We start from the raw sequence: 50,431 nt of genomic DNA on the forward strand, positions 1-50,431 counted from the left end.
CAGCGCCGCTCGGGGCTCGTCGTCGGCGACCACACGTCCCTCGTCGAGCACCACCACCCGGTCGAAATCGTCCAGCAGCTCCAGGTCGTGGGTCACCAGCACGATCTGCTGTTCGAGACCGCGCAGCCGTTCGACGAACCGGCGCTTGTTGCGCAGGTCCAGCAACGTGGTGGGCTCGTCGCAGACCAGCACGTCGGGTTCCAGCACCAGCATCGCGCACAGCGCGAGCAGCTGTTTCTGCCCACCGGAGAGCTGCTGGGCCGGATGGTCGGCATAACCCGCCAGGCCGTGCTCGGCCAGCGCCTCGGCGGCCCTGCGCTCCCGCTCCGCCTTGGAGAGCCCCTTCCCGCGCAGCGAGAAGGCGACGTCCTCACCCGCCGTGGGCATGACTATCTGCGAATCCGGGTTGGTGAACACGAACCCCACCCGGCTGCGTACGCGGTTGCCCGCTTTCGCGGGATCCGACCCGTCCACCAGCACCCGCCCACTGCTCGGCAGCACCAGCCCGTTGATCGTCCGTGCGAGGGTGGACTTGCCCGACCCGTTGGCCCCGACGAAGGCCACCCTGCGCTCGTCCAGCCGCAACCGGACGTCGTCGAGCACCGCGTGCTCGCCGTAGGAGTGACCCACTCCGTCGAACTCGATCAACCGATCCTCCGCATCCCCGGATCGCCCCGCGATCCGCTACTCAACGAACCAGTTCCCACATCGTCGCGATCCCCAGACCGCCACCGGAGGACAGCGCGGCCATGCCCACCGATTCTCCGTGGTGCAGCATCCGGTGGAACAGCCGCACCACCAGCACCGCACCGGAGGCCGCCCAGGGGTGCCCGAGCGCGATCGCACCACCTTCCGGGCTCACCAGCCGCTCGTCCAGCCCCACGGCGTCCAGGCACGCCAGCACCTGCCCCGCGAACGCCTCGGTGAACTCCACCACCTCCGGAAGGCGCCGCTGTCGCCGCAGCACGGCGTCCATCGCGGGAACAGCCGCTGTGCCCAGTCGGTTCGGGTCGGTGCCCACGATCTCCGCGTCCAGCAGCCGCAACCCCGGCAGCCCGCGCTCGCGCCGCAGGCGCTCGCTGGTCACCGCCACCATCGCGGCTCCGTCGGCGATGCCGCAGGAGTTCGCGGCCGTGGCCGTGCCGCCGCTGGTGAAGGCCGGTGGGAAGCGGGCGAGTCGTCGGACGTCGAACCCGGTACGCGGTCGCTCGTCGTGCCGAACGCCGGTCATACCGACCAGCTCGGCTTCGAACCGCCCGTCCTCCCGCGCCGCCGAGGCACGCCGGTGGCTGCGCGCGGCGAACTCGTCCTGCCGCTGCCGCGTGATCCCCGCCTCGGCCGCGACCAGGTCGGCCGCGGGCCCCATATCGGGATCGCCGACGTCCGGCGGAGCGAACGGTGCCCGGGTGTAGAACCGTGGAGGGTCGGTGACGTCGCGCGGTCGCCAGGCACGCCAGGGCGCGGTCGATGCGCTCTCCGCGCCGCCCGCCAGGTAGCGCTCTCCGACACCGGCCGAAACCAGCCGGGCGGCGGTCACGATCGTGCTCAACCCGGAGGCGCACTGCCGGTCCACCGTCATCCCTGGGGTCTCCGGACCGAGCCCGGCGCGCAGCGCGGCCACGCGTGCCGGGTTGCCGCCGGGACCGCGGGTGTTTCCCAGCAGCACCTCGTCGACCCGCTCGAACCCGGCGTCGTCGAACACCGCCGAGGTGGTCGCTCCCGCCAGCCGGTCGAGTTCGACGTCGCGCAGCGAGCCACCAGCGGTACCGATCGGGCTGCGGCGCCCGGCGACCACCACCGGGGTCAGCGGATCGGGGACAGCAGCGCTCATCGCGGCACCTCGGGGCGTAGCTCCCCGGACGCCACCCGCTCGCGCACCGTGCCGCGCGCGGGTTTCCCGGTGGGGGTGCGCGGCAGCTCTTCCACCGAGAGCCAGCGTCGGGGCCGTTGTGCGCTGCCGAGCGAGTCCCGCGCCAGCTGGCGCAGCCCGGCGAGGTCCACAGCGCCCGCCGACTCGGGTTCGATCACGGCGGTGACCAGCGAACCGAACCGGGGATGCGGGGTGGGAACCACAACCACGTCGAACACCCCCGGCGCGGTGCGCAACACGTTCTCCACCTCCTCCGCGGTTACGAGCCTGCCGCCGGTCTCGATCGTCGTCGACCCCCTGCCCAGCACCCGGAAACCGTCCCGGTGCGAGCCCGTCGCGAGATCCCCCACGCTGTGGAAACCCGGTTCGACGGCGCGCAGCACGCCCGAATCCAGGCAGCCGCTGAAGCTCAGCGGGGAGCGAACCCACAGCGTGCCGGGGTCGGTGCCGTCGCCGGTCGTATCGGTCGAATCGCCGATCCGGACCTCGACGTGCTCGGCCGGGTGCAGCAATCCGTCCGCGCCGCGCAGCGCCACCACGGAGTGCTCGGCCGAGCCGTAGTACTCCACGAGTTCGCAGTCGGGCAGCAGCTCGCCCAGCCGCTGCCGGAGTTCCTCGTCGGGTTTCGCCCCGCCGCACACGAACCTCCGCACCCGGCACGCGGCGAGCAGTCGCGGCTCACGTTCCAGCACCGCCAGCAGCGCGGCCAGCATCGAGGGCACCAGGTGCACGGCGGTGGCTCTGGCGCACGCCTCTGCGGCCTCTTCGACGGACCAGCGCCGCGACAGCTCCACCTCACAGCCGAGGTGCATCGCGTGCAGTGCGCCGAACAGGAACAGCGAGGAACTCGGCGGGCCGGGGATCAGCACCGTGTCCCGTCCGGTGATCCCGACGTCGAAGGCCTCGAAGCTGTACCACCAGGAACGCCGGGTGCGGGCCAGCACCCGCGCACGGCCTGTGCTTCCCGAGGTGGTGGGCAGGTAGAACAGGCTCGCGCCGTCGCCGTCCGGCAGGACCGTACCGCCCGGTTCGGGGAGGGGACCGCTCGCGAACACGTCCGGTGCGGCCTCGCGCAGCACACCCGCTCGTTCGGTGCCGCTCCACCCCGGATCGGCCAGCAGCGTGGCCGAGCCCAGCAGATCGGCGCCCAGCAGCCGGGCCAGCCGGACCGTCGGGTCCCGATCGGCTTCGACGAACACGCGACTGTTCGGCCCGGCGCCCGCCGCCGCCAGCTCGGCGGCGGCCGAGTGCGCGCCGCGGACCAGTTCCGTGCCCGTGAGCTCTCCCTCCGGGGAGCGAACGGTGCGCGGGATGCCACCCGCGAGGATCGGTGGCAGGGCCGGGCCGGGGCTCGACTCCGAGCTGTCGGGACGGCGCCGCCGCGGTGACGGCGTCGGGGGCAGCGACGGTGTCGGGGACGTCATCGGGCCGTGCGCTCCCGGCGCGGTGTGGCGTTCGGGAAGGCGCGGTGCACGGCGACGGCCACCAGCGACACCAGCACGACCTTGGCGAGATCACCCGGGACGTAGCCGAGCATGGCGATTCCGGCCGCGCGGAAGTCGCCCATGGCAGCGGCCATGACCGGCAGCCCGACCAGGTAATCCACGGTGATGCCCGCCAGGTTGGCCAGCAGCAGCACCGGCAGCGTGGGTTTGCGGACGAGGAACACGATCAGTCCCACCACGAGCGCCGAGAGGATCCAGCCGAACAGGAAGCCCGCGCTCGGGCCGACGAAGGGCGCGATCCCGCCGCGCCCGCCGGACAGCAGCGGCAGCCCGAGTGCCACCAGCCCCAGGAACAGCGCCACCGAGGCCGTGCCGCGGCGAGCGCCCAGCAGGCTGCCGCACAGCAGCGGCCCCGTGTTCTGCAGCACGATCGGCACCGCCGAGCCCGCGAGGTAGATGCCGGGGAAGGTGCCCAGCACGGCGGTGAACGCGGCGAACACCACGATCCGGGCCAGATCGGCCGCGGGCCGGCCGCGTTGTTCGGAGACGGGACTCGGGGAGGCGGACCGCGAGGGGGCGGAATCGGACACGCTGCTCTCCTGTGCGAACGATCGGGGAACGGCTCACCCGAACCGGGGGCAGCTGGCCCCCGCTCGTTCCGGTGAGGCTTCCGCCGATCGGCTGACGGAAGCGGCGCAAACCTAACCGGCTCCGGCCCGATTACAGAAAAGATCGCCTCGCGTTGTGGGGTTCCCACAACCGGGCGGTGTCGATTTCGCGCGAAATCGACGCTCCCCGCTGTGAAGCGGACCACAAGCGATCCCCGTGTGTCGGCATCGCCGGGTTTACGAAGACTCAAAGAGGAAATCCGGGGGGTGTCCCGAAATGTGCCCGGATCCCCGGCTGTGGGGCGTCTCCCAGCCGTGGGGGAGTGGGTGTGATCCGAAAGGTGGCGCCGTGCTTTCGATGTTGCGTAAATACGGAATGGACTCGGACAAGATGTTCGGTGCGGGGATGGCCTCGATACTCTTAGCGATCATCTCCTGGGGAGCCTCCCGCGGGCTGCGAGGGGAGAACCTGGCGCGAGCGGACAGGTGGGGAATTTTCATCGGGGAGTGGGCCCCGACGTTCTTCGCGCTCGGTGCGGCCATGCGGTTGGAGGAGTACACGCATCCGGAGGTGCCTGAGCAGTCCGAACGCCAGCAAGAACGCGACAGGAGCTTTTCCGAGGTCGGCAGGTGAACGAGCCCGGTGGCGGAGTTCGAGCGCCGGGCTCCGCCACGGGCCCGTACGGGCTCGCCGCCCGGCGAGTCCCCGATCAGCCCGCCGCCTCGTCCAGGCGCCGCAGTGCCCCGCGCACCACCTCGGGGTTCTCGGTGTTCCAGAACGGCGGCAGCGAGGCGCGCAGGAACCCGCCGTAGCGTGCCGTGCTCAACCGGGGATCCAGTATCGCGATGACCCCGCGATCGTCCGCCGAGCGCAGCAACCTGCCGGCCCCCTGCGCAAGCAGCAGCGCGGCGTGCGTTCCCGCCACTGTGATGAAACCGTTGCCCCCGCGTGCCGAGATCGCCTGTTGCCGAGCCGAGGCGAGCGGATCGTCCGGTCGGGGGAACGGGATGCGGTCCATCACCACCAACTGCAACGACTGACCGGGAACGTCCACGCCCTGCCACAGCGACAACGTGCCGAACAGACTGGTCGCCGGGTCCGCGGCGAACGAGCCGACCAGCTGCGAGGTGCTGTCCTCCCCTTGGCACAGCACCGGAGTGGACAGTCGTTCCCGCAGCTGTTCACTGGCCTGCCGTGCGGCGCGCATCGACGAGAACAGTCCCAGGGTGCGCCCACCAGCCGCGGTCACCAGCTCCGTGAGTTCGTCCAGATAGGCATCCGGGAGTCCGTCACGCCCGGGTTTCGGCAGGTGCCGCGCCACGTACAGGATGCCGCTGCGCGGGTAGTCGAACGGTGAGCCCACGTCGAGCCCCACCCAACTCGGTTCCGAGTCGTCCGAGGGCGGCTCCTGCGCGGTCGCGGTGTCGGTGGCCGGTCTCGCCTCCCGCTGCGGCGGCAGTCCCCACTGCGAGGCCAACGTGTCGAACGAACCCCCCAACGCCAGCGTGGCCGAGGTCAGCACCGTGGTGCGCTGCCCGAACAGTCGTTCCCGCAGCAGTCCGCCCACGCCCAGCGGTGCCACTTTCAACGAGGGCGGCCGGTTGTTCTCCGCGCTGATCCAGATCACGTCGCGTCGGTCCCGCTCCGGTTCCTCGAACGCGTCCAACAGCCGGATCGCCGTGTCCTGGATCTCCTGGGTCGGTGCCAGCGCCAGCTTGCGTGCGCTGCCCGACTCCACGTCCTCGCGCTGTTCGGGCCCCAGCGCGTTCACGCAGGCCGCCGCCGCGTCGCGGATCCCGGACAGCGCGGCGGACAGTTGGCGGGACGGCTCGCCCAACCGACCGGGCTCGGCCTCGCCCAGTACGAATTCGAGTCCCTCACCGGCCTCGTTGAGCCGATCCGCGATCTCCTCCTCCACGGCGCGACCGCACTTGCGGGCCGCCTGCTTGATCGCGTTGCCCGACAGCTCGCCACCCGCCGCGGTGGTCACCCGGTCGACCAGCTCGTGCGCCTCGTCCACGACCACCATGTCGTGCTCCGGCAGCACCGGGCGGTCGTCGAGCGCGTCGATGGCCAGCAACGCGTGGTTGGTGACCACGACGTCGGCGCGTCCGGCCTCGTCGCGTGCCTGCTCGGCGAAGCAGTCCGAGCCCACCGGGCAGCGGTGCGCGCCGAGACATTCGTTGCCGGTGACCGAGACCTGCCGCCAGGCCCGCTCCGAGACGCCGGGCACGAGTTCGTCGCGATCCCCGGTCTCGGTGTCCGAGGCCCAGTCGTGCACCCGTCGTACCTCGCGCTCCAACGAGGACGCGGCGAAGGCGTCGAAAAGTGCCCCCTCGTCCGGCTCGTCGGGGGCGTTGCCGTGTATCCGGTTCAGGCACAGGTAGTTGCGCCTGCCCTTGAGGATCGCGAACGTGGGCCTTCGCCCCAGTGAGTCCGCCAGCGCGTCCGCCAGCCGGGGCAGGTCACGATCCACCAGCTGACGCTGCAGCGCGATAGTCGCGGTGGAAACCACCACGGTGGTGTGCGCGGTGACGGCGTGCCGGATGGCGGGAACCAGATAGGCGAGCGACTTTCCCGTGCCGGTGCCCGCCTGTACCGCGAGGTGCTCACCGGACTCGATCGCGTTGCCGACGGCCTCGGCCATCGCGGTCTGGCCGTCCCGCTCGCTGCCGCCGACGGCCTCCACCGCGACGGAGAGCAATGTGGACAGATCGGCGGGTTCGACGTCGGTCCGGATCCCGGCAGCCGCCGTCCCCGCGCCCTTCGCCGTTCCGCCGCCCTTCCCCGTGCCGGAGCCCTTTCCGGCCCGTCGCTCCGCACCGCTCGCGGTCGGTCCGGTCCCGTCCGCGCTCGACCCGCTCGTGAGGTCTCGCCGCGGCGGCTCATCGGCGGATTCCGCGGTGCGGGTGTCGGAAGTCGGTTCCGAGCTCCTCGTCAACTCCGGGGGCAGCTCCTCGGTGCCGTCGGGCTCGAAAACGTCGGGAACGGACCAGTTCGGAACGGATGCTGGCACGGTCACCGACGTTACCGCAGCGCGCCGCGGGCATCGCGGCCCTCCGCCCGCGCGGGGCCGCCGTTCGGTGTCCGTCCACGGGGACGCCACTGGTGATCGCCGCTCGACCGGCCCCATCCCTCCGAGGCGCCTACTCACCCGCGGCCGCTCGACCGGGGGCTGAGTCGTGCCGAGTTCCGCCACGGGCTCCGGGCACTACCCGCCGCGAACCACGGGCTCCCCGGTCAGCTCGACCCCGGCCTCGCGAAGCTGTCGCAGCGCCTCGCGCACGGTCCCCGCCGCGACCCCGGCTGTCAGGCCCAGCATCACTCGGGTGTCGAACCCGGCGCCGGCCGAGTCCAGCGCGGTGGCACGCACGCAGTGGTCGGTGGCCAGCCCGACAACGTCGACCTTCCGCACGTCCCGCGCGGCCAGCCAGTCCGCCAGGCCGTTGCCCTCGAAACCGGAGTAGCCGTGGCTGTACTGTCCCTTGGAGAACACCGCGTCGATCGGAGCCACGTCCAGTTCGGGGTGGAACGCGGCCCCCGGAGTCGCCGCCACGCAGTGCACCGGCCAGGAAGTCACGAAGTCGGGCTCGTCCGAGAAGTGCTCGCCCGGGTCGATGTGGTAGTCCCGAGTCGCCACCACGTGATCGTGGTCCGACTCCGCCAGCAGCCGGGAGATCGCGGCCGCCGTTTCCGCGCCACCCTCGACCGCCAGCGCGCCGCCCTCGCAGAAGTCGTTCTGCACGTCGACGACGATCAACGCCTTGGCCATTTCCCGTACCTCCAACACCACGTCACATCAACAGCCCTGTCGCACCGCTCGTTCGGGTAGCTCACCCCGGGCGGGTCAGAAATTCTCGAACACCGTGGGGATCGCGGGCTCGCCCGCCGAGAGCTTGAGTCCTTCCCAGGGCAGGCTCACCAGCGCGTGCCGCAGTCGTTGCCTATTGTCCTCCAGCCCCGGGAGGTTCTCGACCCGTTCGCCGCCGCGGACCAACGGCAGCTGCATGAAGCGGTCGTGCGGCCCGGCCTCCGGCGGCTCGATGCCGGGACCGTTGCGGTGCACCACCTCCTCCAGCGCCGTACCGGTGGGCTTGTGCCTGCGCAGCGCGTTCTTGCTCCCGCCGCGCGACTCCTTGTGCGAGCTGCGCTTGACCACCGGGCGACCGTCCACCTCGGCCAGTTTGTAGACCATCCCGCAGGTGGGGTAGCCGGAACCGGTCACCAGCGAGGTGCCGACCCCGTAGACGTCCACCGGTTCGGCGCGCAACGAGGCGATGGCGAACTCGTCGAGGTCACCGGACACCACGATCCGTGTTCCGGTGGCCCCCAGCGAATCGAGCTGCTCCCTGGCCTGCCTGGCCAGTACCCCCACGTCCCCGGAGTCGATGCGTACCGCGCCGAGGTCCGTTCCGGCCACCTCCACCGCGGTGTCGATCCCCTCGGTGATGTCGTAGGTGTCCACCAGCAGGGTGGTGTCCGCCCCCAGCGCGGCGACCTGTGACTCGAACGCGGCGCGCTCGCTGTCGTGCAGCATCGTGAACGCGTGCGCCGAGGTGCCCGCCGTGGGAATCCCGTACCTGGCTCCGGCCAGCAGGTTCGACGTCGCGGTGAACCCGGCCAGGTAGGCGGCCCGCGCCGAGGCGACCGCCGACTCCTCGTGCGTGCGCCGGGACCCCATCTCGATGATGCGTCTGCCGTTGGCGGCCGAGGCCATGCGCGTGGCCGCCGCCACGATCGCACTGTCGTGGTTGAGGATCGACAGGACCACGGTCTCCAACAGCACCGCCTCGGCGAAGGTCCCGCTGACCGTCAACAGCGGTGATCCGGGGAAGTAGAGCTCGCCCTCCGGATAGCCGTCGATGTCACCGGTGAACCGGAAGTTCGCCAGCCACTCCAGGGTGCGCCGGTCACAGACCCGGTCGCGTTCCAGTGCCTCCAGTACTCGCTCGTCGAACCGGAAGTTCTCCACCGCGTCGAGCAGCCGCTCCGTCCCGCCGACCACCCCGTAGCGGCGGCCGTCCGGCAGGCGCCTGGTGAACACCTCGAACACGCAGTGGCGGTGTGCGGTGCCGTCGCGCAGGGCGCTGCTGAGCATGGTCAGTTCGTAGTGGTCGGTGCGCAGCGCTGTACTGGCTGGATCGGTCATGTCCGCGAGATTACGTGCCGGCCGGAACCGCGTGGGCGGCAGTCGCCCGCCGGCATCGTGTGAGAATGGACGTATGACCACGCCCGCCGAAGTCGAAAGTGCGCAGGCCGAGCCGGAGGAGGCCGCGAGCGAGGAGCGGCCCTGGGTGGCCGTCGTGTGGAACGATCCGGTCAACCTCATGTCCTACGTGACCTACGTACTCCAGAAGATCTTCGGCTACAGCAAGGAGCACGCCACCAAGCTCATGCTGGATGTGCACAACAAGGGCCGGGCCGTGGTCTCATCCGGCTCCAAGGAAAAGGTGGAGGGCGACGTGGCGAAACTGCACGCCGCGGGGCTCTGGGCCACCATGCAGCACGACTCGTGAACGGGCAGCGAATCCAGTGCAGGATTGGACACGCGACAACGACAGGCTGGTGACCGAGTTCGAACCGAACGAGGCCGCGGTGATCCGGGGGCTCGTCGGTGAGATCAAGGACATGCTCACCGCCCGCGCCGACCAGGCGCCGCAGGACGAACTCGCCGAGCTGACCGGGATGCGTGCCGGGCCGAGCACACCCCCGGAGGAAGGCGTCCTCGCCAGGCTGTTGCCCGACTTCATCCGACCGGACCGGGACAGCTTCGAGCCGGAGGCCGAAAGCTCCGACACCGCCGGTGCGCTGCGCTCGCTGCACGAGCCCGAGCTGATCGAGCACAAGAGCGGGGTGGCCGCCACCGTGCTCGACACCTGCCCCGAGCGCGGCGGCAGGGTGTCGCTGACCGAGGACCAGGCCGACAGCTGGCTCTCGGCGCTCAACGACGTCCGGTTGGCCCTCGGTACCGCGCTCGGGGTCTCCGAGGAGGTTCCCGAGGATCCGCCCGAGGACCAGCTGCAACGCGAGCACTACTACGTCTACCAGTGGCTGACCTGGGTGCAGGAGAGCCTCATTCAGGCGCTCAGTTCCTGAGCGGTGGAGCCGATCGACTCGGGATCCGGCTCGGTACCGCCGGCTGAGTCGGTGCCTCTCCGGAACGGATGTCGGGTGGTGCCGCGTGTCGTGACGCGTGGAGACCCGCCGTTGGCGGGAACGCTCGCGTTCGAAGCCTTCGGTCGTCGAGGATGACGCACATGGTCGATTCGCTTCCCGGCGCGGGACCCAACAACGCGATCACCGACATAGCGGGCGTCACGGTCGGTCACCAGCGACGGCTGGACGAACGGTGGGCCACCGGCAGCACGGTGGTGCTCACGCCGGCCGGAGCCGCCGGTGCCGTGGACGTTCGCGGCGCCGGTCCGGGGACCAGGGAGACCGACGTGCTGGCTCCCGAGAACCTGGTGCGGCGGGTGCACGGGATCGTGCTCGGCGGTGGCAGTGCCTACGGGCTCTCGGCCGCCGACGGTGTGATGCGATGGCTGGCCGAACGCGGCCACGGCGTGCCCGTCGGTCCCACCCCGCACGAGGTCGTGCCCGTGGTGCCCGCCGCGGTGCTGTTCGATCTGCCCATGAGCGACTGGGGCAGACGTCCCGACGCCACCTTCGGCTACGCCGCGTGCGAAGCGCGGACCGCGGGCCATCCGGGTGCCGGGAACGTCGGTGCGGGCACGGGCGCCGTCGCCGGGGCGATCAAGGGTGGTCTCGGGACGGCGAGTTCGGTACTGGCGGACGGGACCAGGGTCGGTGCGCTGGTGGCGGTCAACTCCTCGGGGAGCGTGGTGGACCCGACGACCGGTCTGCCGTGGGCTGCCGACAGCGGTCTCGAAGGAGAGTTCGACCTGCCGCGGCCCTCGCCGGAAACCGTCGGTTCAGCGGCGCGGCGTACCGCCCGGTCCGACCGCGCGGGCAACGAGATCACTCCGCTCAACACCACGATCGGGGTCGTGGCCACCGACGCCGGTTTCGGCAAGTCCGAATGCCGCAGGATCGCGGTCGCGGCGCAGGACGGGCTGGCCAGGGCGATACGTCCGGCTCACGGCATGACCGACGGGGACACGGTGTTCGCGCTGGCCACCGGTGAGCGCACCACCCCCGCGGCGGGTGAGCCCCGTTGGCCGGCGGCGTTGGACGAGGTGTGCACGGCGGCGGCGCACGTGATGGCCCGGGCGATCGTGCACGCCGTTCTCGCGGCGGGATCGGTGGGTGCCGTGCCCTGTTACACGCGTCTCTACCATCCCGAACGGGAATGAATCATGGTCGAATGTCGTTTCGACCGATGAACGACCGGTCACCGGGTTCACATTATGGGACCACGGTGAATCACCCCGTAGGATGGTGGCTGTGCTGGTGATCCGACGCGACCTCGTGGATGCGATGGTTGCGCATGCTCGACGGGACCACCCGGATGAGGCGTGTGGTGTTGTGGCGGGACCCGAGGGGTCCGACCGCCCGGAGCGAATGATCGAGATGATCAACGCCGAACGTTCGCCGACGTTCTACAGGTTCGACTCCACCGAGCAACTGCAGGTCTGGCGAGCCATGGACGCCGCCGACGAGGAGCCGGTGGTCATCTACCACTCGCACACCGCGACCGAGGCGTACCCCTCGCGGACCGATGTTTCGTACGCCTCGGAACCCAACGCGCACTACGTGCTCGTGTCCACCAGGGACCCGCACGAATACGAGCTGCGCTCCTACCGCATCGTCGACGGCGTCGTCACCGAGGAGCCGGTGGAGGTCGTCGAGTCCTACATGTTCGCCCACACCGGCGGCGACGACATCCCCGACCTAGGCTGAGTCCCCGCGTCGTGCGGTCACGCACGGTGCGGCTGTCGGGTGGATTTGCGAAATTTCGTGTAGTAGGAGGTTGCGCCATGGCAGTCAAAGTTTCGATCCCGACGATCCTGCGTAGTCACACCGACGGGCAGAAGTCGGTGCAGGCCGACGGAGGAACCGTCGCGGAGGTGATCAACGATCTGGACTCGCGGCACAGCGGTCTGAAGGATCGGCTGGTCAAGGACGGTGGACTGCACCGCTTCGTCAACGTCTACGTCAACGACGAGGACGTCCGGTTCGTGGGTGGTCTGGAGGCCACCGTCAGCGACGGTGACAGCCTGACGATCCTGCCGGCCGTCGCCGGTGGCATGCGCTGAAGCATTCACCTCTCGGGGAGGAGGTAGACGTGGCTCGCTACGACTCGTTGCTCGACACCCTGGGCGACACCCCGCTGGTGGGGCTTCCCGCCCTCTCACCCGCACCCGACGTGCGGCTGTGGGCGAAGCTGGAGGACCGCAACCCGACGGGATCCGTCAAGGACAGGCCCGCGCTGGCGATGATCGAGGCGGCGGAGAAGGAGGGCACCCTCACCCAGGGCTGCACCATTCTCGAGCCCACATCCGGAAACACCGGCATCTCGCTGGCCATGGCCGCTTCGCTGAAGGGCTACGGGCTGGTGTGCGTCATGCCGGAGAACACCTCCGAGGAACGCAGGCAGATCCTGCAGGCCTACGGAGCACGGATCGTCTCCTCCCCGGCCGAAGGTGGTTCCAACCAGGCCGTCGCCGTGGCGAAACAACTCGCGGAGCAGAACCCGGACTGGGTGATGCTCTACCAGTACGGCAACTCGGCCAACGCCGAGGCCCACTACCGGGGGACCGGTCCCGAGATCCTGCGTGACCTGCCCGGCGTGACCCACTTCGTGGCCGGGCTGGGCACCACGGGAACGCTGGTGGGCGTCGGCCGTTATCTGCACGAACAGAACCCCGGGACCCAGGTCGTCGCCGCCGAGCCGCGCTACGGCGAGCTGGTTTACGGACTTCGCAACCTGGACGAGGGATTCGTCCCCGAGCTCTACGACGCCGACGTGCTCAATCGGCGGTTCTCCGTCGGTTCCTACGACGCGCTGCGCCGTACCCGGCAGCTGCTGGAGTCCGAGGGGATCTTCGCGGGGATCTCCACCGGTGCGGTGCTGCACGCGGCGTTGACCGTGGGCGAGCGAGCCGCCGCGTCGGGGGAGTCCGCCGAGATCGTCTTCCTGATCGCCGACGCGGGCTGGAAGTACCTCTCCACCGGTGCCTACAGTGGCACTCTGGACGAGGCGGCGCAGCGGCTGGACGGCCAGCTCTGGGCCTGATCGAAGTTTTCCGGTCGGGGCCGCGTGGGTGGTCGTTTCGGCGCGGGGAGCGCCGAAACGACGGGCTCTCCCGAGCGGTTTCAACGGGTGGGTGCCACGGTGAGGCGGTTCCCGAGCTGGTGGGGCGGCTTCGGCTCGGCGTAGGCTCGGCGGTGTGAGTTCATCGCCCGGGGGACCGAGCCGAGCACCCAAACCACGCGTGATACCGCGGCGCCCCGCCCGTGCGGCGCTGATCATGCTGGGCATCGTCGCCCTGCTGTACCTGCTGGAGCTGATCGACCAGCTGTTCTTCCAGAGCGGCGTCATGAGCCCGCGCGTCACCGGCCTGGACACGAACGGCATCCAGCCTCGTGAGCTCGACGGCCTGGACGGGATCGTCTGGTCGCCGTTCCTGCACCTCGGATTCGAGCACCTGGTGTTGAACACCGTTCCGCTGCTGGTGCTCGGCTGGCTGTGCATGGCGGGCGGAACGCGTCAGTTCGTCGCGGTGACCGTGGTGGTGCTGCTGGTCGGCGGGTTGGGCACCTGGCTGACCGGGCAGGACGGGACCACCCACCTCGGCGCCTCCGGCATCGCCTTCGGTTGGCTGCTCTTCCTGCTCGTGCGGGGTTTCTTCAACCGCAGCGCGGGCCAGATCCTCGTGGCGGTGGTGTTGTTCTTCTACTGGGGCGGCATGTTGTGGGGAGTGCTCCCCGGCGGACAGCCGAACGTCTCCTGGCAGGCGCACCTGTTCGGCGCGCTGGGTGGTGTGCTGGCGGCCTGGCTGGTCCGGCGCGGTGACCGGACTCACCCGGCACGGCACGCGCGACGCGACGAACCGACGGGCGGACTCGGATCGTGACCCAGGCACCGATCGGGATCTTCGACTCCGGCGTGGGCGGTCTGACCGTCGCCCGCGCGATCATGGACCGGCTGCCCGACGAGCGGCTGCGCTACGTGGGCGACACCGCCAACGCCCCCTACGGTCCCCTGCCGCTCCGCCGGGTGCGGGAGCACGCGTTGTCGGTGGCCGACTCCCTCGTCGAAGAGGGCGTGAAGATGCTGGTCATCGCCTGCAACACCGCCTCATCGGCCTGTCTGCGCGATGCGAGGGAGCGCTACGACGTACCGGTCGTGGAGGTGGTGCTGCCCGCCGCACGACAGGCCGCCGCCACCACCCGAAACGGCAGGGTGGGCGTGATCGGCACCAGCGCCACCGTCAGGTCCCGTGCCTACGAGGACGCCTTCGCCGCCGTTCCGGACGTGACGCCGCACCCGGTCGCCTGCCCGCGGTTGGTGAACTTCGTGGAGCGGGGAACCACCTCGGGGCGCCAGATCCTGGGGCTGCTGCAGAGCTACCTGGAGCCGCTGCAGCGGGCCGACGTCGACACCCTCGTCCTCGGCTGCACGCACTATCCGCTGCTGAGCGGGGTGCTGCGGATCGTGATGGGGGAGCAGGTGACGCTGGTCTCCAGCGCGGAGGAGAGCGCCCGGGAGGTCGCACGCGTGCTGACCGAGCGTGACTCGCTGGCCCGACCGGCCGATTCCACCGCGACACCCGATCACGAGTTCCGGGCGACCGGATCACCCGAACCGTTCGCCAAACTCGCCAGGCGTTTTCTCGGACCTTCCGTCACATCCGATGTTGTGTTGCCTCCGGACGTGTCACGCTCGACCGCGTGAAGCTGACGATTCTCGGATGCTCCGGCAGCATTCCCGGACCCGACGCGCCCGCCTCGGGGTATCTGGTGGAGTCCGGCGACACCAGGATTCTGCTCGACCTGGGCAACGGCACGCTCGGCACGTTGCAGCGCTTCGTCGATCCGTTCACGCCGGAGGCATTGCTGCTGTCACACCTGCACCCGGACCACTGCGCCGACTTCGGGGCGCTGACCGTGCTGCGCCGCTACCACCCAGCGCCGCCGTACGACCCGGTCGAGCGGAAGCTGACCGTCCACGCCCCGGTGGAGGCCCCGGAACGACTCGCCGCGCTGTACGCGCCGAACGCCGCCGAACGAGCCGGCGCCGACCTCTCCGACGTCTTCGACTTCGCACCGATGCCCGAGACCCCGCTGCGGTTGGGGCCGTTCGAGATCACCGCTTTCCCCGTGCACCACGTGTGCCCCAGCTGGGGGTTCCGGATCGCGGCCGAGGGGCGTGTGCTGGCCTACACCGCCGACACGGGCCCGTGCGAGGAGCTCACCGAGCTGGCCCGTGACGCCGACGTGCTGCTGGCCGAGGCGTCCTGGCCGGACTCGCCCGATCGTCCCGACGGCCTGCACCTGTCCGGCAAGCAGGCGGCCGAGCTGGCCAACAGCGCCTCGGCGCGGCGGCTGCTGCTCACCCACCTGCAGCCCTGGTGCGACGACGCCGCGATCCTGGCCGAGGCGCGCGAACACACCGCCGTCCCCACCGAGCTGGTCACCACCGCCGCCCGGTACGCGGTCTGAACGCGTGCGGGCGGAACCCGTCGAGCCGGTCCTCCCCGGTGGGCCGACACCTGGTGGCGTCACGGTTCCGGCGGGTGGTCGGGAGTCCCGCCACCGGAGTCGTCCCAGGTGCCCACCCTGGGGCCATCGGGTGAGTGGAATACTGCGGGCGTCAGTGTTCGTGACCGTTCGCAGTGGAGGATCTCCGTGCCGATCACCGCCGTGTGGCCGATCGAGTCGCCCGAGGACGCCAACAGCGGCGACGGGGTCACGCTGACCGAACCCGACGAGGTCGACGGGCTGCTCGCCAGGTTGGCGGAGCCGAACGCGGGGGTCGCCACGGTCTGGCACGAGTCCCGCGAGCTCGCCGACGAGGACGAGGGGATGCCCGACCACGACGTGTGCGTGGCGGTGCGGGACGGTTACGGCTACCTGAGCTACATCGACGTGGAGCACGACCTCGCCGTTCCGGAGGGCGATCCCGCCGCACCGGCACTGCGCGGTGGTGACGTCGAGTTCCCCGAGGGAAGCGGGGTGTCGTTGGACACGCTGGCCGAGGCGTTGCGGGAGTTCCTGCGCACCGCGCGGCGGCCCGAGACCGTGACCTGGCGCGCCCTCGAAGAGTGAGGGGGCTTCTCCGAGCGGCCCACGCCGTCCGCGATCACTGGACGTGAGCCTCCTGTCCTTTCGAGTGGAACCGCCGCCTTCCGGGAGGCACGGGAGGACGTTCTAGGGTGGGTGCGTGGCAAGAGCTGATGGCAGGAGCGACGAAGCGCTCCGGGACGTACGTATCACCCGCGGGTATCAGGACTGGCCCGCCGGATCGGTGCTGGTCGAATTCGGACGTACGCGGGTGCTGTGTGCGGCCAGCGTGCAGGAGGGTGTGCCGCGCTGGCGCACCGGTTCGGGTCTCGGTTGGGTGACGGCGGAGTACGCGATGCTTCCCTCGGCCACCAACACGCGCGGGGTGCGCGAGTCGGTCAAGGGCAAGATCGGGGGACGTACCCACGAGATCAGCAGGCTGGTGGGGCGGTCGCTGCGCAGCTGCATAGACATGAGCGCGCTCGGTGAGAACACCATCACACTGGACTGCGACGTCATCCAGGCCGACGGCGGCACCCGCACCGCCGCGATCACCGGTGCCTACGTCGCGCTGGCCGACTCCGTCACGTGGTTGCGCGCGGCCAAACGCCTCTCCGACCCCAAGCCGCTCTCCTGCGCGGTTTCGGCGGTCAGCGTCGGTGTGGTCGACGGGAAGGTACGGCTGGACCTGCCCTACGAGGAGGACTCCCGCGCCGAGGTCGACATGAACGTCGTCGCCACCGACCACGGAACCTTCGTGGAGGTGCAGGGAACCGGCGAGGGCGCCACGTTCCCCAAGTCCACTCTGGACAAGATGCTGGACATGGCGCTGGCGGGCTCGACACGGTTGTGCGAGCTGCAGGCCGAGGCGCTGACCGAGCCGTATCCGGGCAAACTGCCGGGGAGTGCCGCATGAGCGAGCTGCTGCTCGCCAGCCGCAACGCCGCGAAGCTGGCCGAACTGCGGCGGATTCTCGACGACGCCGGGGTGGCCGGTCTGCACGTGATCGGCCTCGACGACGTGCCCGAGTTCCCGGAGGCCCCCGAGACCGGGGCCACCTTCGAGGCCAACGCGGTGGCCAAGGCGGTCGACGCGGCGCGCGCCACCGGGCTTCCCGCCGTGGCCGACGACTCCGGGCTGGCGGTGGACGCGCTCAACGGGATGCCCGGTGTGCTCTCGGCACGCTGGGCCGGTGGGCACGGGGACGATCGGGCCAATCTGGATCTGGTGCTGGCCCAGCTCGGCGACGTGCCGGACGAGCGCCGTGGCGCGGCGTTCGTCGCGGCGGCCGCGTTGGTGACGCCGGAGGGGGCGGAGACCGTGGTGCGCGGCACCTGGCCCGGTCGCCTGATCCGCGAACCGCGCGGTTCCAACGGCTTCGGTTACGACCCGATCTTCGTGCCGGAGGGGGAGAGCCGCACCTCGGCTGAGTTGTCCGCGGCCGAGAAGGACGCGGACTCGCACCGGGGCAGGGCGCTGCGCGAGCTGCTGCCGCACCTGCGGAAGCTGGTCTCGTAACGCTCGGCTCCGTGGCCGGGAGCGCCACGAGTCTCGATGCGACGACAGCCGACCACGCGTTGGTCTCGCACTCGGTGCGGCGTGTTCGTCACCGCCGATCGAGTGCGTTTCCGCGGTGGAGGCATGTCGTGTCGCCGGGACTCACCGCGGCGGCTCCGGACCGTGAGTTCCCCATTGACCGGGCGGACCGACGGGCTGTCCCGAGGCGCCGTACTCGGTCAGGAGCCCGCGGGACGGCGGGAAGAGCTGCACTCCCACGATGACGTTGGTCACGCTCATTGACGTCGTAACCAGCGTGATCATGCCGGCCACCATCAGCAGGGGGAGCGGTTCGTCGGTCGCCGTCGTCGCCATCGCGATACCGAACCCGGTGATCACGGCGAAGACGATCGTGAACACCGTGAACGCCACTGTCAGGTTGCGGATCTGGCGTGCCAGGGTGAGGTTGACGTGTCCCGTGGACACGCAGCTCCTGCCGAAGGCGAGACCCGAACCGGACACGAGCAGTCCCAGCACGCAGGCGCCTCCGGTGTAGACGACGAAGGTCAGTTCCGCCGACAGGACGACCAACACCCCCGCGAACGCCACTGCCGCCAGCATTGACACGAGACCGATTCGCAGTGATGTGCCACGAATCCGGTTCTCCAGCCCCGATGGAACCCGGATGAACCGCAGGTAGGGAAACGGGTCGCCGTAACTCATGAATCGCTTTCCAGCCGTCAGCGCCCCACCGGTGGGACCGTCCGAAGTGCGCGGTGTTTCGCAGCGGTGTCGGTCGTTTCGGTGACGGACGCCTCCCGGTCCTCCTCGTTGAGAATCCACCCCTCGTTCCGCATGTGGAGGACGGTAGCGACCGGGCTGTCCCATCGGTGGCCGTTCGAGTGAATCGCTCGGTGAGCCCCGAACGACCCACGAGTGCCGAGCGTCTCCCCGTGCGGAGGAAGGCGGGGCGGAACGGCTAGGTTTCCGGCGTGCTTCCCGAATGGCTCGAACTGTCGCTACTGGTGCTCGTCGGATTCCTCTCCGGCGGTGTCAACGCCGTGGCGGGCGGTGGATCCCTGCTGGTGTTTCCCGCGCTGCTCGGCACCGGGCTGTCCCCGCTGGCCGCCAACGTGACCAACGCGGTGGCGCAGGGGCCGGGGTTCATCGGCGCGGCGCTCGGCCAGCGGCGTGATCTGGTTCGCAACGGCAGCAGGCTGCTGCCGACCTCGATCGCGGCGGTGCTCGGCTCGGTGGGTGGCTGCGCCCTGCTGCTCACCCTGCCCGGATCGGTGTTCGACGCGGTGGTTCCGGCACTGGTGGGGCTGTCGGCGGTACTGATGGCGTTCCAGAACCGCATCCGCGCCTGGCTGGGAAACCCCGATCAGCACGGCCCCGACCGGACGGTACTGCTCACCGCCGGGATCCTGCTCGCCTCGGTCTACGGTGGTTACTTCGGCGGCGCCCGCAGCGTGATCCTGGTGGTCGTCCTGGTACTGACCGCCAATGCCGAGCTCAGGATCCTCAACGCGGCCAAGAACTGGCTGAGCCTGCTCGGCAGCCTCGTCACGCTGGTGATCTACGCACTGCTCGCACCGGTGGACTGGGCCGCGGTACTGACACTGATTCCCAGCACGCTGCTGGGCGGCTATCTGGGCGGAAAGGTCGCGCGGCGGCTTCCCCCCGCCCTGTTGCGGTGGCTCGTGGTCGTCATCGCGGCAGCCGTCGCCGTCTACCTCGCGGTGGACCGGGGATGAGTGCTGTCGATTCCCCAGGTCGCTCGCTTGGCGGTAGTGCCGAAGGCGCGGCGATTTCGCGAGAAATCGACACCGACCGAACCGGGCGCGTGTCGGGCCCGCGCCGGGAACGGGCCCCACCTCGTCGGTTCGACCGTGAAGCTTCCCGTCAGACTCCGATCTCGCGCCGCAGGCGGTCGACGTGCCCGGTGGCCTTGACGTTGTACAACGCCTGCGCCACCTTGCCTTCCGGATCGACCACGAACGTCGAGCGGATCACGCCCTGCACGGTCTTGCCGTAGTTCTGCTTCTCGCCGTAGGCACCCCACTCGGTCATGACCTCGTGGTCCGGGTCGGAGAGCAGCGGGAAGGTCAGTCCTTCTGCGTCGCGGAACTCGGCCAGCTTGGCCGGTTTGTCGGGCGAGATCCCCAGCACCGCGAATCCGGCGCCCTCCAGTTCGGCGAGGCTGTCCCGGAAGTCGCAGGCCTCCTTGGTGCACCCCGGGGTACCGGCGGCCGGGTAGAAGTACACGACCACCGATTTCCCGCGGTAATCGGAGAGCGTCACGGAGTTGTCATCGGCATCGGACAGGGTGAAGTCGGGGGCGGCATCGCCCGTCGAGAGTTTCGCTGTCATGCCCCGACGCTAGCCGATGCCGTCCGGCTACGGACGCGGTGTCGTCGTGGAGGAGATCACCGGCGACGTCGACTCCGCCGTCGGTTGTTCGGAACGGAACACATCGGCGTTGGCCATGATGGCGCCGAACCAGAGTCCGGCGACCGCCGAGGCGGTCACCGCGATAGCGGACAGGGTGTAACCGCGGACGTTCACCACTTTCCTTTCCCGTGATCATCTTTCTGGGTCGCCGATGAGATCGCACGGGAGATGGACAACGTTACTTGTGTCCCTCGAATGGGTGAGTGCGCGGTGTGGGAGCCGGGTGTCGGTGCTCTCGAGTTGCGTCCGGTCAACCGGACGGTGAGGCTCGCTGACTGGAGCCCGTACCGCGGTGCCGCCGCTCGTGGGACACCCGTCGGGCGCTGTTACAACCCCGTAGGTCTCGTTGGAGCAGCCATGCCGACAGTGGCCGATCAGTTCATCGAGGTGCTCGTCGAGGCCGGTGTCCGACGGATCTACGGCATCGTGGGAGACAGTCTCAACCCGATCGTCGACGCGGTGCGACGCACCGACGGCATCGAGTGGGTCCACGTGCGCCACGAGGAGAGCGCCGCGTTCGCGGCGGCTGCCGAAGCGCAGCTCACCGGCGGATTGGCAGTCTGCGCGGGCAGCTGCGGTCCCGGTAACCTGCACCTGATCAACGGGCTGTTCGACGCGCATCGCAGCGGCGCCCCCGTGCTGGCTCTCGCCTCGCAGATCCCCTCGGCCCAGATCGGCACCGGTTTCTTCCAGGAAACCCACCCCGAACGGATGTTCAACGAGTGCAGCCATCTCTGCGAGGTGCTCTCCCAGCCGGAGCAGATGCCCAGGCTGCTGCGCAGCGCGTTGCAGACGGCGGCGGGCAGCCGAGGTGTCTCGGTGCTGGTGCTTCCCGGTGACGTGGCGCAGCGCACGGCGGTCAACCCGGTCCGCCAGGGAACCGTGCACTGCCAACCGCCGACCGTGGTCCCGCCCGAGTCCCAACTGCGCGAGCTGGCCCGCGCGCTCAACTCGGCGGAGCGGGTCATGCTCTTCTGCGGTGCCGGAACCCGCCACGCGCACGACGAGGTGATGCGACTGGCCGAGACGGTCAAATCACCGGTGGGGCACGCGCTGCGCGGCAAGGAGTGGATCCAGTACGACAACCCGTACGACGTCGGGATGAGCGGACTGCTCGGCTACGGTGCCTGCCACGAGGCCATGCACCGTGCCGACCTCGTGGTACTGCTCGGAACCGACTTCCCCTACGACGACTTCCTGCCGCAGGCCAACACCGTCCAGGTCGACATCGAACCCGCGCACCTCGCTCGCCGCACCGTGCTGGACGTGGCCGTCCAGGGCGACGTCGCCGAGACCATCCGGGCGGTGCTGCCGCACCTCGACACCAAGACCGACAGGTCCTTCCTGGACCAGATGCTGCGCGAACACGCCGACACGCTGGAACGCGTGGTGGACGCCTACACCAGGGACGTCGACAAGCGGGTCCCCATCCACCCCGAGTACGTCACCGATGTGCTCGACGACCTCGCGGACGAGGACGCTGTGTTCACAGTGGACACCGGTATGTGCAACGTCTGGTCCGCCCGTTACATCACCCCCAACGGCCGACGCAGGATGCTCGGTTCGTTCATCCACGGCTCGATGGCCAACGCGCTGCCGCACGCGATCGGGGCGCAACTGGCCGACGGGAACCGGCAGGTCGTCGCCATGTCCGGTGACGGCGGGCTGTCCATGTTGCTCGGAGAACTGCTGACCCTGCGTACGCGGCAGCTGCCCGTGAAAGTGGTGCTGTTCAACAACGCCTCGCTGGGCATGGTGAAGCTGGAGATGCTCGTGGACGGCATGCCCGACTTCGGCACCGACCAGGACCCGGTGGACTTCGCCGCGTTGGTCAGCGCGCTCGGGATGTACTCCGTGCGAGTGCGGCGTCCCGAGGAGGTCCGCGTCGCGCTGCGGGACGCGCTGTCGCACCCGGGGCCCGCCGTGGTCGACGTGGTCACCGACCCCAACGCACTGTCCATCCCGCCGCACATCACCGGCAGCCAGGTCAAGGGATTCGCGCTCGCCGTGAGCAGGACGGTGCTGGCCGGTGGTGTCGGAAAGATGGTCCGACTGGCACGCAGCAACCTGCGCAACATCCCGAAGCCCTGAGCGGATGTCACCCGTTCGGCGGGTCGGTCACTCCGCCGGATGATGCTGTCGGGCTCCTCCGTTCGGAACCGCGTCGTCGAGTCGTTCGTGCAACAGTGTGGTGACGCTGCGAGGTCGGACGGAGCAGACTGGGGACATGACAGTGAGTCCGACGGTGCGGCGCCGCAGGCTGGCGGCCGAACTCCGCAGGCTGCGTGCCGTACGTGAAGTCACTCAGCAGCAGGCCGCGCAGTATCTCGGCTGTACTCAGGCCAAGATAGGTCGTTTCGAAACCGCCAAGCGCACCCCTACGGCGAGGGACGTGACCGCGTTGCTGGAGTTCTACGGTGTCGACGGAGCCGCACGGCAACGATTGCTCGAACTGACACGGGACGCCCGCACGCGTGGCTGGTGGCAGTCCTACGGCGACGTCCTGCCCGAGTGGTACGAGAACTACATCGGGTTGGAGGCAGAGGCCGCGGCGATCGAAACGTACGAGCCGGATGCCGTGCCGGGGCTGCTGCAGACCGAGGAGTACGCCCACGCCATCACCGAGGCGACCCTCATCGATGCCGACGAGCGCGACATCCGGCGCAGGGCCGAGCTGCGGCTGCGGCGACAACAACGGCTCACCGGCGACGAACCGCTCCGGTTCTGGGCGGTGATCGGTGAGGCCGCGTTGCGCAGAAGGGTGGGTGGGGCACGAGTGCTGCGCGAACAGCTCGAACACCTGTTGCGCATGGCCGAGCACGAGCACATCACGTTGCAGGTCATGCCGCTGGACGCCGACGCGCATCCCGCCCAGGTGGGGCCGTTCGTAATACTGCGCTACGCCGGTGACGCCGATCCCGATGTGGTGTACGTGGAGACACACGTTGGTGGATGGTCCCTCGAAAGAGAGAACGAACTGTCGAACTATCAAGCCATGATGGATCATTTACGTGCACACGCCGCCGATCCGGAGGAATCGTCGCGCGTGATTCAGGCACGAATAGGGGAGTTGTAGATGAGCGAACTCTTGTCATGGCGCAGCAGCAGTCGAACTCAGGGGCAGGGACAGTGTGTCGAGGTCGGTTTCGCGAACACCGCTGTGTGGGTGCGTGACAGCAAGAATCCGCCCGCGGGACAGCTCTCGGTGGGCATGCGGCAGTGGGTCTCGTTCCTGAGCATGCTCAAGGGGGAGTCCCGCCGGAACTGATCCCGTCCCGGTGAGGGATGATTCCCGCCCGGTGCGGCACGGCGGTGTCCGTCCCGAGGTCGTCGATAACCGCGGTTTCGTCTCGGGGTTCGTGTCGCGCGGGTGGGGTTCCGCGGCGTTTCGCGCGAAGAATCGCACGTCGGCGGATGACTTGTCTTTCCGTGAATTCCGACCCGCCCGCATGGGTGAGTAATTTTCGTATTATGGGGTCGTTTCGTTCCCGCTTTCGGGTGGGGAATCGTTCTGCGGGACCGTGGGCTCCCCGGTGGATTTCGAATTCTTTTCCAGAAAGGGTTCGAGCAGGCCCGGCGCGCAGCGTTCGGCGAATGCCAGTCCCTGTTCCGCTCCCGCGTCGGGAACGTAGTAACAGCCGTTCCCCGCCGCGGTGGTGGCACCCACGGTGAGCAGGCCGGTAAGTCGTTGCACCGGCGACTGGCTGATGCGCCACCCGATGATCCCCTCGCGCTGCAGCAGCACCGTGCGCTTGACTCCGGTGCCGTAGCGCGTGACGAGGTACTCGTCGCTGTAACCGTGTCCCAGGTTGCGGTAGGCGTCCCGGGCGAAAGCGGCCGCCGGGAAACCCGCCAACAGCGGCACCGACCAACTCCACCACGGGATCAACTCGGTGCGTGCCGCGGCCACCGCGAGCGCGACCGAGACCGCGACCACGGGAAGCAGTGCTCGTGTCATCCGTCGCCGCAGCGCGGTACGCGGGTGTGCACGCAGCGGACTTCCGCGGTCGAGCGAATCGGAGCGTTCCAGCACCCGCGCGGCGGTTCGCTCGGCGACCTCGCGCGGCGCGGGGGGCAGCAGCGCCTTGTTGTCCGATCGCCCCGAGGCCGCGCCCTCTCCCAACCCGGTGGCCACGGCGGTGAGCCTGCTGCCACCGGCCCACCGCAGCAGCAGCGGCTCGGCCAGCTCCACCCCGCGCAGTCTGCGCCGTTCCAGCGAGACGGCGCGGATCGTCAGCAGTCCCCGCCTCGTCCGGAGCGTGGTGTCGGCTTCCCTGGTGAGGCGGAATCCCCACCACATCTCGACGGACAGTGCCAGCGCCCCCAACAGGCCACCGAGCAGCACCGTCACCACCACCGACGCGACCGTCAACCACACCGGGACGTGGCTCCACACCGACATCGCCTTGTCGGAGAGCCAATCGGTCGCGCTGTCGGAGGCCCAGAGCGCGCGGAACACGTCGCTGAGGGTGCTCATCGCCGAGCCGATCGCGGCCCAGGTGACCAGCAGCAGTGAAGCGGTCAGGGTGCTGTAGAGGTACCAGCTCGGGCGCATCCGAGCCAGTTCCGCTCCGGTCTCCCGCTCGACGCCCCCGGGCCGGCCGGCGTCGGAGGGACCGGCTCCACTGGTTCCGCTCCCGGCTGCCGGGCGGGTCCGGGGCCGCAGCAACAGCTCACGCAGCTGCTCCGCCCTGGCCGTGGGCATCGCGTCCAGCTTGAGATCGCTGTCGCTTCCGGACTGCCTGCCGGTGCCGATCTTGACCACCGCGATCCCCAGCATCCGGTGCACCACGGGTGCGGTCAGATCGACGCTGCGAATGCGTTCGCGCGGGATGGAACTGAAACTCCGCGAGATGTTGCCCTGACGCAGCTCGAACCGTTCGTCCGTGACCCGGAACCGGGTGAAGTACCAGCTCAGCCAGGAGCCCAGCGTGGTGAGCAGGACGGCGGTCAGCCAGACACCCGCCGTGCCCAACGCGCGCAAGGAGTTGTCGCGGGAAAGCGCCATCACCCCCACCACCGGAAACATCGGCGCGATGACCAGCACTGTCGAGGCGAGAATCGCCTTCGGATCGAGTCGTTGCCAGGTCTCGAACGAATCCGGTGCCCCCGGTCGGGTGCCGGTGGGGGAATCGCCGGTGGGTGATTCGCCACCGGGTTGCTCGGCCGTGGGCTGCTCGTCGGCGGAGTATTCGGTGGGTGGTTCACTCAAGTGGCATCACCCGGAGTGGCCTGCGTGGTTCTGGTGAGCCGCTCCGCGAGCTCCGCTGCCACGTCCCGCTCCAGGCCGTCGATGCTCAGCGGTCCGGCAGCGGACGCGGTGGTGACGGTGACGCTGGAGAGCCCGAGCGCGCGTTGCAACGGTCCCCGTGCGGTGTCCACGGTCTGGATCCGCGACATCGGGGCCACCCGCCATTCCCTGCTCACCCAGCCCGCGGCGGTGTACACGGCCGAATCGGTGGTTTCCCAGCGGTGCACGCGGTAGCGCCACCAGGGCATCACCGCGACGTAGCCGATCCCGAGCACCCCGCACACGATCAGGGCGATCACCAACCACTCGCGGACAGCGGGCAGCCACCAGGCCGCCCCGCCGAGTGCCAGCAGGAGCACCGCCACGCGGGAAACCGCCTGGCAGCTCCACCAGAGCACGGCCCTGCGGGCGACCCGGTGTCGCGGTGGCCGCAGTCGCACACCGCCCTCGGTGCCGCCGACGTCGATCATCGCCACCTCCGTGCGGCTCGTGGTCCCCCTCATTCTGGCAGGGGAGCTTCCCGCCGCGGTGGGGTGACCGTTCCGACACCGACACGGTGCTCGGAGCGAGACGTCCCGGTCGACATCGGTGACACCTACGGCGGGTCAGCCGTTCGAGGTCGGTACGGACTCCAGGAACTCGGCGAGCTCGCGCACCGCCGAGGGGTTGCGCGGTCCCTCCACCAGAGCCGCGTAGGGCAGGTCGATGAACCGTTCCCGCCGCACTGCCTCCAGCTGGGAAAGCGCGGGATGGCCGCGGAGAAAGTCGGTCTTGTCCCGCACGCTCTTGTTTCCGTAGTCGTTGATCAGGATCACGTCCGGATCGGCGCGCAGCACGGTCTCCCAGCTCACCGAGACCCAGCTGTCGTCGAGATCGGCGAAGACGTTCCTGCCGCCCGCCTTGTTGATGATCTGATCGGCTGCCCCGCCGTTACCGGAGGTGAAGGGCTCGCTCTGCCCCGAGTCGTAGAGGAACACCGTGGGACGTTCCTCCTCGGTCGAGTCGGGGGCGGCCCGCTCGATGGTGCTCTTGTACTCGGAGACGAGCCGCTCGGCCCGTTCCGGCACGCCGAACAGCTCACCGAGGTTGCGGACGTCGGTGTAGAGCGCCTCCAGCGGAGGCATGATGCTCCGCTTGTCGGTGCCATCGACCCGGCAGGACTCGCTGAGCACGTAGGATTCGATTCCCTCGGACCTCAGCCGCTTCGGGGTGAGGCGTTCCGACTCGCCGAACCCGTAGTTCCACCCGGCGAAGACCATGTCCGCGTCCGCCTTGCGGATCTGTTCCATCCCCATTTCCTCGGACAGGTGCGGGACCCGCTCGAACCGCTGTCGCCACGGGGAGCTCGCCGCGCCACGCCGCTGTCCGTCGGACAGGAAGTACCCGGCCATCCGGTCCTCCAGCCCGAGCGCGAACATGATCTCTGTGATCGCGATGTCGTTGGTGACCACCTTCTCCGGCGGGGTTTCGTAAGTGCGCTCCCGCTCGCAGTTGGTCAGCGTCACCGGGAACCGCTCCGGCACGTCCCCGGAGGACTCCGATGCCACTTCCGCACCGCAGCCGCCGAGCAGCAACGCGCTCGTGAACAGCAGTGCCGCACCCCGAATCGTCGACGTTCGGTACTCGCCCATGCTTTCGTGCCCCTTCGAATCGGTTTCAGGTCGAATCGGTGTCGGTCCCGGTCGCTCGGGCCCGGTCGTCCTCAGGTCCCAGTGGTTTCGGCGGGCGCGAACAGCAGCTGCGGAACTCTCGTCTCCGGGTGTTCGACCACGTGCACCCGGACTCCGAAAACCGCGCCGATGGTTTCCGGGGTCAGTACTTCTCCGGGAGGCCCACCAGCCACGACACGTCCCCGCTGCAGCACGTGGATGTGGTCGCACCAGGCGGCTGCCAGGTTCAGGTCGTGCAGCGCCGTCAGCGTCGTGATGCCCAGCCGCCGCACCAGCGAGAGCACCTCCAGCTGGTGGCGAATGTCGAGATGATTGGTGGGCTCGTCCAGCACCAGCAGTTCCGGCCGCTGAACCAGTGCCCGCGCGATGAGCACCCGCTGCTTCTCCCCGCCCGACAGCGAGACGATGCCCCGCTCCGCCAGGTGCAGGCAGTCCACCGCGCGCAGTGCTTCGATCGGTCCGTAACCGTTCGGTTTCAGGGTGGACTCGCGGTGCGGGGTTCGTCCCATCTCGACGACCTCGGTGACGGTGAAGTCGAATTCGGACCGCGACTCCTGGGGCAGCGCAGCGGTCAACCGAGCGCTCTCGCGCAACGACATGGCGACCAGGTTCCGGCCACCGAGTCGAATGCTTCCCCGATCCGGGCGCATCGTCCGGTAGACACAGCGCAGCGTGCTGGACTTGCCGCTGCCGTTGGGACCGACCAGGCCGACGAGCCCACCCGAGGGCACCCGCAGGTTCACGTCCTCGACGATCCGCTCGCCCGCGGCGGAAACGGCCACCTCTCGCAGCTCCAGATCCATCAGCGGCCTCCCAACGTGGCGCCGCGGCGGCGCAGCAACAGCAGGAAGCAGGGCACACCGATCGCCGCCGTGATCACACCGAGCGGCAGCTGCTCCGGAGCGGCGACGGTTCGTGCCAGCACGTCCGTCCACACCAGGAACACCGCGCCCGCCAACGGGGTCAGCGGCAGTACTCGCCGGTGGTCGGCGCCGACGAGCAGCCGGACCAGGTGCGGCAACATCAGGCCGACGAAGCCGACCGCGCCGCTGACCGCGACCAGTACACCGGTGACGGCCGCGGCGAGTACGAACAGCTCACGGCGGAACTTCGCGGGATCGACTCCCAGCGTCGTGGCCGTCTCGTCCCCCATCGCCAGGGCGTTGAGCCGGTTGCCGGAAAGCAGCAGGTAACCGATTCCACAGCAGACGACCAGTGTGGCCACGGGCAGCGAACGCCACGTAACACCGCCGAGGCTGCCCAACAGCCAGAACATCACGGACTTGGCCGCGTTACCGTTCGGCGACTGGAAGATCAGCAGGGTGGTCACGGCGGAGAAACCGTAGGACATCGCCGTGCCGGTCAGGATCAGTCGCAGCGGGGTCAGCCCGTCCGAGGTGCGGGCGATCAGGTACACCAGCGCCGTCGCTCCCAACGCACCGAGGAAGGCCGCGGTGGAAAGGGCGTACAGTCCGAGAGCCCCCAGGATTCCGTAGAGCGCGACGGCGCTGGCGCCCACCGAGGCGCCCGAGGAGATACCGAGCACGAACGGGTCCGCCAGCGCGTTGCGCACCATCGCCTGGGTCGCCACTCCGACGGTGCTCAGTCCGGCACCGACAACCGCGGCGAGCAGCACACGGGGAAGTCGGACGTCCCAGATGATGTAGTAGAGCCCCGCGTCCTCGGCCGGGACGACTCCACCGCGCAGCGCCCGGTACAGCAGCTCGACGGTCTTGCCGAACGGGATGCCGGTCGGCCCCAGGGCCACGCCGCAGATCACCGAGACCAACAGTCCGGCACCGAACAGCGTGCACAACAGCGGCAGTCGGGCTCCCCAGCGTCGGTTCGGCCGCGTTGTCGGCTCGGACACGTCCTCGGCGTCGTCCGCGTCCCCCGGTCGTGGCCCCGGCTGCGGCGTGTCGCCGGTCGTTCCGGCGGTGACCGTGTCGTTCACGGCAGCCGCGGCGCTGTCGGCGGATGTGTCTCGGTGTGACGGCCGGGATAGTGACGGCCGGGATCGCTCGGGAGAGATCGCGAGCTCAGCGGATGGTGGAGCCTGTCGCACAACGGGAGGTGCCTTTCGTTCGCGGTCGAGGACCGCGCGGGGGCACCACGCGCACGGGGTCACCGCCTGGTGGCGGCTGTGCCGGTGCTCCCTCCCGCGATCCTCGACGGTCGTGGAGCTTCGCCCACCGCGGCGCGTGCGGCGGGGCTCTCATCGGCAGCGACGGGTTCTCGGGCTTGCTCGAACGAGCTCACCGTTGCGGGTCAGCGCCGGATTCGCACCGGACTTCCCCCGACCACTGCCGGTTTCGTTGTCCGGACAATCCTCGGGGGAGAGATCAGCTGTGTCCACGCGTTGTGTGAGTGCCCACAAACCGGGAGTCCTCCGGGAAGCAGCACCGGAGCGGTCGCGGGCGGAAAAAGGCACAGCGGAACCGCGGGAGAGTGAGGCCGGCGGGACTCGAACCCGCACTGGCTAGGACCTAAACCTAGTGCCTCTGCCAATTGGGCTACGGCCCCTCACGGGTCAGGATACCGATCCGCACCGCCACGTGACGGGCAGGTCCCGGTCCGGCCGTTCCGCGACACGGGCAGCTCCACCACCCGTTGGCGCTGTGGTGTGATCTACGGTGTGCACAGCCAGAGTGCCCGAGCCGGGAGCCCCGCTCCCCGGGCGCGCGTACGCTCACCCGATGCCGAGACCCCGGCGAGTACGAGGAGGACAGGTGGCCCGCGATCCCGACGCCATCCAGCGCGACATCGAAAAGGCCCGTGAGGCGCTCGCAGCTTCGCTGGACGAGCTGGAAACCAAGGCCAACCCCACTCGCGCCGTCGAGGTGGGCAAAGCCACCGTTCGGGAGAAACTGGAGGACCCCCGGATCCGCTACGCGTTGATCGGCGCGGGCGCGCTGACGGCGGTTCTGGTGCTGCGCAAGTTGCTGCGCTGAAGCTCCCTGCCGAGGCAAGCCGGCCGCGGTCCGACCGGCTTGCGGGCACGGCGGGACCGGCGGTTCGACATCGCGAGGCGCCGGCCCACGCGCCGGTACCCGAGGAGCGGATCGTTCCGCGAGGAAGACTAAGGATCCCGGTGCAGCAGCGGTAGCAGTGCCTCGCGCAACAGTCGATCCACGAAGGGCTGATCCAGTGGCTCCCCGGTCAGCATCAAACGGTGGATCAACGCGGCCCCGGCGAGTTCCACCACGGTGTCCACCGGGGCGTGTTCGCTCGTCTCACCCCGTTCGACGCCGCGGTCGATGATGCTGCGCAGCACGTCACGCTGCGGCAGCAGGAAGGAGTCCCGGAAGGCGGCGGCGAGTTCCGGCTCGTGCGGCAGCTCGCCGACCAGTGCCTGCGCGCCCTTGCCGACCGGGCCACTGAGGAATTCCGCGAACGCGCTGAGGAACTCGCGCAGATCGCTTTCCATCGAGCCGTTGTCCGGTTGCGGAATGTTCCGCCGCGCCAGCTGGGTGCAGGTGTCGATGACCAGTTCGAGTTTGGACTCCCAGCGGCGGTAGATGGTGGCCTTGCCCGCCCGCGCCTGCGCTGCCACCGCGTCCATGGTCAACGCGCGGTAGCCGACCTCGGCCAGCACCTCGAGGGCGGCGTCGCGCAGCGCGGCGTCGCGTGTGGCGTCACGCGGTCTGCCCCTCGCCGGGGTGGCTCCCGCGTCCTGGGCGCGGCTGCCACCCACGGGATGCTCGGCTTCCCAATCGTGGTCGATCGGTGTGTTCACGGCCAGTCATCCTAGTAGTAGGGCTTCGCGGGCCCGGCTCGCCGCCGTGGTGCACCGAGCACGCCGACCGGGTGACGCCGAGGAGCCTCGTCCGGTCCGAGCCCGACCATTCAGCCGGGATGGCCGCCGGGATGCTGCTGCGCCGCCGCGGCGGCCGCCTGCTGGGCGGCCGCGCGGGTGGCCTCATCGGACAGTCCGTGCCTGGCCTGTAAGTAGGCGATGCTGAAGGCGAAGCCGTCGCCGTCCAGTAAGTGAATGACCACGCGTCCGGCCGAATTGGGCGCCAGCTGCTCGATCAGCTGGTCCGCCTGGACCCTTGCCGCGATCAGTCCCGGCGCACGCGCGCTGCGCGATTCCCAGTCGGAAGAGACGTGCACCACCCAATCGTCCCCGTCGGGCAGGTAATTGGCTGTGATGTGCCCTTGAGCCATGATGCCTCCGCGTCCAGCATGCTCAATCATCGCCGTGAACTCGCGCGTTCCGGCCGAAGGGCGGCCGCATTGGGCGTGGATCGGCACGGTCACTCACGCGTGGTCATTGACTCTACGGGTTATCCCCCGTTCAGGTCTTCCGGGCGGTCGATATCGAAAGTCTCGGCGACGTCCTCACAAGCCACGAGCGTTACTTCGCGGGATCGCAGATAGTCCCGCGCTCCTCGGTCCCCCCGAGCGGCGTCGTGCACTCCGTCCCAGTGCAGCCTGCCCAACAGCACCGGATGGCCGCGCTCGCCGTGGTAACTCGCGGCCGCGAGCGCGTCCGGAGCGGCGTATTCCGACACCCGCCGCGCAGCGAATTCGGTAATTCCCGGCATGTCCACCGGAAGAATGAGAGCACTCGTCACATCGGAATAGTGCTCCGAATCGCGCAGTGTCGCCAGCCCCGTACGCAACGACGAGCCCATTCCGCTGCGCCAGTCCGGATTGGTCACCGGCACCGAGTCGGCGAGCTCGGCGGTTTCCGCGATCCGCTCGGCCGCGGCGCCGAGCACCACGAGCACCGGTTCGCACCCCGCCGCGCGCAGGACGGACACGGCCCGCTCCACCAGCAGCGATCCGTGATGGCGAACCAGCGCCTTGGGCATGCCGAACCTGCGGCCCTCACCCGCCGCCAGCACCACGCCCGCCATCCGCTCAGGCAACGTGGATCGGTCCGCTGGTGTGCGTCAAGGGGTGCGCACTGCCGTGGTTTCGCAGTGCCACGATCTCCGCCGCGATGGCGACCGCCGTTTCCTCGGGAGTCCGCCCGCCGAGGTCGAGCCCGATGGGAGCGCGCAGTCGTTCCAGCTCCGACGCGGTCAGCCCCGCCGCGCGCAACCGATCCACGCGATCGGCATGGGTGCGACGTGAGCCGAGCGCGCCGACATAGCCCGCCGGGCCGCGCAGCGCCTCCCGGAGCACCGGTACGTCGAACTTCGCGTCGTGGGTGAGCACGCAGACAACGCTACGTCGATCCGGGGCGATCTCGGCCAGGTACTCGTGCGGCCAGCGCACCACCACCTCGTCCGCTTCCGGGAACCGTCGCCGCGTGGCGAACACCGGACGGGCGTCGCACACCGTCACGTGATAACCGAGGAACTTGCCCATCCGTGCCAGCGCGGCGGCGTGGTCGATGGCACCGAACACCAGCATGCGCGGTGGGGTGTTCCACGACTCGACGAACACGGGGTGCTCGTGCCCACCGGGGACGCACAACTGTCCGATTCCGGAGGTGTTCCGGTCGAGCATCGCCCGGGCCTCGGCCACCACGGTCCCGTCCAGCTCGGCGTCGCCGGTGCCGCCCACGTGCTCGTCGACTCCCACCGCCAGTGTCCGCCCGGTTTCGAGCACCCGCGCCACCGCGACGGGCAGACCCCGCCGGGCCGAGCGCAGCGCCCAGGAAAGCGCCGCGACCGTGCCGCCCGTTCCCGTCGCTTCCGAGCCGACCCCCGTATCGGGGCCGAGTCCCGCGCCGGGCTCGACCGGATGCAGGTAGACGTCCAGCTCTCCGCCGCAGGTCAGGCCCACCGCGAACGGGTCATCCGGATCCGGGTCGAACGAGGTCCGCACCGGTTCACCGTCGGCCAGCGCTTCGAGGGCCAGCGAGTGCACCGCCCCCTCCACGCAGCCGCCCGAGAGGCTGCCCAGCACCGTCCCGTCGGCGTGCACCGCGGCGGTCGCACCCACATCACGGGGCGCGCTGCCGCGCACTCCCACGATCGAGGCGATCACGAACCGTTCACCGGCTTCCAACCATCGCAGCAGTTCGTCGCCGATCTCGCGCATACCAGCCACCTCTCAAGCGGATCGAAAGCGGGCGAACCCGGCTCGAAGGACCTCGTCGGAGCCTTCCGGCCATGCCGACCTCGGTCACACCGGCCTCGCCCGGCGGCGATCTCGCGCGAAATCGCCGCCGGGCGGGGAACCGGGGAACCCCGGCGCGTGCGCGGGTCCTCGCGAATGCTCAGGAGACGCCGAACACGGCCTTTATCCCCTCGATCCCGAAATAGATCGCGAAGATCAGCGACAGCACGCTGAGCAGCCAGCCGATCTCCTTGGCACGTCCCTTGCAGATCTTGATCGCGCAGTAGGAGATCAGTCCCGCGCCCACGCCGTTGGTGATCGAGTAGGTGAACGGGATGATCGCCACGGTCAGGAACACCGGGATCACGAAGTCCTCGTCGTGCCACGGAATGTTGCGCACCTGCGCCATCATCATCCCGCCGACCAGGACCAGGGCGGGAGCCGCAGCCTGCGCCGGAACCACCGCGGCCAGCGGGGTGAACAGCATGGTGGCCGCGAACAGCACGCCGGTAACCACGCTGGCCAGACCGGTACGGGCTCCCTCGGCCACTCCGGCCGCCGACTCCAGAAAGACCGTGTTCGGGGAGGAACCGGTGACTCCACCGCCCACCGCGCCGATGCCGTCGACCAGCAGGATGCGGCCCATCCCCTGAACCTTGCCGTCCGAACTGGTCAGCCCGGCCTCACTGCTGACGCTGGTGATGGTGCCCATCGCGTCGAAGAAGCCGGACAGCACCAGCGTGAACAGGAACACCACGGCGGCGATCACACCCGCGTTCACGAACCCGCCGAACAGGTCGATGTTGCCGAACAACCCGAAGTCGGGCGTGGCCACCAGGCTCGACGGCAGGTCGGGCGTGGTACGCCCCCACTGTTCGGCGGGCACGTCGAACACGGCGTTGACCAGTACCGACAGCAGCGTTCCGGTCACGATGCTGATCAGGATCGCACCGGGCACCTTCCGGGCGACCAGCACCACCATCAGCAGCAGGGTCAGGCAGAACAGCCCCAGCGGCCAGCCGACCAGGTGCCCGCTCGGCCCCAGCTGTACCGGGACATCGGTGTTGGCCGCATCGGGCTGCCTGGTGACGAACCCGGCGCTGACCAGCCCCACCAGCGCGATGTAGAGACCGATGCCCACCGTCAGCGCGGTCTTGAGCGCGGGCGGAATCGAGTTGATGATCCGTTCCCGTACCCCGCTGATCGCCATCAGCACGATGCACACACCTTCGAGCACCACCAGCCCCATGGCCTGTGCCCAGGTCATCTCCGGCGCGACCGTGAAGGCCACCACCGGTATCACACCGAGTCCGGCCGCCATCGCCAGCGGCGCGTTGCCGACCACACCCATCAGGACGGTCATCACCCCGGCGCACAGCGCCGTGGCGGTGGTGAGCTCGGTGTTGCTCAGACTCGCACCCGTGATGTCCTCGGCGGAACCGAGAATCAGCGGGTTGAGCAGGACGATGTAGGACATCGCCACGAATGTCGTGATCCCGCCCCGCACCTCGCGGGACATGCTGGAACCGCGTCGGGTGATCCGGAAGTACCGGTCGATCGGTGAGCGCGGCTCGGGCTCGGGGGCCGGATCCGTGTCCGTCGAATCCGGTCTCAGCTGGGTCATGCGTCCTCCCATGCCGGTGGGCGCCCCCGGCCCGTGCCTTCGGCGACGGCTTTCGGGCCGGACTGGTCCTCGGGCCGTGAACAGCACTGTGTCCGGCCCGATCAGGGGCGTTTGGTGAGTTACGAATGTTTCGAGCACGGCGGTTGACGCCTTGCTGCGGGGGGCTGGAACGCGCACCGAGGCGCACTCCTCGCTCCGTACCCACGGCAGCGGTCGCGACCCGGTCGTCGCGACCCGCCGCCGCCGTGAAACGGCACCGACAGCGTAAACGGAGCCGTCAGTACTCGACGCGGTCGGCCTTGTTCTGCCAGGCGTCGAAGGGTTCGGTCCGGTTCGCGATGTCGAGGCGCCGTACCGGCGTCGGCCACACCGCGTCGGGATCGGTGAACAGTTCGTAGAAGGCCCGGTCGTCGAAGCCCGCGACCGCGGCGTCGTGGCGATCGGCCGCGAAGCCGATCCGGTCCACCCTGCTCCACAGCGCGGAGGCCAGGCACATCGGGCACGGCTCGCACGAGGAGATCAGCACGCAGCCGTCCAGCCGGAAGCTGTTCAGGTTGCGACAGGCGTTGCGGATGGCGGTGACCTCGGCGTGGGCGGTGGGATCGAGATCGGTGGTCACCATGTTCGTGCCGGTCGCGACGATCTCCTCGCCACGACCGATCACGGCACCGAACGGACCGCCGCCGTTCGACACGCTGTCGGTGGCCAGCCGGATCGCTTCCCGCATCCACTCCTCGGCTCGTGCCGGGAGCGCGTCCACGGTCTGCTGTGCGGACAAGACTGTTCCTTTCCTGGTGCGGACGGTTGGGCGGACCCGAGTGGGTTCCGGCGCGGCGCGCGGAGCACGAATCGTTCGGGGTGTCGTGCCGGTATCCGCCCGGGTCCGCGGTAGAGGTGTCCCGAGCGGGCCCGTGGTCGCCGGGCCCGCTCGGGCGGCGACTCAGCCGATGACGTGCTCGGGACCGACCGGCACGTGGGTGAGCTCCTTACCGGTGGCGGCACGGATCGCGGCCACGATCGCCGGGGTGGAGGAGATCGTGGGGGGTTCCCCGACGCCCCGCACGCCGTACGGGGCGTTCGGATCGCCCCGCTCGATGACGTCGACGTTCATCGGCGGCATGTCGAGGATGGTCGGGATCAGGTAGTCGGTGAACGAGGGATTGCGGATCTTGCCCTCGCCGACCTGGATCTCCTCCATGACCGCGAGACCGAGCCCCTGCGCCGAACCGCCCTGGATCTGCCCCACCACCGACTCGGGGTTGACCGCCTTGCCGACGTCCTGCGAGCAGTCCAACTGCACCACTTTGATCAGTCCCAGCTCCGTGTCCACGTCGACCACGGCACGGTGGGCCGAGAAGGCGTGCTGCACCTGCGCGCGCTCGCTGTGCCCCTGCTCGTCGAGCGGGAACGTCTCGCGGTGGTGGTACTCCCTGGTCTCCTCGACGACCTCGGAGCCGAGAACCTCGGCGATGTCGGCCAGCACGCCCGAACTCGCCGAAACGACCTTCCCACCGGCCAGCGACAACTCCGAGGGAGGCTCGCCGTACCGCTCCGCCGTGAGCGCCAGCAGCCGTTCCCGCACCGCCCGGCACGCCGCCTGCACCGCACCACCGGTCACGTAGGTCTGCCGGGAGGCGGAGCTGGAACCGGCCGGTCCCACGCTGGTGTCGTTCGGGTGGATGTTCACCCGTTCCACACCCAGCTCGCTGCGGGTGATCTGCTGCTGCACCGTGACCACGCCCTGACCGACCTCGGCGGCGGCGGTGTGCACCATCGCGAGCGGTTCACCGGCCACGACCTGCAACCGAACCCGGGCGGTGGAGAAGTCGTCGGCACCCTCGGCGTAGCAGATGTTCTTGATGCACACGCCGTAGCCCACACCGCGCACCACCCCTTCGCCGTGGGTGGTGTTGGAGGCCCCGCCGGGCAGGTCCCGGATGTCGGGCGTGGTGTCGGGGTGCTGCGCCTCCGGCAACGGCAGGTCGCGCACCCGGCGCAGCAGCTCCGCCACCGGTGCCGGGTAGTCCAGCACCTGACCGGTCGGGGTGGTGTCGCCCCGGCTGATCGCGTTGCGGACGCGCAGTTCCACCGGATCCATGCCGAGCTTCGCCGCGAGCCGGTCCATCTGCGACTCGTAGGCGAAGGCCGGCTGCACGGCTCCCAACCCGCGCATCGCACCGCAGGGCGGGTTGTTGGTGTACATGCCCCAGCCCTGGATCGAGACGTTGGCCACGTCGTAGGGCCCGACCCCCAGCGTGGTGCCGTTGCCCACCACCACCGGGGTCTTGGAGGCGTAGGCACCCCCGTCGAAGTAGAGCTGGGCGCGGACGTACACCAGGTCGCCGTCCTCGGTGGCCCCGTGCTCGTAGTACATCCTCGCCGGGTGGCGATGCACGTGGCCGAAGAAGGACTCCTCCCGGTCGTAGACGATCTTGACCGGTCTGCCGGTGCGCAGCGCGAGCATGCAGACGTGCACCTGCATGGACAGGTCCTCCCTGCCGCCGAACGCGCCTCCCACACCGGACATGGTCATCCGCACCAGCTCCGGGTCCAGGTCCAGCGCCGCCGCCGTCTGCTTGCGGTCACTGTGCAGGTCCTGCGTCGCCAGGTACAGGTCCACCCCGCCGTCCTCGGCGGGGATGGCCAGCCCGGACTCGGGACCGAGGAACGCCTGATCCTGCATACCGACGGTGTAGGTGCCCGAGACCACGACATCGGCCGTCGCGTCGGGATCGCCCTTGACGATCGGCTGGTACCGCACCGTGTTGCCGCCGGGGTGCACCTTCGGCACCGACTCGTCCCGGGCCGCCAGCTCCGCGTCGACCACCGGTTCCAGCACCTCGTAGTCGACCTCGACCAGATCCAGCGCACGCCGCGCGGTCTCCGGGTGATCCGCCGCCACCAGCGCCACCGCCTCACCGCGGTACCGCACCACGTCCTCGGCGAGCACCGGCTGGTCGATGTCCTTGAGACCGTAGAGATTCCGTCCCGGCACGTCCGCCGCGGTCAGCACCGTGTGAACGCCCGGTGCGCGCAGCGCCGGACCGATGTCGATGGAGCGGATCCGTGCCGAGGGGTGCGGGCTGCGCAGGGTGGCTCCCCAGAGCATGTTCTCCGCCCACAGGTCCGAGGAGTAGGCGAAGTCCCCCCGCACCTTCAGCGTTCCGTCCGGACGCAGCGGTGATTCGCCGACCCCTCCCGCGATGGCGTCGTCGAGGTCCTGGGGGCGATGTGCCGGTGCGTGTGTATTGCTCATCGGGCCACCTCTTCCGGAGTGTGTCGTGCCGACCGGTCTCGACGTGCGGCTGTCACGGAGCGGGGGACAGCCGGGCGGGGAACCCGCGAGGGTGTCGAACTCATCCGACCCCCTTGGCGGCGATGCTCGAACAGCTCCGGCGCAGCTCCGCTGTGAGGTCGCGCTCCGATTCCCGCGTCAACCGGGAGTCGGCGACGATGGTCTCCCCGCCGCACAGCAACCCGCGCAGCTTCGGGAGCGGGCCGAGCGCCAGCGCGGCGACCGGATCGCCGATTCCCGCGTGGCCCAGGCCGTCGAGGTCCCACAGCGCGATGTCGGCGAGCTTGCCGGGCTCCAGCGAACCCAACTCGTCCTCCCGGCCCAGACAACGCGCCCCACCACGGGTTCCCATCCACAGCGCGTCACGAACCGACAACGCGTCCGGTCCGTACCGCGCCCTGCCGAGCAGCAGCGCCTGGCGCAGTTCGTCACCGAGCCGCCCCGACTCGTTGGAGGCCACCCCGTCGATACCGAGACCGACCGGGGCGTTGTGGTCCAGCAGGGGACGAACCGGAGCGGTTCCGGCCCCGAGCCGTCCGTTCGAACTCGGACAGTGCGCCACCCCGGTGCCGGTTTCACCCAACCGCGCGACGTCGCGCTCGGAGAGGTGCACGCCGTGCGCCAGCCAGACGTCCTCACCCAGCCAACCGAGCCGCTCGGCGTACTCGACCGGATCGCAGCCGAACTCCCGATCGCAGCGTTCGAGCTCGTCGATCGTCTCCGCGAGGTGGGTGTGCAGCCGCACCCCGTGGCGTCGGGCCAGCTCGGCCGACGAGCGCATCAGTTCGCCGCTGACCGAGAACGGGGAGCAGGGGCCCACGGCCACCCGCACCCGGGAGTCGAAGGCCGGGTCGTGAAACCGTCGGATCGCGTCCTCGGTTCCGCGCAACGCCGACTCGGTGTCCTCGACCGCCGAGTCCGGGGGCAGTCCCCCGGCGGACTGCCCCCGGTCCATCGAGCCGCGCACCGCGTGCAGCCGCACGCCGATGCGTTCGGCTCCGGACACCACGCCGCCGAGCACATCCCCACCCGTGTCGGGAAACACGTAGTGGTGATCGGCGACAGTGGTGCATCCCGACAACGCCGTCCAGCCCAGCCCCGCCGCGGCGGCGGAACCGGTCAGCTCCTCGTCGATGCCCGCCCACACGGGATAGAGCTCGGTGAGCCAGCCGAACAGCGTCGCGTCGACCGCGTAACCGCGTGTCGCCCACTGGTAGAGATGGTGATGCGTGTTGACCAGGCCAGGGGTGACCAGGCAACCGCTGCCGTCCACGCGGCGCACCGCTCCCGGCTGCGGCGGGGCCGCACCGGGCCCCACGGCGCTGATGCGGCCGTCCTCGATCACCACGTGGCCCTCGGCGTACTCGGTTCCCGTGGCCGAGATGTTCGGTTCCGGTGCGTCGACGGTGACCACGGCCGCACCCTCGATCACGGTGCGGCTCGGTTGTCGTCGCGCGTCGCTGCCATTCGTTCCGGGGCTGCCACTCGTTCCCGGGCCGTGGTTCATTCCCGGTCACCCCCGGTGGACTCGGAGATGCCGGTGCCCGCGTTCCGCTCCGCCGCGGTGCGTACCGCGGCCATGATCTTCTCGTAACCGGTGCACCGGCACAGGTTCCCGGCCAGCGCCTCCCTGATCTCCGCGTCGGAGGGATCGGGCACCCGGTTGACCAGGTCGTCCGCCGCGACCAGCAGGCCGGGGGTGCAGAAGCCGCACTGCACCGCACCCTCGTCGATGAAGGCCCGCTGCACTGGGGCCAGTTCCTCCTCGTCGGCGAGACCCTCCACGGTCCCCACCTCGCGGTCCTGCGCCTGGCCCGCCGCCACCAGGCAGGCACAGACCGGAACCCGGTCGAGGTATACCGTGCAGGATCCGCACTCGCCCTGTTCGCAGGCGTTCTTGGAACCCGGGAGCCCGAGCCGCTCCCGCAGTACGTACAGCAGGCTCTCGCCTTCCCACACGTCGTCGGCGGTCATGTCACGGCCGTTGACGTTCAGCTTCAGGCGCATCGTTGCCTCCCGGAGAATTCGGTGTCGCCGCGGTACTCGTCCCATGCCCAGGACAACGTGCGGCGCGCGAGCACGCGCAACGCGTGTGTGCGGTAGCCGGCCGTACCTCGTACGTCGTCGATCGGTGCCGCCGCGTGGGCCACCAGCTCGCCGAACCGCTCGGTGATCGAGTCGGGCAGCGGGCGCGGGTCGTCCCACTGGTCGGCGTCGGTCAGCGCCGCGGCCAGGAACGCCTCGGCCTCGGTCGCGGGGCGCGGGGTGGGGGCCGCCGAGCCCAGTCCGGTACCGACACCGCGCCGGTCCGGCCACAGCGCGATCGCGAAGGTGCACACGGCGATGACCATCGCGTTACGAGTACCGATCTTGGAGAACTGCTGCGGACCCGTGCTCACCGGCACGTGTACCGCCGCGACCAGCTCGTCCGGGGCCATGGCGGTGCGTTTGACCCCGGTGAAGAACTCGCCGATCGGGATCGTTCTGCTGCCGCGCACCGACTCCAGCTCGATCTCCGCGTTCGACGCCAGCAGCGGGGGATGTCCGTCGCCCGCCGGGGAGGCCGACGCGAGGTTCCCGCCGAGCGTTCCACGGTTACGGATCTGCGGCGATCCCACGGTTCGGGAGGCCATGGCGAGCCCGGGCAGGCTGGTACCCAGCTCGTCGATCAGCCGCGAGTAGGGCACGCCCGCGCCGATGCGCACCGACGCCACACCGTCCCGCTCGGTTCGCGACCACTCCCGGAGCTGTTCGATGCGAGTCAGGTCGAGCAGCGTCTCCGGACGCCGGTGGTCGAAATTCAGTTCCACCATGACGTCGGTGCCGCCCGCGACGGGAGTCGCATCGGGGTGGTTGGCCTTTGCTTCGAGCGCTTCGCTCCAGCAGGCCGGTCGTAGGAAATCCACTGTGTTTCTCCAGATCACAACCCGAGATAGGCCGTTGGGATGTGAGTAAGTACACAACCTGTCCACCCGAATTGACTAGCGGCGGAAAACATGAATCGAACCGCTGGTGAACGAGTGGTTTTCGTGCTTTCCTACAACCAACGGCCCGGCACGGGCTCGGCATCCGAGTGCGTTGTCTGTGGGCAACGTAGCCGAGCACCGGCGCGGAGCGTGGAATTTCCCGTAATGATCGTGTTTCGGCGTGTGCCGCCCCTTGCAGCCGCCACCGTGGACATGCCTAGGATCACCGGGTTCCGAGCCGCCGCACGGCCGACTCGGGCGAACGGACCCGGTCCGGGGCGGCGCCTCCGGCGGATAACGGCGATTCCAGGAATTAGGTGCGTGCGTGCTTCTCGGCGATCTGTTGGACGATTCCCGGCTGGGGTTGACCCTGCTCACGGGAGGCGACCGGCTGGACCGGGTGGTGCGCGGGGTGTACGTCACCGACCTCATCGACCCCAGGCGTTATCTGCAGGGCGGTGAGCTGGTGCTCAGCGGCCTGGTGTGGCATCGGCACTCCACCGACTCCGAGGAGTTCGCGGCCGCGTTGTCCGACGCTGGGGTGGCGGCCCTGGTGGCCGGCACGGCACGGTTGGGAAGAGCGCCTGCGGATCTCGTGCGTGCCTGTGCCCGGCACGGTGTGCCGCTGTTCGAACTCTCGGTCAACGTCAGCTTCAACACGCTGTTCGAACACGTGCTCGGTGCCGTCCGCAACGAGCGGACTTCCGGTCGGGACCTGGTCACCGACGTGGCCGCGGGCGCCGATCTCCCCAGGGTGCTCGCCGCCGCCGCGTCCAAGTTGGGGAGCGACTGCTGGGTTTGTTCCGCCGTGGGGGCGACAGTGGCCGAACACGGCGAGTTGTCCGTCCCCGACCGCCGCACGCTCGTCCGCGAGTTCCTGCGCGCCGAGCGGCTTCCCAGAACGGTGGCCACCGAGCGGGGGGACGCCTACGTGCTCTGGCCGGTCAGTTCCGGAACCGAGTCACGTGCCGCCAGGTGGTTCCTCGTGCTGCCCGCCGAGGAGGAGCAGCGGGACACGACGCGGGAGTCGGTGACCAACGAGCTCGCCACGGCGGTGGCGCTGCTGCGCAGCAGGCTCGACGAGGGACGCCAGGTCTCCGGTGGCCCGGTCGGCACCGCGTTGCGCGCGTTGCTGGAGGGCTCGGCCGGTTCCAGGGAGGTGGCGGGCAGGCTCGCCGAGGCGGGGCTGTCCGGGGAAGGAACGCTGTGCGTGGTGGCGTTGTCCATGAACGGGAGTTCGGAAGCCGCCGCGGACGTGCTGCGGGAGATCGCCGCCGCCACCGGTCTGCCCTCGGTCACCGCCCCCGTGGAAACCGGTGCGTTGGCGGTGTTCGGTGAGCGAGCCGGTGGTCCGGTCGAACTGGCCGGGCTGGCCGGGTGGCTGCGCGGCACGCTCGCCGACCTCGAACACGGCCCCACCTGGCTGGGGGTCAGCGTGGGAGTAAGCGACCTGGCCGATCCGAGCGGGTTGCGCGGCGCCGTCGAGGAGGCCCGCTACACCCGGCGACTCGCCGAACAGCGCGACGGTCGCTGCGATATCGCCACCGCGGCCGATCTGGTCTCCCAGCAGGTTCTGCTCTCGGCGGTGCCCGACGAACTGCGACATTCCTACCGGCAACGGTTGTTGGGGGGACTGCTCGCCTACGATCGCGATCACCAGTCGGACCTGGTTCACACGCTGCGGACGTTCCTGGAGTGCTCCGGATCCTGGTCGCGCTGTGCCCAGCGGTTGCACGTTCACGTGAACACGCTTCGTTACCGCGTCCGACGGGTGGAGGAGATAACCGGCCGTGATCTCGGTGACTTCCCCACCAGGGTGGATTTCTACCTGGCACTGCAGATCAACGGTTGATCGGTTCCGCCGAGCGGGCTGGGCGCGAGGGGAGCGGTGAATTCCCGGTCATCCCTCGTTGGGGTGGCCGAGGGGTGGTCGTCGATGTGGTCGAGATCACCTTCGCGGTGTCGATCGGTGTCGTGAGGGTTCCGCTGCCGAACCGTGATCCGGAGGGTTCTTCGAACCGCTCGATGGGAATCACGATCCAATTGGCGGGACACTGCCGAGTGAGTGAAACATCTCGGCTCCGGTGAACGATTCGCTGGGTGGCCACGGGCCGTGTCAGTAGTCACAATCGGTTCCGCTGTCCGGGGGAAGCCTTGGGTGTGATTGGAAAATGCGCCGCCATCAGCGGTACCGTTTCTGGTCGGTGCAGGGCATTCACCGCGGTTCGGTCCTCCTCGGGCCCCGTAACGGATCGGCCTGGCCGGATTGGTGTGTTCCACGCGACGGCCCGCCAACGGCCGAGAAACGGAGGTTTCGGGATTGACCGACCTGTCCGGCAGCCACGCTGTGACGGACCGCCCCGGTGGCGGCACCACTGTCGGGACGACCGTGAACGGGGCGTCCGCGGCCTCCGCCGCGGAGTCGGAACGTATCCGCCGCTTCCTCGACGAAGCGTGCCCCGGCACCCCCTGCCTGGCCGTGGACCTCGCCGTGGTGCGGAATCGTTTCTCGCGGCTGAGCGCGGAAGTGCCCGGGGCGCGCGTCTGCTACGCGGTCAAGGCCAATCCCGATCCCCGCGTCGTCGCCGAACTGGTCGGCCTGGGGGCCTCCTTCGACGTCGCCAGCCCCGGAGAGATCGAGCTGTGCCTGCGCCAGGGTGCTCCGGCCCGGGCGATCTCCTACGGCAACACCATAAAAAAGCCCGCTGACATCGCTCTCGCGCATCAACGCGGAGTCCGGCTGTTCGCCACCGACAGCACGCCCGATCTGGAGAACATAGCCGCCTCGGCGCCCGGAGCGGGCGTGTTCTGCCGAATCGCGGTGGACAACACCGGTTCCCGGACACCCTTCGGGCGCAAGTTCGGCTGTTCACCCGCGACCGCGGTCCGGTTGCTGCGGCGTGCACGTGAGCTGGGGCTCGTGCCGTACGGAGTGTCGTTCCACATCGGCTCGCAACAGCTCTCCTCCGAAGCCTGGGAACACGGCATCGCCGCCGCGGCCGAGGTGCTGCACGACCCCGACATGCCTGCCGACGCGGTTCGCATGGTCAACCTGGGCGGGGGGCTGCCCGCCACGTACACCCAGCCGACCCCGGAACTGTCCGAGTACACCGCCGTGATCGAGGACGCGCTGCGGCGCCACTTCGGCACCGACCGCCCGGAGGTGCTGCTCGAACCCGGTCGCCACCTCGTGGGGGACGCCGGTGTGCTGCGCAGCGAGGTAGTGCTGGTCTCAGAGGACTCCGCGGGGCAGGGACGCTGGGTCTACCTGGACGCGGGGCGCTACAACGGCCTGGCCGAAACCGAGGGTGAGGCGATCACCTACCGGCTGCGCACCAGCCGGGACGGGGACCCGCTCGGCCCGGTGGTCCTGGCCGGCCCCACCTGCGACGGCGACGACGTGCTGTATCAGCACACCCGCTACGAACTTCCGAGCACGCTGCGCGGTGGGGACACGGTCGACCTGCTCAGTGCCGGTGCCTACACCGCGAGTTACTCCTCGGTCTGTTTCAACGGATTCGAACCACTTACCACTTGTTGCTTCGACAGTGCCGAGACCATCGAACGAGCGTGACCGGCCGAGACGCGGTGCGAGGCTCGTTCGGGAAGTTTCCCAGTAGGAATCTGCGAAATGTTGGGAGGTCGATAGATGTCAATTGATGCCGGAACCCTGCAGCCTGTTGGTCTGTTCACCGGTCAGCACGTCCTAGCCGAACTCGAGGGCGTGGCCGCTGAGCTGCTCGACGACGAACAGTTCCTGACAGACGCGCTCAACAGCGCACTGGACCGTTCCCAGGCCACGGTGTGTGACGTGATCTCGAAACGATTCGATCCGCAGGGTGTGACGGTGCTCGCGCTCCTGTCGGAATCCCACGCTTCGTTGCACTCCTATCCGGAAAACGGTTCGATCTTCATCGATGTGTTCACTTGCGGGAACAGGGCACAGCCGGAGCGCGCGGTGGATCTGCTCGCCGAGTCGCTGGGCCCGACGAATGTGAACTGCCGGACGATCCGGCGTGGTCATGACTACGAAACAGGCCTCACGTGAACAGCGTGTGTTCGGCCGAGCTCATCCGAAGGAGCGGGAGTTGATCGAGCTCGACGGCAAGCAGTGGATCCAGGAGCCGCTGGGTGACGACATGCGGCGGCTCTGGCGCGTCGACGAGGTGTTGTGGGAAGGCGACACCGCTTATCAGCACGTGGTGATCGGCCGTACCGGCCAGGGCGTCGCGTTGTTCTGCGACGACGATCGGCAGAGCACCGAGTTCTCGCAGCTGGTCTACCACGAGGCGATGATGGTGCCCGGTTTTCTGCTCGCGGAACAGCTTGAACGGGTGTTGATCGTCGGCTCCAGCGAGGGTGTGGCCAGCCGGATGGCCGTCAAGGCGGGCGCCGCGCGAGTGGACCACGTGGATATCGACAGTGAGTGCGTGCGCGTCTGTGCCGAGCACCTTCCGTACGGATACACCGCCGCCGAGCTCGCGGATCTGGAAGCGGGCAACGGTCCCATAAAGCTGCACTACACCGACGGGTGGAGTTTTCTCGACCAGGCGATCGGTGCGGGAGAACGCTACGACCTGGTGATCGTGGACCTCCCCGACGAACGGGCGGACGAGACCGACAGTCAGCACAACCGCCTGTACGGCGAGGAGTTCATTCGAAGGTGTCATGCCGTGCTGGCACCCGGAGGTGTGGTCGGTTTCCAGGCCGGATCACCGACGGTCTGGCGCAACACCACGCTCGTCCGGGCCTACAACCGATTCCGCACGGTGTTCGACACTGTCACCTACTTCGGTTCCGACGAGCACGAGTGGGCATTCCTGTTCGGCCGTGTCGAACAGCTGGACGACCCGGTCAACGTCATGCTCGACGCGATGCCGAAGAGCCAGTACGAACCGGCCACGATCGACGACGCGAGTCTGATCGGCTTGACGGTCCCGCCGTACTCGGTGCGCCACCAGGAGTGACGACTCGCGACACCGGCCGTGGAACGGGGCTCCGCGTCCGCGGTGGCGGGGCCCGCACACGGCCGGTGTCCGTCGAACGCCGCCACACCGCCTGCTGATCACCGGTGGTGCGGCCGGAAGCGTCCGGATATCGGTCCGGCCCGCGGAGCGGTTCAATCCCGATGCCGGTTCACCCGAGATACGGGTGTTGCCCCGTACCGCTGCCCGCGTCCTCGTACTTGTTGAACCACTGGTCGAACGCGAGTCCTCTGGTGCGCAACCGTTGTTCGACGGCTTCCCCGGTTACCGACTCCTCCGAAGCATCGGACCGGTCGGCAGTGATCGTCTCCACCGCGAACAGCTCCTCGTAGGCGTTGTCGGGGCACGCGTGAGCCGCGAACGACTCGAACAGCGGCGCGCTCTCGTCCCAGCTCATCAGCTCCGTGGCCTCCAGCACCACGCGGGCCTCGTTGATGAACAGCCGCAGTGCCAACGCCTCCGCCACACAGCGCGGTGGTTGCCAGCGAGTGCCCGTCAGTCGGGTGGCCACGGCCGCGGAGCACAACAGCAGTGAGCGAGTGAAACGCGCGTCGTAGTTGTGCTGGTAGCACGGCGGAAGCTCCTCCAGTACCAGCAGCCCCACCGCGCCGTCCGCCGTGGCGTCGTTGACCGTCAGTGCCAGCTCGTCGTAGAAGAGCTCGTCGGTCACGACGCTGACGGCGTGAATCAGCGCGCCGGCCGCGAGGTTCGCCCGCTGCTCGTTGGTCCCGCTCGCGTCGAAGGCATTCGGCGCGAAGGCGCGTAGCCGCTCCGAGAGTTCGTGCAGCCGAATCCGCCAGTTCTCCGTCTCGGGCGATTCCGCGCCCGGGGAACGCGCTTCAGCGGTGCCGCCCGAGCCGGTTCGCCAGGAATCCGACTCCGGGAGGTCGGCCTGCTCGAACGCGTCCTCGACCTCGGCCTGCAACCGCTCATCGGCCTCACCGAGCTGACCACCGGAGTGCTGTTCCGCCGCCGCGAGGCTCTCGTTGAACTCGTCCTCGGTGATCTTCACTTCGGAGTGCGTGAGCGTCCAGTGCTCCAGCACCTGGCTGTCCAGCAGGATCTCCCGCAGCACGTTGGCGGCGGCGTTCTCCGCGGCCGACAGTGAGGGGGCGTCAACCGCGAGCATCACGGTCGACCCGTCCGGACCGACCTCGATCCGGTAGTCCAACACGTCGATGTCTTCCTCCTCGGGGCCCGCCACCCCTTCGACTCGACCGAGCTGGTGATCGAGTACCGACACCACCCCCTCCTGTTGTAGTGGGTCGAGCTTCGAGATGTCCACCGGAGGCCGCAGCCCCGCGGTCACTACATAGTCCACCGCGTCTCGTCCTCTTTCCGACTCGTTGCCGGGCATGGTACGTCCCGGCAACCGGCGGGTCGTGTACGACGCGCCAGCGCCCCTCGCCGCTCCGTTCAACCGGCGGGACGGTCATTATGGCCCCGTGACGATGGTGACGGTATTCGGTAGTTGCAACATGGATCTGGTCGCCTACGTGGCGACACCACCATGCAGGGGAGAGACGGTGCACGGTCGTGCGTTCAGCACCGTCCCCGGCGGGAAGGGAGCCAACCAGGCGATAGCCGCCGCGAGAGCCGCCGCGAACACCCGGTTTCTCGGCGCGGTCGGTGATGACGGGTTCGGCAGTCGGATCCGTGCCGAGCTGGGCGACTCCGGAGTCGACACGGCGGGGCTGCGGACGGTGGAGGGACACAGCGGTACCGCGCACATCGTGGTCGACGACGACGGTGGAAACTCGATCATCGTCGTGGGAGGTGCCAACGAGACGGTTGATCGACTGCACGAGGGTGACGCGGACGCGATCGCCGACTCGGACTGTCTGCTGTTGCAGTTGGAGACCCCGCTGCGGGGAGCTTCGGAGGCCGCCGAGGTGGCCGCCCGCAACGGAGTGCGCGTGATCCTGACACCCGCCCCGGCGGAGCCGGTGCCGGAGTCGCTGTTGTCGAACGTGGATCTGCTGGTGCCGAACGAGCACGAAGCAGCTGTTCTCACCGGTGAGTCGGATCCGGAACGAGCCCTGCCCGCGCTGCTGGAAAGCGTTCCGGAGGTCGTGGTGACCATGGGAGATCAGGGGGTGTGCTACGGAAATCGAGCGGGCGAGCGCGTCAGGATGCCCGCGTTCTCGGTGCGGGCGGTGGACACCACGGCGGCGGGGGACACCTTCGTCGGTGTGCTGGCGGCGGCGTTGGCCCGCGGTACGGATATCACCCGAGCGTTGCGGCATGGTTCCGCGGCAGCGGCGTTGTCGATACAACGAAAGGGCGCGAGCGGATCGATGCCGGTGGAGGACGATATTCACGAATTTTTGGAGCGGGCCACCGATTGAACGAAAAACGATCACATTTGGCGTGCTTTCGTGCACGCAATGTTTTCGGCGCCGGCCTCCCCGGCGGGCGGGGACCACTCGTGTCACCCCGCCCGCCAGGGCACTACAGCCGGATCACTGTGCTTTGTCGTAGGCCTCGACGATCTCCGCGGGAATCCGGCCACGATCGGAAACCTGCATACCCTGTTGGCGTGCCCATTCCCGAATGGCCTGATTCCGTTCACGGTCGGCGGCTTTCGGTGCTTGTGAGCCGCTGTTCGACTGGCGAGTTTTCCCGGCCTTGTTCGCCTTGCCGCTGCGCTTGCGGCCACCGACGCGACGGGCGCTGGAAAGATAGGGAGCCAGCGCGTCGCGGAGTTCGGCAGCGTTTTCGGACGACAGGTCAATCGTGTAGTTCACACCATCCAGCGCGAACTCGACGGTCGACTCCGCTTCGGAACCGTCGACGTCGTCGACCAGTTGAACCGTTACCTTCTGCGCCACTGCTAACCCTCGATTCCGGATCGTTTTCGTCGGTCATCCACAGCTTACGACGAAGCGCGACAGTACAATAAACTAGCGTTACTCTATTGTCGTGAACGGCCGCGACGTGATGTTGTAGTGAGCTCCGCGTCACTGTTCGCGTTGTAGTGCTCTTCCCGGAGCAGCACAACACGGAGTACCGCGTTGCCCGAGTGAGGGGTTCCAGTACTATTGGTTTTTAGGAACCGACTACATGGGCGTGGGTGGTTTACGAGCGCGCATGAGGCTGTTCTATCGTGAGGAGGAGACAACGGCCCGACCGCGTGCTATAACGTAAGTGTCGGTCGGAGGTGTCTTACCGGCAAGTGTCGCGGAGCGAGACGGGGCACGTTCCCGAAACAGGTGATCATGGCCGAGCGGATTCAGGTCGAACTCGTCGACGACATCGACGGGTCCGAAGCGCAGCAGACAGTTACTTTCGCCATGGATGGCGTGAGCTATGAAATCGACCTGAGTGAACAGAATGCGCGGAACCTGCGTGAGCTGTTCGGGCCGTACATCAGGCAGGCACGCACGGCGCAGCAGCAGAACAACAACCGGCGGCAGAGCCGGAAGCAGGAGCGGGAGGACCGGAAGACCCGGCAGGCCAACCGCAAGCTGACCGAGGAGATCCGGGGTGCGGCTCGGCGCAGTCACGAGCGCTATCAGCAGGATCGCCAGGAGCAAGCGGCGGATCGGGCCGAATCGACGTCGCGGAGTGACCAGCTCGACCAGAGTGGCCAGCTCGATCAGGAGACGCTGCTGGAACACCCGCTGTCCTTCGCGCCGGATGCTTCCGGTCAGGTCGCCGGCGGACAAGCACCGGCGGAAGACGTCGAGGACACCGAGGAGAGCCGTTTCCCCGCTGTTTCACTTCCGCAGTTCTCTTCCGCGAACGAGTGAGGCAGGCACGCTCGTTCACGTTGTTCCGTACCAGTGCACCGTGCCGGTGCTCTGCCGGGTTCTGTCGTGCCCGTGCGGCCGTGGCACTCGCTCGCCGATGCCGCTCGACTACCGGCGACGGAACGATCTCCCCACTCGGCTGGTACCGCCGCGGGCTCCTCGCGACAGGGTCCTCGTGCGGCGGACCACCTGGCTTGGCCGCCGCTGGGCGCCGCCGGTGTGAACACGCCAGTCGACTCATACGGTGAGTGGAAACGGTTCGGCGTGACAGGGCACCGTTCGGGCCGCCTCCGGACGGCCCGAACGGTTCGGTGATGTCCGATCAGTCCTCCGCGCGATGGCGGCGACCGGTGCTGCGCTTGCTCTGTTGCGGCGGTGGTTGTGTTCCGGCGCTGTGGCTACCGCCCGAACCTTGGTCCGACTGATCACTCTGTTCGTGAGCACTTTCCAGGGAGGCGACAAACTCGGGTGGGGCACTGGTCGTCCAGTGGTCCCCTTCCGGGTCGATCAGCGTGTTCCGCAATTCGGTGTAAATCGGTGTCGAATCCACTGCTACCCCCGTGGTCGTGTTCCGAGGTCGAGGTTACCGCGCTCGCCGGTGACGGAACGAGGTGTGGCCGATACTCACCCGAACGTGGACGAGTGTGAATACCGAGCGCCGGCTTGACGAACAATCACGGCTGTTTCGTTGCATGCTCTCCCCCTGGACGTGTGAAACCCGTGTTCACCTGGTGTTTTGGTGGTTGGTGGGGGTGGGTGTGTGGGGTGGTGTGGTGGGGGTTTAGAGTGGTTGTTGTCAGCACGGCGGTGCC

Annotated in this window: 51 protein-coding genes, 1 tRNA gene and 1 riboswitch (1 of these 53 only partly in view); of the genes, 24 read left to right on the forward strand and 28 right to left on the reverse strand. The window is 69.0% G+C overall.

The window, feature by feature from the left end:
* The 4 genes in view from BM150_RS21520 to BM150_RS21535 are tightly spaced (at most 40 nt apart) and all read right to left on the reverse strand, a layout consistent with a single transcriptional unit that may run on beyond the window.
* Positions 1-648, reverse strand: partial view of an energy-coupling factor ABC transporter ATP-binding protein gene (locus BM150_RS21520; protein WP_092929473.1) — the 5' portion only. The gene continues 27 nt to the left of window position 1, outside the view; only the first 648 of its 675 coding nucleotides appear in the window; the start codon lies at positions 646-648; its stop codon lies beyond the left edge, outside the window.
* Positions 649-688: 40 nt separating this feature from the next.
* Positions 689-1,831 carry a thiolase family protein gene (locus BM150_RS21525; protein ID WP_092929474.1) on the reverse strand — a complete coding sequence of 381 codons (1,143 nt, stop codon included), beginning with the start codon at positions 1,829-1,831 and terminating at the stop codon, positions 689-691.
* Positions 1,828-3,294, reverse strand: a complete 1,467-nt coding sequence (locus tag BM150_RS21530) for an AMP-binding protein (RefSeq protein ID WP_092929475.1) — start codon at positions 3,292-3,294, stop codon at positions 1,828-1,830. The genes BM150_RS21525 and BM150_RS21530 overlap by 4 nt, the downstream gene beginning before the upstream one ends.
* Complete coding sequence (locus BM150_RS21535) at positions 3,291-3,830, reverse strand: biotin transporter BioY (RefSeq protein ID WP_425427438.1); 540 nt, start codon at positions 3,828-3,830, stop codon at positions 3,291-3,293. Before BM150_RS21535 ends, BM150_RS21530 begins: the two co-directional genes overlap by 4 nt.
* A gap of 451 nt (positions 3,831-4,281) precedes the next feature.
* Between BM150_RS21535 and BM150_RS21540 the strand changes: the two genes are divergently transcribed.
* The gene (locus BM150_RS21540) at positions 4,282-4,557 is read left to right on the forward strand and encodes a hypothetical protein (protein ID WP_245755659.1); all 276 of its coding nucleotides are present in this window, start codon (positions 4,282-4,284) and stop codon (positions 4,555-4,557) included.
* A 76-nt stretch (positions 4,558-4,633) separates the two neighbouring features.
* Here BM150_RS21540 and BM150_RS21545 read toward each other — a convergent pair whose 3' ends face one another.
* The 3 genes from BM150_RS21545 to BM150_RS21555 all read right to left on the reverse strand — a co-directional run bounded on the left by BM150_RS21545 (position 4,634) and on the right by BM150_RS21555 (position 9,073).
* Positions 4,634-6,940 (reverse strand): ATP-dependent DNA helicase, encoded by a 2,307-nt coding sequence (locus BM150_RS21545; protein ID WP_281243741.1) that lies wholly within the window; start codon positions 6,938-6,940, stop codon positions 4,634-4,636.
* Positions 6,941-7,135: 195 nt separating this feature from the next.
* Positions 7,136-7,696, reverse strand: coding sequence for a nicotinamidase (locus tag BM150_RS21550; RefSeq protein WP_092929560.1), 561 nt, complete (start codon positions 7,694-7,696; stop codon positions 7,136-7,138).
* 75 nt (positions 7,697-7,771) lie between these two features.
* Positions 7,772-9,073 (reverse strand): nicotinate phosphoribosyltransferase, encoded by a 1,302-nt coding sequence (locus tag BM150_RS21555; protein WP_092929479.1) that lies wholly within the window; start codon positions 9,071-9,073, stop codon positions 7,772-7,774.
* A gap of 73 nt (positions 9,074-9,146) precedes the next feature.
* On the opposite strand from BM150_RS21555, the gene clpS reads away from it, so the two are divergent.
* The 12 genes from clpS to rdgB all read left to right on the forward strand — a co-directional run bounded on the left by clpS (position 9,147) and on the right by rdgB (position 17,628).
* Entirely contained in the window at positions 9,147-9,440 is a 294-nt protein-coding gene (clpS, locus tag BM150_RS21560; protein ID WP_092929481.1) for an ATP-dependent Clp protease adapter ClpS, read from the forward strand.
* Positions 9,441-9,456: 16 nt separating this feature from the next.
* Positions 9,457-10,020: a DUF2017 domain-containing protein gene (locus BM150_RS21565; protein ID WP_092929482.1), complete on the forward strand. Its 564-nt coding sequence runs from the start codon at positions 9,457-9,459 to the stop codon at positions 10,018-10,020.
* A gap of 161 nt (positions 10,021-10,181) precedes the next feature.
* The gene (locus tag BM150_RS21570) at positions 10,182-11,237 is read left to right on the forward strand and encodes a P1 family peptidase (RefSeq protein ID WP_092929483.1); all 1,056 of its coding nucleotides are present in this window, start codon (positions 10,182-10,184) and stop codon (positions 11,235-11,237) included.
* A gap of 91 nt (positions 11,238-11,328) precedes the next feature.
* Complete coding sequence (locus BM150_RS21575; RefSeq protein ID WP_092632748.1) at positions 11,329-11,784, forward strand: M67 family metallopeptidase; 456 nt, start codon at positions 11,329-11,331, stop codon at positions 11,782-11,784.
* Between the two features lie 77 nt (positions 11,785-11,861).
* On the forward strand, positions 11,862-12,140 hold the full coding sequence (locus BM150_RS21580; protein WP_092929485.1) for a MoaD/ThiS family protein: 279 nt from the start codon (positions 11,862-11,864) through the stop codon (positions 12,138-12,140).
* 29 nt (positions 12,141-12,169) lie between these two features.
* Positions 12,170-13,120 (forward strand): PLP-dependent cysteine synthase family protein, encoded by a 951-nt coding sequence (locus BM150_RS21585; protein WP_092929488.1) that lies wholly within the window; start codon positions 12,170-12,172, stop codon positions 13,118-13,120.
* A gap of 199 nt (positions 13,121-13,319) precedes the next feature.
* The gene (locus BM150_RS21590) at positions 13,320-13,961 is read left to right on the forward strand and encodes a rhomboid family intramembrane serine protease (protein WP_092929490.1); all 642 of its coding nucleotides are present in this window, start codon (positions 13,320-13,322) and stop codon (positions 13,959-13,961) included.
* Complete coding sequence (gene murI / locus BM150_RS21595) at positions 13,958-14,782, forward strand: glutamate racemase (protein ID WP_092929492.1); 825 nt, start codon at positions 13,958-13,960, stop codon at positions 14,780-14,782. The genes BM150_RS21590 and murI overlap by 4 nt, the downstream gene beginning before the upstream one ends.
* On the forward strand, positions 14,779-15,549 hold the full coding sequence (locus tag BM150_RS21600; RefSeq protein WP_092929494.1) for an MBL fold metallo-hydrolase: 771 nt from the start codon (positions 14,779-14,781) through the stop codon (positions 15,547-15,549). Before murI ends, BM150_RS21600 begins: the two co-directional genes overlap by 4 nt.
* A gap of 186 nt (positions 15,550-15,735) precedes the next feature.
* On the forward strand, positions 15,736-16,155 hold the full coding sequence (locus BM150_RS21605) for an Imm1 family immunity protein (protein WP_092929496.1): 420 nt from the start codon (positions 15,736-15,738) through the stop codon (positions 16,153-16,155).
* Between the two features lie 115 nt (positions 16,156-16,270).
* On the forward strand, positions 16,271-17,026 hold the full coding sequence (rph, locus tag BM150_RS21610; protein WP_092929498.1) for a ribonuclease PH: 756 nt from the start codon (positions 16,271-16,273) through the stop codon (positions 17,024-17,026).
* Complete coding sequence (rdgB, locus tag BM150_RS21615; RefSeq protein ID WP_092929500.1) at positions 17,023-17,628, forward strand: RdgB/HAM1 family non-canonical purine NTP pyrophosphatase; 606 nt, start codon at positions 17,023-17,025, stop codon at positions 17,626-17,628. Before rph ends, rdgB begins: the two co-directional genes overlap by 4 nt.
* A gap of 141 nt (positions 17,629-17,769) precedes the next feature.
* On the opposite strand, the gene BM150_RS21620 is transcribed toward rdgB, so the two are convergent.
* A complete protein-coding gene (locus tag BM150_RS21620) occupies positions 17,770-18,330 on the reverse strand; it encodes a hypothetical protein (protein WP_092929502.1) in 561 nt (186 codons plus the stop codon).
* A 269-nt stretch (positions 18,331-18,599) separates the two neighbouring features.
* On the opposite strand from BM150_RS21620, the gene BM150_RS21625 reads away from it, so the two are divergent.
* Positions 18,600-19,364, forward strand: a complete 765-nt coding sequence (locus BM150_RS21625) for a sulfite exporter TauE/SafE family protein (RefSeq protein WP_092929504.1) — start codon at positions 18,600-18,602, stop codon at positions 19,362-19,364.
* Positions 19,365-19,512: 148 nt separating this feature from the next.
* Here the strand turns inward: BM150_RS21625 and bcp are convergent, their stop codons facing one another.
* Positions 19,513-19,980 carry a thioredoxin-dependent thiol peroxidase gene (gene bcp / locus BM150_RS21630; protein ID WP_092929506.1) on the reverse strand — a complete coding sequence of 156 codons (468 nt, stop codon included), beginning with the start codon at positions 19,978-19,980 and terminating at the stop codon, positions 19,513-19,515.
* A 27-nt stretch (positions 19,981-20,007) separates the two neighbouring features.
* Entirely contained in the window at positions 20,008-20,175 is a 168-nt protein-coding gene (locus BM150_RS24305) for a hypothetical protein (RefSeq protein ID WP_175496964.1), read from the reverse strand.
* Positions 20,176-20,418: 243 nt separating this feature from the next.
* Between BM150_RS24305 and BM150_RS21635 the strand changes: the two genes are divergently transcribed.
* From BM150_RS21635 to BM150_RS21645, 3 genes are all read left to right on the forward strand, one after another.
* Entirely contained in the window at positions 20,419-22,152 is a 1,734-nt protein-coding gene (locus BM150_RS21635; RefSeq protein WP_092929508.1) for a pyruvate dehydrogenase, read from the forward strand.
* A gap of 136 nt (positions 22,153-22,288) precedes the next feature.
* On the forward strand, positions 22,289-23,137 hold the full coding sequence (locus tag BM150_RS21640; protein WP_092929510.1) for a helix-turn-helix domain-containing protein: 849 nt from the start codon (positions 22,289-22,291) through the stop codon (positions 23,135-23,137).
* Positions 23,138-23,329: a DUF397 domain-containing protein gene (locus BM150_RS21645; protein ID WP_092929512.1), complete on the forward strand. Its 192-nt coding sequence runs from the start codon at positions 23,138-23,140 to the stop codon at positions 23,327-23,329. It begins immediately after the preceding gene.
* Between the two features lie 201 nt (positions 23,330-23,530).
* Here BM150_RS21645 and BM150_RS21650 read toward each other — a convergent pair whose 3' ends face one another.
* The 6 genes from BM150_RS21650 to BM150_RS21675 form a co-directional block, all read right to left on the reverse strand.
* Positions 23,531-25,273 carry a PH domain-containing protein gene (locus BM150_RS21650; protein WP_245755661.1) on the reverse strand — a complete coding sequence of 581 codons (1,743 nt, stop codon included), beginning with the start codon at positions 25,271-25,273 and terminating at the stop codon, positions 23,531-23,533.
* Entirely contained in the window at positions 25,270-25,782 is a 513-nt protein-coding gene (locus tag BM150_RS21655; protein ID WP_092929563.1) for a PH domain-containing protein, read from the reverse strand. The genes BM150_RS21650 and BM150_RS21655 overlap by 4 nt, the downstream gene beginning before the upstream one ends.
* 135 nt (positions 25,783-25,917) lie before the next feature.
* Positions 25,918-26,943 (reverse strand): ABC transporter substrate-binding protein, encoded by a 1,026-nt coding sequence (locus BM150_RS21660; RefSeq protein ID WP_092929514.1) that lies wholly within the window; start codon positions 26,941-26,943, stop codon positions 25,918-25,920.
* A gap of 71 nt (positions 26,944-27,014) precedes the next feature.
* Positions 27,015-27,785, reverse strand: coding sequence for an ABC transporter ATP-binding protein (locus tag BM150_RS21665; protein ID WP_092929516.1), 771 nt, complete (start codon positions 27,783-27,785; stop codon positions 27,015-27,017).
* Positions 27,785-28,852, reverse strand: coding sequence for a FecCD family ABC transporter permease (locus tag BM150_RS21670; protein WP_092929565.1), 1,068 nt, complete (start codon positions 28,850-28,852; stop codon positions 27,785-27,787). The genes BM150_RS21665 and BM150_RS21670 overlap by 1 nt, the downstream gene beginning before the upstream one ends.
* Before the next feature lie 339 nt (positions 28,853-29,191).
* A riboswitch (cobalamin riboswitch) is annotated at positions 29,192-29,302 on the reverse strand.
* Positions 29,303-29,431: 129 nt separating this feature from the next.
* A tRNA-Leu gene (locus BM150_RS21675) sits at positions 29,432-29,505 on the reverse strand.
* Positions 29,506-29,711: 206 nt separating this feature from the next.
* Here BM150_RS21675 and BM150_RS21680 point away from each other — a divergent pair.
* Positions 29,712-29,933, forward strand: coding sequence for a DUF3618 domain-containing protein (locus BM150_RS21680; RefSeq protein WP_043578384.1), 222 nt, complete (start codon positions 29,712-29,714; stop codon positions 29,931-29,933).
* Between the two features lie 128 nt (positions 29,934-30,061).
* On the opposite strand, the gene BM150_RS21685 is transcribed toward BM150_RS21680, so the two are convergent.
* From BM150_RS21685 to BM150_RS21730, 10 genes are all read right to left on the reverse strand, one after another.
* Positions 30,062-30,676 (reverse strand): TetR/AcrR family transcriptional regulator C-terminal ligand-binding domain-containing protein, encoded by a 615-nt coding sequence (locus BM150_RS21685; protein WP_092929567.1) that lies wholly within the window; start codon positions 30,674-30,676, stop codon positions 30,062-30,064.
* Positions 30,677-30,828: 152 nt separating this feature from the next.
* Positions 30,829-31,149, reverse strand: coding sequence for a hypothetical protein (locus tag BM150_RS21690; RefSeq protein WP_092929518.1), 321 nt, complete (start codon positions 31,147-31,149; stop codon positions 30,829-30,831).
* A gap of 119 nt (positions 31,150-31,268) precedes the next feature.
* Positions 31,269-31,856, reverse strand: a complete 588-nt coding sequence (locus BM150_RS21695; RefSeq protein ID WP_245755664.1) for a nucleotidyltransferase family protein — start codon at positions 31,854-31,856, stop codon at positions 31,269-31,271.
* Positions 31,849-32,979 carry an XdhC family protein gene (locus tag BM150_RS21700; protein WP_092929522.1) on the reverse strand — a complete coding sequence of 377 codons (1,131 nt, stop codon included), beginning with the start codon at positions 32,977-32,979 and terminating at the stop codon, positions 31,849-31,851. Before BM150_RS21700 ends, BM150_RS21695 begins: the two co-directional genes overlap by 8 nt.
* A gap of 178 nt (positions 32,980-33,157) precedes the next feature.
* A complete protein-coding gene (locus BM150_RS21705) occupies positions 33,158-34,621 on the reverse strand; it encodes an NCS2 family permease (RefSeq protein ID WP_092929569.1) in 1,464 nt (487 codons plus the stop codon).
* Positions 34,622-34,898: 277 nt separating this feature from the next.
* Positions 34,899-35,348, reverse strand: a complete 450-nt coding sequence (locus BM150_RS21710; RefSeq protein ID WP_092929571.1) for a deaminase — start codon at positions 35,346-35,348, stop codon at positions 34,899-34,901.
* Between the two features lie 213 nt (positions 35,349-35,561).
* Positions 35,562-37,877: a xanthine dehydrogenase subunit D gene (gene pucD / locus BM150_RS21715; protein ID WP_092929524.1), complete on the reverse strand. Its 2,316-nt coding sequence runs from the start codon at positions 37,875-37,877 to the stop codon at positions 35,562-35,564.
* Between the two features lie 100 nt (positions 37,878-37,977).
* The gene (locus BM150_RS21720) at positions 37,978-39,348 is read right to left on the reverse strand and encodes an 8-oxoguanine deaminase (protein ID WP_245755666.1); all 1,371 of its coding nucleotides are present in this window, start codon (positions 39,346-39,348) and stop codon (positions 37,978-37,980) included.
* Positions 39,349-39,419: 71 nt separating this feature from the next.
* On the reverse strand, positions 39,420-39,923 hold the full coding sequence (locus BM150_RS21725; RefSeq protein ID WP_092929528.1) for a (2Fe-2S)-binding protein: 504 nt from the start codon (positions 39,921-39,923) through the stop codon (positions 39,420-39,422).
* A complete protein-coding gene (locus tag BM150_RS21730) occupies positions 39,914-40,822 on the reverse strand; it encodes an FAD binding domain-containing protein (RefSeq protein ID WP_092929530.1) in 909 nt (302 codons plus the stop codon). Before BM150_RS21730 ends, BM150_RS21725 begins: the two co-directional genes overlap by 10 nt.
* A gap of 385 nt (positions 40,823-41,207) precedes the next feature.
* On the opposite strand from BM150_RS21730, the gene BM150_RS21735 reads away from it, so the two are divergent.
* The 4 genes from BM150_RS21735 to BM150_RS21750 all read left to right on the forward strand — a co-directional run bounded on the left by BM150_RS21735 (position 41,208) and on the right by BM150_RS21750 (position 45,849).
* Complete coding sequence (locus BM150_RS21735) at positions 41,208-42,734, forward strand: PucR family transcriptional regulator (RefSeq protein WP_092929531.1); 1,527 nt, start codon at positions 41,208-41,210, stop codon at positions 42,732-42,734.
* Positions 42,735-43,202: 468 nt separating this feature from the next.
* Complete coding sequence (locus BM150_RS21740) at positions 43,203-44,456, forward strand: type III PLP-dependent enzyme (protein ID WP_092929533.1); 1,254 nt, start codon at positions 43,203-43,205, stop codon at positions 44,454-44,456.
* 75 nt (positions 44,457-44,531) lie between these two features.
* Positions 44,532-44,930 (forward strand): adenosylmethionine decarboxylase, encoded by a 399-nt coding sequence (speD, locus tag BM150_RS21745; protein WP_092929535.1) that lies wholly within the window; start codon positions 44,532-44,534, stop codon positions 44,928-44,930.
* A gap of 40 nt (positions 44,931-44,970) precedes the next feature.
* Complete coding sequence (locus tag BM150_RS21750) at positions 44,971-45,849, forward strand: spermidine synthase (protein WP_092929573.1); 879 nt, start codon at positions 44,971-44,973, stop codon at positions 45,847-45,849.
* A gap of 169 nt (positions 45,850-46,018) precedes the next feature.
* Here BM150_RS21750 and BM150_RS21755 read toward each other — a convergent pair whose 3' ends face one another.
* The gene (locus tag BM150_RS21755; protein ID WP_092929537.1) at positions 46,019-47,188 is read right to left on the reverse strand and encodes a hypothetical protein; all 1,170 of its coding nucleotides are present in this window, start codon (positions 47,186-47,188) and stop codon (positions 46,019-46,021) included.
* Positions 47,189-47,318: 130 nt separating this feature from the next.
* Between BM150_RS21755 and rbsK the strand changes: the two genes are divergently transcribed.
* Positions 47,319-48,215, forward strand: a complete 897-nt coding sequence (gene rbsK, locus BM150_RS21760) for a ribokinase (protein ID WP_092929575.1) — start codon at positions 47,319-47,321, stop codon at positions 48,213-48,215.
* Between the two features lie 114 nt (positions 48,216-48,329).
* On the opposite strand, the gene BM150_RS21765 is transcribed toward rbsK, so the two are convergent.
* Entirely contained in the window at positions 48,330-48,698 is a 369-nt protein-coding gene (locus BM150_RS21765) for a histone-like nucleoid-structuring protein Lsr2 (RefSeq protein ID WP_092929539.1), read from the reverse strand.
* 387 nt (positions 48,699-49,085) lie between these two features.
* Between BM150_RS21765 and BM150_RS21770 the strand changes: the two genes are divergently transcribed.
* Positions 49,086-49,619 (forward strand): histone-like nucleoid-structuring protein Lsr2, encoded by a 534-nt coding sequence (locus BM150_RS21770; protein ID WP_092929577.1) that lies wholly within the window; start codon positions 49,086-49,088, stop codon positions 49,617-49,619.
* Positions 49,620-50,431 lie beyond the last annotated feature (812 nt).

Origin of the sequence: Actinopolyspora alba (assembly GCF_900112765.1) — a bacterium.
GTDB classification, from domain to species: Bacteria; Actinomycetota; Actinomycetes; order Mycobacteriales; family Pseudonocardiaceae; genus Actinopolyspora; species Actinopolyspora alba.

Bases quoted from the DNA above. Each gene is read 5' to 3' on its own strand.
- BM150_RS21645 (WP_092929512.1), top strand. From the start codon at position 23,138: ATGAGCGAACTCTTGTCATGGCGCAGCAGCAGTCGAACTCAGGGGCAG.
- bcp (WP_092929506.1), bottom strand. From the start codon at position 19,980: ATGACAGCGAAACTCTCGACGGGCGATGCCGCCCCCGACTTCACCCTG.
- BM150_RS21580 (WP_092929485.1), top strand. From the start codon at position 11,862: ATGGCAGTCAAAGTTTCGATCCCGACGATCCTGCGTAGTCACACCGAC.
- BM150_RS21725 (WP_092929528.1), bottom strand. From the start codon at position 39,923: ATGCGCCTGAAGCTGAACGTCAACGGCCGTGACATGACCGCCGACGAC.
- BM150_RS21570 (WP_092929483.1), top strand. From the start codon at position 10,182: ATGGTCGATTCGCTTCCCGGCGCGGGACCCAACAACGCGATCACCGAC.
- BM150_RS21550 (WP_092929560.1), bottom strand. From the start codon at position 7,696: ATGGCCAAGGCGTTGATCGTCGTCGACGTGCAGAACGACTTCTGCGAG.
- BM150_RS21530 (WP_092929475.1), bottom strand. From the start codon at position 3,294: ATGACGTCCCCGACACCGTCGCTGCCCCCGACGCCGTCACCGCGGCGG.
- rdgB (WP_092929500.1), top strand. From the start codon at position 17,023: ATGAGCGAGCTGCTGCTCGCCAGCCGCAACGCCGCGAAGCTGGCCGAA.
- BM150_RS21640 (WP_092929510.1), top strand. From the start codon at position 22,289: ATGACAGTGAGTCCGACGGTGCGGCGCCGCAGGCTGGCGGCCGAACTC.
- BM150_RS21635 (WP_092929508.1), top strand. From the start codon at position 20,419: ATGCCGACAGTGGCCGATCAGTTCATCGAGGTGCTCGTCGAGGCCGGT.
- BM150_RS21660 (WP_092929514.1), bottom strand. From the start codon at position 26,943: ATGGGCGAGTACCGAACGTCGACGATTCGGGGTGCGGCACTGCTGTTC.
- BM150_RS21555 (WP_092929479.1), bottom strand. From the start codon at position 9,073: ATGACCGATCCAGCCAGTACAGCGCTGCGCACCGACCACTACGAACTG.
- BM150_RS21710 (WP_092929571.1), bottom strand. From the start codon at position 35,348: ATGCGGGAAGCGATCCGGCTGGCCACCGACAGCGTGTCGAACGGCGGC.
- BM150_RS21665 (WP_092929516.1), bottom strand. From the start codon at position 27,785: ATGGATCTGGAGCTGCGAGAGGTGGCCGTTTCCGCCGCGGGCGAGCGG.
- pucD (WP_092929524.1), bottom strand. From the start codon at position 37,877: ATGAGCAATACACACGCACCGGCACATCGCCCCCAGGACCTCGACGAC.
- rbsK (WP_092929575.1), top strand. From the start codon at position 47,319: ATGGTGACGGTATTCGGTAGTTGCAACATGGATCTGGTCGCCTACGTG.
- clpS (WP_092929481.1), top strand. From the start codon at position 9,147: ATGACCACGCCCGCCGAAGTCGAAAGTGCGCAGGCCGAGCCGGAGGAG.
- BM150_RS21690 (WP_092929518.1), bottom strand. From the start codon at position 31,149: ATGGCTCAAGGGCACATCACAGCCAATTACCTGCCCGACGGGGACGAT.
- BM150_RS21655 (WP_092929563.1), bottom strand. From the start codon at position 25,782: ATGATCGACGTCGGCGGCACCGAGGGCGGTGTGCGACTGCGGCCACCG.
- speD (WP_092929535.1), top strand. From the start codon at position 44,532: ATGTCAATTGATGCCGGAACCCTGCAGCCTGTTGGTCTGTTCACCGGT.
- BM150_RS21525 (WP_092929474.1), bottom strand. From the start codon at position 1,831: ATGAGCGCTGCTGTCCCCGATCCGCTGACCCCGGTGGTGGTCGCCGGG.
- BM150_RS21705 (WP_092929569.1), bottom strand. From the start codon at position 34,621: ATGACCCAGCTGAGACCGGATTCGACGGACACGGATCCGGCCCCCGAG.
- BM150_RS21620 (WP_092929502.1), bottom strand. From the start codon at position 18,330: ATGAGTTACGGCGACCCGTTTCCCTACCTGCGGTTCATCCGGGTTCCA.
- BM150_RS21540 (WP_245755659.1), top strand. From the start codon at position 4,282: ATGTTGCGTAAATACGGAATGGACTCGGACAAGATGTTCGGTGCGGGG.
- BM150_RS21770 (WP_092929577.1), top strand. From the start codon at position 49,086: ATGGCCGAGCGGATTCAGGTCGAACTCGTCGACGACATCGACGGGTCC.
- BM150_RS21700 (WP_092929522.1), bottom strand. From the start codon at position 32,979: ATGCGCGAGATCGGCGACGAACTGCTGCGATGGTTGGAAGCCGGTGAA.